Genomic DNA, 57,671 nt, shown 5'->3' on the forward strand with positions numbered 1-57,671 from the left:
ACCGAGCGGACACACTTTTTGTCACTTAACCCCAAAGGTTAAACGAAAACCCCCTCCCGGGTACCCGGGAGGGGGTTAGTCTGAGCGGATGACGGGACTCGAACCCGCGACCCTAACCTTGGCAAGGTTATGCGCTACCAGCTGCGCTACATCCGCAAATACGCTCGCCCGTGAGGGCTTACGTGGTGCGCGATACTAGGATTGAACTAGTGACCTCTTCCGTGTCAGGGAAGCGCTCTCCCACTGAGCTAATCGCGCTGGTGTAAAGCTATATAGAAGCTTTCAAGCGCAACCCCCTTCTGAGAGAAGGGGGCTTTGCACTGAGCGGATGACGGGACTCGAACCCGCGACCCTAACCTTGGCAAGGTTATGCGCTACCAGCTGCGCTACATCCGCATATACGCTCGCCCATAAGGGCTTACGTGGTGCGCGATACTGGGATTGAACCAGTGACCTCTTCCGTGTCAGGGAAGCGCTCTCCCGCTGAGCTAAACGCGCATTACATCGAAACCGGTAAGGAATCTCTGCTGAGGTGGAAACGGGAATCGAACCCGTGTACACGGCTTTGCAGGCCGTTGCCTCGCCACTCGGCCATTCCACCGTGAGGCTGCCGCCTCAGTGGTTGCCTCGAAGTTATACCACAGAGCTTAACTTCTTGAGAAACCAGAGCGGATGACGGGACTCGAACCCGCGACCCTAACCTTGGCAAGGTTATGCGCTACCAGCTGCGCTACATCCGCATCACGTTGCAAGGAGAGCGAAGGAGAATCTCAATTGCTCTCTTGCGGTGCGAAAGATACTTTAGCGTGCTTGTGCGATTGATTACAAATTACCAGGTGAACATCTGTATTGTGCCTGTGGGCGTAGGGCTAAAGACCAACCTTTGATGCCTCTGAATCGCAACGATGTCATTTATTCGCTTTCGTGGGTTGGTTACTGGGGGCTATCGAGTCGCTATCGTCATGGAGTTCCATCGGTGGGGTAATAAATCGTCGAACTGCGCAATCGCAAACGCAATGCAACCCAATTAGGGAAACTTCCAAAACGCGTGCTAACTTATTCCGCAGAGCAGCAAAGGCTTAGTGCTTTTCTGTCCGAGTCCCATAGCTCAGTGGAAGAGCGTTCCGTTCACACCGGAAAGGTCGCTGGTTCGAACCCAGTTGGGACTACCATTTAAAACCCCGGTCGACGCATCGTATAAAAACTGCGCGGCCGGGGTTTTGCTGTGTGACCTGAACTATATTCGTCCCTCTCGGGAACTTTTCTGGACTACCATCCGACAATAGGTATAAGGGCAGCGGTCAGACTACTGCTGTTCTTCTCGAACTGTCCCGCTTAAAGGAGTTGAACTGTTCTAGTGAGTCCCCGGGTCGCTTCAGGCGAAACGTTTCGGTTCTCAAAGTCGGGTTTCCGGCGTGCAGTAGCCGCCGCTGCGGCGCTTGTAGTCTTTGCAGGTGCGTCAGTTATTAATGCTGGCCCCGCGCATGCTCACGATTCCGTGCTGTCGTCTAACCCAGGCGACAAGCAGGTTCTCGATGAATTTCCGCACCACGTTTCTCTCAAGTTCTCCGGCAACCCCAAGAACAATTTCAACACCGTTGCAATTAGTGATGCAGATGCCAAGGAAGTCCTGTACTCCCACGAGCCAGAGGTAGTGGGTAATGAGGTCTCTTTGGATATCCCTGAGGATATTAATCCAGGCCCTGGTAACTACATCATTGGTTTCCAAATCACCTCCTCTGATGGTCACTCCACCCGAGGAAAGACCTCTTTCTCAGTGGCTGATCCGGATGCTGCTGGCGCAGCCGAAGCCGGGGCAGAATCTCGTCAGACCGGTGCGCACGCCGAGGAAACGAAGTCAATACCGCTATGGGCTTATGGCCTCGGTGGTGGACTCATCGTCATCATCGCCGCTGTCGTCATCGTTATTAATCGAAAGGCAAAATAGACACATGAAGCTCAATCGCACTGCAACTGCACTGATCGCTGGTTCCGCAGCTCTGACCCTTGTTCTGGCAGGATGCTCGTCCGACGATAACACTGCTGCTGAGGTGACTGAGTCCGCAACTTCCGCGGCGACCGAAGCTACCTCTCAGATGGAGAAGAGCGATGCTGCTGTGCAGCTGGCCGATGCCTACATCAAGGAAAAGCCGGCTGACAAGGGCATGACCGCCATCTTCGGTACGCTGACCAACAACACCGATAAGGACATCAAGGTTTCCTCCTTCAAGCTTGAGGGACTGAAGGAAGGCACGAAGTTCGAGCAGCACGACACCAAGGACGGCAAAATGTTCGAGGTGCCGGAAGGTTTGACGATTCCGGCTAATGGCGAACTCGTTCTCGAACCGGGTAGCACTCACTTCATGATTATGGACAATGATGAAGCTATGGATGTGGGAGCTGAATACAAGCTCGTCATTGAGCTTTCCGACGGCTCTAGCATCACCCAGGACGTTGAGGTTCGCGTCCAGCCAGCGGGTGAAGAGGACTACGGTAATGACGGTGACCTGAACAACCCAGAGCACATGGGCGGCGGTGAGATGGATCACTCGGGTCACTAATTCTTGTGACAAGTTGGTCAAGTAATCGCTCGTCGTAAAGCGGGCGTGAGCTCAGGTACGTCGAGGAATTGACTAACTGGAATCTAATGGTGGCAGAAGCGCTGGAGTTGGCAGGTTATTGCAGCATATGCAACGAACTCCGGCGCTTTTCTTTTTCCGAAAAAGGTTTTCGATACGGTCGAATTGGATAGGCCAGTGGTTGCGTTGAAGCCATTGAAAAATTGGCGGATTCCCAGCCACCTCATGTGCTCCAGTTCGAAGTAATCAGAAAGGTAAGAGTGCACAACATGTCCGAAGGCTTTTCCAGAAGACGTTTTCTTGGCGGGCTCGGCACCGCCGCAGGAGCCTCAGCGCTCGCCCTGGGGGCGCCGGAAGCCCAGGCGATTGGGTTGGAACGTCTACAGGAAGAGCCACCGAAACCGCCTTTGCAGACAGCAACCGTACCTTTTGATGGCGCTCACCAGGCGGGGATTGCGACGCCCGCACAGGCGAATCTATGGCTAATAGCCTTCAACGTGAAGAAGGGGGTCGATCGCAATCGCCTCCAAAACCTCATGCGTGCCTGGACGGATGACGCCCGCCGAATGACAGCCGGCAAGGCTACTCGAACGGATTTGGAACCCGAGCTCATGGGGAGTCCGGCCAATCTGACTATCACAGTTGGATATGGGGAGAATTTCTTCACAATCATCGATAGGGAAGACCAGAAGCCTGAGTGGCTGGGAGATCTGCCAAAGTACGTTAACGATGAGCTCCGCCCGGAGTGGAACGGCGGAGACCTGTGCCTGCAGATTTGTGCGGACGACCCAGTAATGGTCTCCCATGCGGCCCGAATGATGATCCGAAATGCAGGTTCTTATTTGGATGTTCACTGGGTGCAAGCTGGTTTCCAGCACGCCAATGGTTCTACGCAGGAAGGCGAGACCCCGCGCAATCTCTTCGGTCAGAAGGACGGTACGGTCAACCCGCGCACTCGTGAAGAATTCGACAAGCAGGTGTGGATTGATAGTGGTCCGGATTGGTTGCGGGGCGGTACAGCGATGGTTGTCCGCCGTATCGAAATGGATATTCCAGGCTGGGATGTGTTGGACCGCGAAAGCCGCACTGTTATTACCGGCCGAGATATCGGCACCGGCGCGCCAATTGGAGGTAAGGACGAGTTTGAGACCGTCGACCTGGCGAAGACTGATGAATATGGTCTGCCTCTGACGGATCCGAACAGCCATGTTGCGCTGTCAATGCCTCCGAAAGAGAAACCTAATCAGCGGATTCTGCGACGGGTCTACAACTATGACCTGCCACCGGAACCGAATGGTCGATTCGAGACCAACACCGGCCTGGTATTCATTTGTTTCCAGAAGGACCCGTTGGAGCAGTTCAATCCGATTCAAGAGCGGCTGTCCAAGAACGACCGTCTCAATCAGTGGATTTTCCACATTGGATCCGCCGTGTTTGTTATGCCACGAGGAACTTCTGAGGAGGAGTACTGGGCCCAGGACCTTTTCGAGGCCTGAGTTTTGACCGTGCGGTAAAGTGTGTGAACGACTGACGAAGGTCACCAGGTATGTGATTTTCGAAGACACTTTGAAAAGGAGTACACGCACGCCGTGTCAGAAGAATTTGCAACCCCAGCACCGTTTTCCGTGCCCGCAGGAGTTTCTGCGGGCGAGGCGATGAGAGACCTGGGTTTCCCGAACAAGGGCGTTGACGCCATCGTTTGTGTCCGCGACCCTGAAGGCAATTTGAAGGATCTGTCCTTTAAGCCAGAAGTGGAAACCGTCTTCGAGCCCGTTCCGGCGAATACTCCGGACGGTCGCGATGTCATCCGCCACTCTGCGACTCACGTGATGGCTCAGGCCGTGCAGTTGGAGTTCCCTGGGACGAAGCTGGGCATTGGCCCTGCCATCGACAATGGTTTCTACTACGACTTCCGTGTCGATGAGCCTTTCTCGCCGGAGGATCTCAAGCGCATCGAAAAGCGTATGAAGAAGATCATCAAGTCTGGTCAGCGATTCGAGCGCTTCGCGTTCGAGTCTGCCGATCAGGCGCAGGAAGCGCTTGCCGACGAGCCGTATAAGCTCGAGCTGATTGTTGAAAAGTCGGCCGGCAAGGTGGCCGAAGATGATGAGGCCAATGTCGACGTCGGTGGTGCAGGCACGACCTTGACCGGCTACCGCAACGTCAATCCGCGTACCGGTGAGACCGAGTGGTTTGATCTTTGCCGCGGCCCGCACGTGCCGACCACCCGCTACATCCCTGCTTTTAAGATCATGCGTTCTTCCGCTGCGTACTGGCGGGGTGACCAATCTCGAGATAACCTGCAGCGTGTTTACGGCACTGCGTGGGAGTCCAAGGAAGCGTTAGACGAGTACCTCGACCGCATGCTCGAGGCTGAGAAGCGCGATCACCGCCGTTTGGGCTCCGAGCTGGATTTGTTCAGCTTCCCGGATGAGATTGGTTCTGGTTTCCCGGTATTCCATGTCAAGGGTGGCATCATCCGCAACGAGATGGAGCAGCACTCCCGTCGCCGTCATATCGAAGCGGGCTATGACTTTGTGAACACGCCGCACGTAACTAAGGGTGACTTGTTCAAGAAGTCTGGTCACCTGGACTTCTACGCGGATGGCATGTTCCCGCCGATGCAGCTCGACGGCGAATATGACGAACACGGCAACTGCACCAAGGCTCCGCAGGACTACTACGTCAAGCCGATGAACTGCCCGATGCACAACCTCATTTTCGCATCGCGTGGTCGCAGCTACCGTGAACTTCCGATTCGTATGTTCGAGTTCGGCACCGTCTACCGCTACGAGAAATCAGGCGTTATCCACGGTCTTACCCGAGCCCGTGGCTTTACGCAGGACGATGCCCACATCTACTGCACCGAGGATCAGCTGGAAGAAGAGCTCACTAATGTCCTCGACTTCATCATTTCGCTTCTGCGTGACTACGGCCTGGATGACTTCTACCTGGAGCTGTCTACGAAGGACGAAAAGAAATTCGTCGGCTCGGATGAAATTTGGGAGAAGTCCACAGCTATTCTCCAGCGCGTTGCCGATGCTTCTGGCCTCGAGCTCGTTCCTGATCCGGGCGGAGCCGCTTTCTATGGTCCGAAGATTTCCGTCCAAGCCCGCGATGCCATCGGCCGTACTTGGCAGATGTCGACGGTACAGCTCGACTTCAACCTGCCGGAGCGCTTCGAGCTCGAGTACACCGCACCTGACGGAACCAAGAAGCGCCCGATTATGATTCACCGTGCGCTTTTCGGCTCCATCGAACGTTTCTTTGGCGTCCTATTGGAGCACTACGCAGGTGCTTTCCCGGCTTGGCTGGCTCCGGAACAGGTTGTTGGTATTCCGGTTGCGGATGACTGTATCCCACACCTGGAGGGCTTTGCTGCACAGCTGAAGTCTCGTGGCATCCGCGTCCACGTGGATACGTCCGATGACCGCATGCAGAAGAAGATTCGCAACCACACCCAGGCCAAGGTTCCGTTCATGATTCTGGCTGGTGCCCGCGACATTGAGGCAGGAGCCGTCAGCTTCCGGTTCCTCGATGGCACTCAGATTAACGGGATGGCAGTTGAGAAGGCTGTCGACATCATCTGTGATTGGGTTGCTTCGCGGAATAACGAACAGCCGAACAAGGAGAATGTCTCTGCTCTCTAGAGGTCGTTAACGCTCTCTAATTCGACCGCGTTGTTTTAACTGGTGAACCACGCGTGGTAATCCAAAGAAGTTGACCGCGAGGTCGTAAACTACAGCAGAGAAATATATGTGGTCGGGGCTCGAATGGGGTCCCGGCCACGCAACGAAGGGGATGGCAGTGAATCAGTCGGGAAGTGAAGAGTTGCCTCCGCAGCAGCAGGGCAATGCCGGCCAGCAGGAATCGTCTGATGGCGTATACGTCGACAGCGGTTACGGCGAACCGGATCGGCTCACGCGCTTATGGGCACCCTACCGGCTGGACTACATCGTCAAGCGTGGTGTGCATAACTCCAAGCCATCTCGTAACCCCTTCGTTGATTTGCCGAAGCAAAGCGATGAGGAAGCACTCATTATCGCTCGCGGCGAGTGGGTGTACGCCGTTTTGAATCTGTTCCCGTACAACCCAGGGCACCTCATGGTGGTTCCATATCGCGAAGTCGCCAACCTTGAGGACTTGACCGACGAAGAAACAGCCGAGATGATGCGATTTGCCAAGCATGCGGTTCGTACTCTCAAATCGGTTTCGCGCCCGCACGCCGTCAATGTAGGTTTCAACTTAGGCAAGGCCTCCGGCGGTTCGGTCGCCGATCACCTGCATATGCACGTCGTACCGCGCTGGTCGGGTGACAGCAATTTTATGACCGTGATCGATGGCACCAAAGTGTTACCGCAGGCTCTTCGTCAGACTCGCGAGTTGCTTGCCGACGGCTGGCGTGCCCTTAATCAAGAGGATGGGGCAGCATGCTGAGTGTCCGTGGCAGGGCTCCAATCCGCCCAGTAGTTGAACCGATTGCCGCTGCACTTTTGCGGGTCGGCATTAGCCCGAACACGGTCACCCTGGTGGGAACGGTAGTTTCCGTTCTGCTTGCGGTAATCCTGATTCCTACCAACCATCTTTTCGCAGCTGCGGTGTCAATCGCTATTTTCACTGCTTTTGACCTGCTCGATGGCACGATGGCCAGACTTCGAGGGCAGGGAACGAAATACGGAGCGACGCTGGATGCTTCCTGTGACCGCATTACGGATGCTGCACTGTTCGGGGCGATAGCGTATTGGGTGGTGTATCACCATGACGCGGATTCAGTGCTGCTTATTCTGACACTGATCACTATGGGATCTTCCCAGGTCATTTCCTACGTTAAGGCTCGGGCAGAAGCTAGCGGCCTCAAGGTCAACGGCGGTCTCGTCGAACGTGCGGAGCGCCTGATTATCGGTCTAATCGGCATTGGGCTCCAGGGGCTTGGCGTGGACTATGCCCTCTACGTCGCAATGTGGCTCCTGGCGATTGGGTCGGTATTCACCGTCATTCAGCGCTTGTACATGGTGGCTAAGCAGCCAGGAGCGTTGGATCCCATCGCCCCGCCAGAAGGCGCAGCTGATAGTTCATCTATCAACCCTGACTCTGCTACGAAGTCCACGGGTTCGGCTGATTCCAACAACTAAAGGAGGATACGATGACTAGTTTCTTCCTGCCTCGCTCGAAAGATGATTTCGTTGCGCTCGGCTATATGGCCGGGTGGAAGATTTTTGGTCTGCTGCCGGAACGCGTGGCCTACCGCATCGGCAACATAGCCGCCGATCGGGTAGCAGCAAATCCCACGACGACCCGCCAGCTTCGCAAGAACCTGGCTCGCGTTATGGGCTGTCCGCCTGAGGAAGTGCCGCAAGGGCTTATTCGGGCTTCCATGCGTTCCTATCTACGCTATTGGGTGGAGGCATTCCGGTTGCCCTCCATCGCCTCTCCAGAGCTGGCAGACACGGTCGAATCCACCAGCGATGGGCTCGAACGAGTTGCTGAGGCCCTCGAGGCCGGAGATTCCATCGTCATCCCACTGCCGCATTCTGGTAACTGGGATATGGCAGGTATGTGGCTCGTTTCCCGCCATGGCCGGTTCAGTACCGTGGCGGAACGGCTGAAGCCAGAGGTGCTTTACGACGCTTTCGTGGAGTACCGCGAATCCCTCGGATTCCACATTCTCCCGCTTACCGGTGGCAAACCCGCGATGCCGGAACTGCAGAAGCGATTGGAAGACGGTGGCGTTGTGTGCCTGCTGTCTGATCGTGACTTCGGCGGCCACGGGGTCCCGGTCACTTTTTTCGGCGAGCAGACGACAATGCCGGTCGGCGCGGCAAAGCTGGCACAGGACACGGGCGCTCGGCTTATGCCCGCGGGCCTGTCCTACACGCGCGATGGTTGGCGCTTTGTAGCGCATCCATTCGTGCCGACTGAGGGGCGCAATCTAGCTGACATTGTCCAAGACATCGCTACTGTTTTTGAATCTGATATTGCTCAGCATCCAGCGGATTGGCACATGATGCAGCCACTGTGGCCAGCGGATAAGAAGAGGTCAAAGTAGCCGTGCGAATCGGAATGGTGTGCCCGTACTCGTTCGATGTTCCAGGTGGGGTTCAAGCTCACGCGATTGACTTGTGTGAGGAGTTCATCCGCCGCGGCCACGAGGTCAGTCTTATCGGCCCGGCTAGCGCGCAGGCGGATGTGCCGGATTTCGTTATTCGAGGTGGTGCCGCCATCCCGATTCCGTATAACGGCTCAGTCGCTCGGCTGTCTTTTGGTCCCCGCACGAGCCGTCGAGTCCGCACATGGATCGAGGAAGGTAGCTTTGACATTCTTCATATCCATGAGCCGAATTCGCCCAGTTTTTCAATGCTGTCGTTAGTAAACTCGGTCGGGCCAATTGTCGCGACCTATCACTCTGCGGCGACGGACTCCCTAGCATTGAAGTTGGCCACGCCATTTTTGCGGAAGTACCTTGAACGCATTCGGGGAGGCATCGCTGTCTCGGAAGTGGCTCGTCGCTGGCAGGTTGAGCAACTCGGCGGCGACCCGGTTCTCATTCCCAATGGTGTCCGTGTTGGAGATTTTGAGTCCTGCCCGGCCGCCTCATCGTTGCCTGAGATCCCGCCACGGCGTGAGGGGGTCTATCGGCTCGTGTTCCTCGGACGCTTCGACGAATCTCGTAAGGGCTTTGACGTGTTGCTCGACGCGCTGCCGGCAATACGTGCAGAGATTCCACAGCTTGAGGTCTGTGTTGTTGGTGATGGTGATGTCGCGGCAGCTCGTCGTAAAGCGGGCAGAAACGCAGATGTCCTGCATTTCGTCGGCAGACTGTCGGAGGATGCTAAGGCGTCAATACTCGCCGATGCGGATGCGTACATTGCCCCGCAGCGTGGTGGAGAGAGTTTCGGCATCGTGCTGGTAGAGGCGATGGCGGCGGGTGCGCCGGTGATCTCCAGCGACATCGATGCGTTCAAACTCGTGCTTGACGACGGCCATTACGGGCTTCACTTTGAAAACGGTAACTCCGCAGACCTTGCGGATGCAGTCGTACGCCTTTTGACGCAGCCAAAGTTGGGGGAGGAGCTTCGCGCACTCGGGCATAAGCGGGCTTGGGAGTATGACTGGTCGCAGGTCGCCGACGGCGTTCTGCGTGTGTACGATACGGTGCGCATGGATGGCGAAAAGGTCGTCATTGCGCCATAGAGATTTCCGTCGTGGCAGCTGATTAAACGCAGCGGAGTGAAAGTGGGTTTTCGGTGGACGTAACCGTTCCAATCTGGGTCGTTGTCCTAGTCATTGCGCTGATTGTCGTACTCGTTGGCGGTTTGGTGGCTTCATCGACAGCGACGCGTTTGAACCGTATGCACATTCGCACGGACTTGGCGCGTTCTTCACTGGAAGCGGCGTTGGGGCGAAGGGCCGCAGTCGCTCGTGCCGCCTACCCGGAACTCGCCGGGGTAGTGGCGAAGGTGGAAGCCACACCACTTAGAGCCAACAACACTGGGCAGCGTGCAGACGTGGAAAACGAACTGACTAGGAAAATTGTGGCGCTCTATGGGGAACAGCCCGTGGACCGGACGATGGCAATTGAGCTTTCTGACGCCCATACGCGGCTCGAGCTCGCCCGCCGTTTCTACAATGATGCGGTGACGGATACGAAAGCACTGCGAGCCAGGCCGCTAGTGCGCGCGCTGCGGCTGGCGGGCACTGCACCTGAACCGGAATATTTCGATGTTGCAGACGGACTGACAACTGCTTAATTGTGGGAAAATTCGCTGTTGTGCTGGAAGTTCGCCGTGTTTTGTGACTCAATGAACAGCACTGTCTAGTTCAGGCGTTATAGTGTTAAACGACTACAAACGGTCACATTCACCAGTTTTATTAGGGAAGTAGGGTTCGTTGAGCACGGTTGAGAACAACTCCGGGCAGGGCACCGCACGCGTGAAGCGCGGTTTCGCTGAGATGATGAAGGGCGGCGTCATTATGGACGTCGTTACGCCGGAGCAGGCCAAGATCGCTGAAGATGCCGGCGCAACTGCCGTGATGGCGCTGGAGCGTGTCCCCGCCGATATTCGCGCAGAGGGTGGCGTGTCGCGTATGTCTGACCCGGACATGATCGAGGGCATTATCAATGCCGTCTCCATTCCGGTTATGGCCAAGGCCCGAATCGGCCACTTTGTTGAGGCACAGGTTCTGCAGTCCCTCGGTGTTGACTTCATTGACGAGTCCGAGGTTCTGACCCCGGCCGATTACTCGAACCACATCGACAAGTTCGAATTCACCGTGCCTTTCGTCTGTGGTGCGACCAACCTGGGTGAGGCTCTGCGCCGCATCAACGAGGGCGCTGCCATGATTCGCTCCAAGGGCGAGGCCGGTACCGGTGATGTCTCCAACGCTGTGACTCACATGCGCACCATCCGCGCTGAAATTAACCGTCTGCGTTCTATGGCTCCGGACGAGCTCTATGTTGCCGCCAAGGAGCTGCAGGCACCGTACGAGCTGGTACGCGAGGTCGCTGAGACCGGTAAGTTGCCAGTCGTGCTGTTCACCGCAGGAGGCATTGCAACTCCGGCTGACGCTGCAATGATGATGCAGCTCGGTGCCGAGGGTGTCTTTGTTGGTTCCGGTATCTTCAAGTCCGGTGATCCGGAGAAGCGCGCCAAGGCTATCGTCCAGGCAACCCAGCACTACGATGATCCGAAGGTCATCGCTGATGTCTCCCGCGGTCTCGGCGAGGCAATGGTCGGCATCAACGTCGACGAGATTCCGCAGCCGCACCGACTCGCTGAGCGTGGCTGGTAAAAATGGCTAACATCCGCGAGGTATTAGATCTGGAGCAGATTGACCGGGACATTTTCCGTGGCCCAGTCATTAAGTCAATCCTGCAGCGCACTTTCGGTGGCCAAGTTGCCGGCCAGTCCCTCGTCGCGGCGACGCGCACGGTGGGTAATACCTTCGCGGTGAACTCCCTCCACGCCTACTTTGTAGGCCCGGGCCGCCCCCATATCCCGACGGTGTACATGGTCAAGCGTATTCGCGACGGCCGGTCTTTCTGCCACCGATCCGTCGAAGCTGTGCAAGATGGCCGTACGATTTTCGTCATGCAGGTCAGCTTCCACCGTAAGGGGGATGAGGGACTCGAGCACTCTGACGTGATGCGCAAGGTGCCAGATCCTGAAGATGTGGTCACCGACACCTCTGAGATGACGAACACACGTCGTCTACTAATGCGCGAGTGGGCGGACTGGGATATCCGGGTAGTGCCGGATGATCAGTTCGAACACAACAAGTACACCCCGTCCCAGCAGCTGGTATGGTTCCGGTGCAAGGATCGCCTGCCGGATAACGAGACCTTCCACGTCTGCACGCTGGCGTACATGTCGGATATGACTTTGCTGTCATCGGCACTCGTTCCGCATCCAGGCGTTGAGGTCCAGGAAGCCAGCCTCGACCACGCGATGTGGTTTATGCGTCCGTTCCGTGCGGATGAATGGCTGCTCTACGACCAGATTTCGCCATCGGCGCACGCGGGTCGCGCATTGACTCACGGTCGCATCTTTAACCAAAAGGGCGAGCTCGTGGCCGTCGTCACGCAGGAAGGGCTGACCCGAAGCCTGGCCCCGGGTGTCGAGCCCGTGCCAGTGGCGACGAACTTCGATGCTCGCAGTGAGAACCTAGATTAATGACACAGGAAACAATCGGTATCCTCGCTCTTCAGGGCAACGTTGCCGAACACGGATATGTGCTTGACCAGCTCGGCGTCCCGCACCGAAAGGTGCGCTTGCCCCGTGATCTGGAAGGGCTTAGCGGCCTAATTTTGCCCGGCGGCGAGTCCACAACCATGAGCAAGCTGATGGTCTTCAATGAGCTTGAAGACCCGCTGCGGGAAGCCCTCCGCGATGGCCTTCCGGCATATGGCACCTGCGCCGGCATGATTTTGCTTGCCGACGAAGTGCTCGATACCCGTCCGGATGCCGTTAGCCTGGGGGCGATTGACATCACCGTCCGTCGTAACGCATTTGGCCGGCAAGTGGATTCCTTCGAAACTGACTTGGATATTCCGCAGCTGGCGATCAGTGGTGACCAGCCGCCTGTACACGCCGCCTTTATTCGCGCACCGTGGGTCGAGCGTGTCGGTGATGATGTTGAGGTGCTAGCGCGGGTGCCAGAATCGGCTGGAGAGACCGCAGGTACAGTGGTCGGAGTACGGCAGGGGGCTGCGATGGCCACCAGCTTTCACCCGGAGTCGACGGGGGAGACGCGGCTCCACGAGTTCTTTTTGCGAGAGCTTGTCGGCATTTAAATCCCCGGTTTGTATAATGAACACCTGACGAATTCCCATCTACATGGGTATTGACGAGAGGAATGGTAGGAACTAGCACATGGCGGGTCATTCAAAATGGGCAACCACAAAGCACAAGAAGGCTGCTAATGACGCCAAGCGCGCCAAAGAGTGGGCAAAGATGATCAAGAACATCGAGGTCGCGGCTCGTACCGGCGGCGGTGATCCTGCTGGTAACCCCACCCTCGATGACATGATTAAGAAGGCCAAGAAGGCCTCGGTTCCCAACGACAACATTGAGCGTGCCCGCAAGCGTGGTTCCGGCGAGGAGTCCGGCGGTGCTGACTGGGAGACCATTGTCTACGAAGGTTACGCACCTGGCGGTGTCGCTTTGATTGTGGAGTGCCTGACCGATAACCGTAACCGTGCTGCTTCCGATGTGCGCTCGGCGTTCAACAAGAACAACGGCAACATGGCAGACAACGGCGCCGTGGCGTACCTCTTCGAAAAGAAGGGTGTCGTCGAGCTGCCGAAGGGCGAGCTGACCGAGGATGACCTGCTTATGGCGGTTCTCGATGCTGGTGCAGAGGAGGTCAACGACCTGGGCGAAAAGTTCGAGGTTGTCTCCGCCTTTACCGATCTGATGAATGTCCGCACCGCTCTTGTCGATGCCGAAATGGAGTACGACTCCGCAGATCAGGACTACCGCGCTTCTACCACGGTGGCTCTCGATGCTGACGGTGCACGCAAGCTCTTCCGTCTGATTGACGCTCTCGAAGAGTCCGACGACGTGCAGAACGTCTACTCGAACGCCGACATCAGCGACGAGGTTATCGCCGAACTCGAAGACTAGGCGTTTGCTTGGCGACGGTTCCGCTGACCGGCTTCCCGGCGTTAAAGGATGCTCGTGCAGGGTAGTCTGCAGCGCTGAATTGCGCGGCGAGCTGGTGTGAATGGAAGATCCCCATCGGAGAGTCGTCCGATGGGGATTTTTTTGGGGGGAGAGAGACAGACAGAGTCAAAGAGTGTGTCTGATCCTCAGGATAGCGACTGGTCAGAGCCCGCCTGCGGGTAGCTCCACACCCTGGGGTTAAGGAGAAAAACTGACAACCCGACACACTGGCAACCTCAAAAAATTACGGGCTGCGCGTGTGAATACGGCTGCAAATGTGAAACTGTGCAGGTTTATGTCACTTTCAGACGATTTTTCAGGTCATTTTTGTCATAAACGCAGTCAGTAACTCGCATTGGGGTAAGTAGCGAAGGGTGCCCGCCCGCCGACGCGCCGGTCGACACGCCAGGCGGACATATTTTTGTCTATTAAACCGATTTTGGTTTCTGAAAGTTTTAGTTGAACCGTTTTAGGAGAACCACTGAGTCGGAGGTCCGGCCATCAGCAACAGTGTGAAGACCACGACGAGAACAATGAGGATGACGAATGCCGAGATAAACGGGCGGCGAATAATCATCGCGAGTGCCCACTCGAAAATGTCCTGTGGCTCCTCGGATTCGTCGGTAAAGCGCCAGGGCCGATCCAAGAGGCCTGCCTTCAGGGTGTTTCGTTCAAACGGATAGGTTGCGAATGGAATGATAGAAGAGGCGAGGCCGATGACACCGCGGCCAAAGCTCCACTGCTGGTTGATCCACACCATGATGGTGGTGACTACGTAGCACAGGAACGTAAAACCGTGGATGCCGCCGAAGATGGTGGTGGCGATGTCAGTGACTTTGAACAGGTACTTCAGTGCCAGCCCCAAGAGCAGCAGAGCCCACGTGACCATTTCAGCTGCAGCGAGAACGCCGTAGAGCTTCTTCGGTGAATTCATGGTGTTAAACCTATCAGAATCAACGGTTGGTACCCCGTGTAGCTACGATACAAACAGCTGTTCGAAATGTGGTATTAGTGGAGAGGTGAATTATCGAGCTGGATCTCTGCGGGTGATGGGTATCGACCCTGGCCTTACTCGTTGTGGTCTCTCCATTGCGGAAGGTGCTCAGGGCAGGAAAGTCATTCCCATTGCGGTGGGGGTCGCCCGCACACCAACCACGGCATCGTTGGAGGATCGTCTTCTACGGCTTTCCAATGCCGTGGAGCAGTGGATGGATGAGTACGAGCCGGACGTGGTTGCGATGGAACGGGTATTCGAGCGCGGCAATGTGTCCACCGTAATGCAGACTGCGCACGCGGTTGGTGTCCTTGTCCTCGCTGCGGCGAGACGCGGTTTGGAAGTGCATATGTACACGCCGTCGGAGGTAAAGAAGGCGCTTACCGGCAACGGTCGGGCTGATAAGAAGCAGATGACCATGATGGTGACGAGAATCCTCGGGTTGGAAACTCCGCCAAAACCTGCGGACGCAGCGGATGCGTTGGCCATCGCTATCTGCCACTGTTGGCGTGGTCCGGTTCTGCAACGCCAGCGCGACACCTTGGCTGCGCTTGCTAAGCAACACGAGGAGCGGGAGTTGGAGCTTTCTCGCCGTGAGAATCCCTCGCGGTAGGGGAGCCTGCTAGAGCACACTTGTGAGTTCGGCGTTTATCTCGGTGTCTTTCGGGAAGCCGTAGTGAAAGGAATTGTGAGAAGTGATTGCATCTCTACGCGGTGAGGTTATCGATCTCGGTGCGGACTATTGCGTTATCGAGTGCGGTGGTGTCGGGCATTTGGTCACCATTACGGGCAGGTTAGCTTCTCAGTTGGTGAGGCATGAGCAGACTTTCATGTTGACCACAATGGCGGTTCGTGAAGATGCGATTACGCTTTTTGGTTTTGCCAACTCGCAGGAACGTGAGATGTTTGCGCTCTTGCGCACTGTCTCAACAGTGGGGCCAAAAGTAGCGATGTCTGTTCTATCGGTACTGTCGCCGGCCGAGATTGCCAATGCGGTTGCCTCAAAGAATGCCAAGGCCCTCCAGGCGGCTAACGGCGTCGGCAAGCGATTGGCGGAGCGCCTGTTGGTTGAGTTGAAGGATAAGGTCGAGGTTTTCGCGGATAGGGCGGTATCCCAGCCGGAGGAAGCTGCAAGCGGAGCAGCGCCTGGCATTGTTTTGAAGGCAGATCTGGATCAGGTCGTTGGTGCTTTGGTCGGGCTTGGGTTCCCGGAAGCTGATGCGAATGAGGCAGCGGAGACTGTTGTTCGGATTGATCCGACCTTGGATACATCAATGGCGCTGAAGGCGGCGCTAAAGACATTGGGCGAAAAGTAAATCCAGGTCGAGGACCTGCAGCTACATTGATGATGAAAAATGGCAGTGCACTAGGATGAGGGGACTATGAGCGATATCGAGCGCACGGAGTTTAACGTGTCGGGCAATCCCTTCAGGGACTCTTTAGATGGAGCAGCCAACGACCATTTTGGCGGTGGGGGAAATGGTGCACAACGTGATGTCGATGCCCGCGCTCAGGTCGAGGAAGTCGATGCGGAATCGAACCTGCGACCAAAGTCGTTAGGGGAGTTTATCGGCCAACCCAAGGTCCGCGAGCAGCTGGATTTGGTGCTCTCCGGGGCACGGGGACGAAATGTGACTCCGGACCACATTCTGCTGTCGGGACCTCCCGGCCTGGGTAAGACCACCATGGCCATGATTATTGCGCAGGAGATGGGGTCGTCCCTGCGAATGACGTCCGGTCCGGCGCTTATTCGCGCTGGCGATTTGGCAGCAATGCTATCGAACCTGCTCGAGGGCGATGTACTCTTCATTGACGAGATCCACCGCATTGCCAGGCCCGTGGAGGAAATGCTCTACATGGCAATGGAAGATTTCCGTATTGATGTCATCGTGGGCAAGGGGCCTGGAGCTACGTCAATTCCACTCGAGATTCCACCTTTTACGCTGGTAGGCGCAACGACGCGCTCGGGTATGCTGACTGGCCCACTGCGTGACCGTTTCGGTTTTACTGCGCAGATGGAGTTCTACGAGGTCGAGGATCTGACAAAGGTGGTTACCCGTGCCGCTGGGATCCTCGGGGTGGATATCAGCCCAGAGGCTGCAGTGGAGATTGCCTCGCGTTCGCGAGGTACCCCGCGAATTGCCAACCGCCTACTGCGTCGCGTTCGCGATTTCGCAGATGTTCACTCCGGTGGCGTTATTGATCTTGGTGCGGCCAAGGCGGCGTTGATTGTCTTCGATGTCGATGAGCTTGGGCTGGACCGCTTGGACCGCGCAGTGCTGACTGCCCTGGTCAAGGGGCACGGTGGCGGCCCGGTGGGCGTGAATTCCCTGGCGCTGGCAGTCGGTGAGGAGCCCTCGACTGTGGAAGAAGTGTGCGAGCCCTACTTGGTCCGTGCCGGGATGATTGCGCGTACATCGCGCGGACGTGTTGCAACTGCCCGAGCATGGCGGCACTTGGGGTTGCAGCCTCCGGAGGGAACTATCGGAGAATAGCTTTCTCATCGACCTGGCCGGGGCAGTGTGGAATTGCTAGCTGGCAATTCGTTAAACTCGGCAGACATGGATCAAACTATTCTCCTCCTACTTATTTTCTTGTTCCTGGCGCTGCCAATTTGGCAGATCATCAAGCAGAACAAGCAGGTGCGCACCATTCGGGACATGCAGGATAAGTTGGCCCCGGGCGCAGAGGTCATCACCGGTTCCGGTATGCATGGTGTGGTCGTTGATACGACCGAAACAACCGTCGACCTGATTATCGCTGACGGCATCGTGACCCGTTGGGAAAAGGGCGCCATTGCCCGCAACCTCACCACCGGTACCGGAGCTAGCTACGCTCACCGTGATCGACGTGGCCGTGTTTCCGATGCGCCAGATGACCACGTCGGCGATGTCCAAGAAATCACCGGCCACGGTCCGGATGACAATGCCGCTTCGGACATCAATGAGCAGGTCGAGAACCCGAATACTCCGAGTAACTCGGATAACACGGGTACAGACGGTTCCACTTCCACCGAAAAGCAGTAGCAGTTTTTTGCACGCCCACGCCCTGCTGGTTTGCATGCATCCAAGCTGTAGCGTGCGCCGTGGGGTTAGCGGGCGCGTCCCAGGTTTCGCCGTCGGCAAGCGTGGGCAAGATTTTCACTAAATAGGTACAAGTCAAAACCGGCGCACTACGCTAAATCGGTTATTCTCTAGCGGTTGGTGTTTATAGCTTTGCTTAGCGACGCCCGCAATGCCTCTTCCTGGTATCGCGCGATTTCGCGGTGCGGTTATAGACCTGCGTTTCTACCCGAAGCGCTTAAGTACCTAAACGTCACGATTCAGGAGACTTTGCTTTGAACAGCAAATCCAGATCCGGTGCGAATACATTCAAGAGGAACTGGCCGCAGTGGCTGTTGGCACTGTTTGTTGGCTTCCTCATCCTTACGTACGCACTCGTCTTTTTCACCGGCGGCGGATCAGCCAAGCCAAAGTTGGGCATCGACTTGCAGGGTGGTACCCGAGTAACCTTGGTGCCGCAGGGCGAAAAGCCGACGCGCGATCAGCTGGACCAGGCTCGCAAGATTCTGGAGAACCGCGTAAACGGCATGGGCGTCAGCGGCGCTCAAGTTGTCACCGACGGTGACACGCTGGTCATTACCGTGCCGGGTGAAGACTCACAGGAGGCGCGTACGCTCGGCCAGACTTCGCAGCTCTTCTTCCGTCCGGTAGAACAGCCCACCCAGGGCCCTGATGAAGCTGCCTTTGGCGAGGTAGTTAAGAAGACTGCTGAAGATTGGGTGTCAGTCGGTGTCCTGTCGAAGGAGGACGCCGCCAAGCGTGTTGATGACCTCTACAAGGACATGAACGAAACGCAGAAGCGTGCAATTGATGCCTTCAAGGAACAGAACCCAGATCAGCCGGTTCCCGAGGAGCTGTCCAAGTCGCTGGGCGAGGCCCCGAAGTTGGACGCAACAGCTCCGGCAAAGCCGGCGAACTCAATTGAAGCGGCCGAGCTGCGTACGAAGGTTCGTGACGTGCTGTTGGCGACTCGCCAGTCCGAAGACCCAACGACACAGTTTGCAGCCGCTGCGCTGATGACCTGCGATAACCGCGATGCAGTTGATCCGCTACAGGGTGCCGATGACCCGGCCAAGCCGCTGGTGACCTGTGCGCCCGAAGGCGGTAAAGCCATCTTCCTGGGCAAGGCTCCGCTGTTGATTGGGCAGGAGGACGAGGCCAAGGGCCAGCGTCTGTCCGGCGACGCTATTGATACCAATGCGCCGATTAACGGTGGTTACGATCAGCAGTCTGGTCAGATTCAGGTCTCCTTTAGCTTCAAGTCCGGGAAGAATGACACCGGCGCTCGCACATGGACCAAGTTGACCAATGACTACCTGCAGCGGCAGGTCGCTATCGTGTTGGACTCGAAGGTCATTTCCGCCCCGGTGATTCAGGAGGCAACCCCAGTTGGTTCTGCCACCCGCATCACGGGCGACTTCTCAATCGACGAGGCACAGGGGCTGGCCAATAACCTGCGTTATGGTGCACTGCCGCTGTCGTTCGCAGGTGAGGACGGCGAGCCGGGCGGCACCACCACGACTATCCCGGCCATGCTTGGTTCGGCTTCCTTGGAAGCCGGTCTGCTTGCCGGCATTATCGGTATCGCCCTGATTGTCGTCTACGCGATTGCTCTCTACCGCGGCCTGGGCGTGATTTCGCTGGTTTCGCTGGCAGCAGCTGGAGCGATGGTCTACGGCGTCCTTGTCCTTCTTGGTCGTTGGATTGGCTACTCGCTCGATCTCGCTGGCATCGCCGGTATCATCATCTCCATCGGTGTAACGGCTGACTCCTTCATCGTCTTCTTCGAACGCATTAAGGACGAAATCCGCGCGGGTAGAACTTTCCGCTCCGCGGTTCCGCACGCTTGGCGACGAGCACGGCGCACCATCCTTTCGGGTAACTTTGTGTCCATCATTGCGGCTGTGGTTCTTTACATCCTGGCCGTTGGCGATGTCCGCGGTTTCGCATTCACACTTGGTCTCTCCACAGCATTCGACATTGTGACGGCTTTCCTCGTGACTGCGCCGTTGGTCATCCTGGCTACTCGTAAGTGGCCAGCTTTGTCCAAGCCGTCGATGAACGGCTTCGGCTCGGTCATGGAGATTGCACAGAGGAATAAGACTGTAGCTGCCGGTAAGAAGGCCGGAGCCTCCGATGCCTCCGCCAGTACGGCTGCCGACACCGGTGCAGCTCACTCCAGCGCGAATGAGGGGAAGTAGGAATCCATGAATACTACTCAGACGAATCCGGCGCTAATCACTGAGCCAGAAAGCGTGAAAGACGACTCCTTCTTCCGCCGCCTCTACACCGGCGAGGGTGGAATCAACATCGTCGGCAAGCGGAAGCGCTGGTACCAGATTGCCGTCGCCATCATCGTTGTTGCTTTCGCAGCGATGCTGATTCGCGGGTTCAGCTTCGGTATCGACTTCGAGGGCGGTACCAAGATGACTATGCCGCCGGCCTCAGTGACAACTGAGCAGGCCGAGGAGGTTTTCACCGAGGCGACCGGCGTGAAGCCGGAGCTGGTGCAAATTATCGGTTCTGGTGAGGGCCGAATCCTGGAGATCACCTCTGAGAAGCTGACTCAGGACGAGATTAATAGTGCTCGTATCGCGTTGAATGATGCATTCAAGCCCGTCGATGTACAGGGGCAGCAGACCCCGGATGCCATTGGTGACTCGACCGTGTCGGAGTCGTGGGGCTCTTCGATTACCAACCGAATGCTGCTGGCTGCAGTGGTGTTCCTGGGTCTGGTGTTCATCTACATCACCATTCACTTCGAGCGCGACATGGCCATTGCCGCAATTCTCGCCCTGGTTGTGGATGCAATCGTGATTATGGGCATCTACGCGCTCATTGGTCTTGACGTCACCCCGGCAACCATTATCGGCTTGCTGACAGTGCTGTCGTTCTCCCTGTACGACACCGTCGTGGTTTTCGACAAGGTCGACGAGAACACGGCAGGCTATCGTTCATCGACCCGTAGAAGTTACGCCGAGTTGGTGAACCTGGCGGTCAACCAAACCATCATGCGTTCTATCAACACCACGGTGTCGACGCTCCTGCCAATCCTGGCACTGATGGTCATCGCCGTGGGCATGCTAGGGGTCGGAACGCTGAAGGACCTTGCACTCGTTCAGCTCATCGGCATTATTCAAGGTACGTTCTCTTCGATCTTCCTGGCTTCGTCGCTGTTGGTGTCTCTTAAGTCGCGGCAGCGTGAATACCGCAAGCATGAAGAGGCGGTACTGTCTGCCCGCGCAAAGGCATCTGAGGGAGCCGGTTCGGGCACCGATTCCGCCACCACTGATGTTGCGGAGGACTCGGGCTCGAAGGAGCCGTCGGCAAGCGAGATGGAGCAGTCGACGCCGAAACGAACGGTGACGACTCCGAAGCTTGAGGGCGATGAAGACAAGCCGCTGTCCTGGCGTCCGGGGCAGTAGGAGGTAGCGCCTCCCAGTGGTTCGGGTGAAACTACTTTAAAAGCGCATTGTGCGGGTATCGTTGACAGGTACCCGCACTTTTTCTTTTCGCCGAAAAGGAGCTTAAACCTGTGTCGTATGCACACGCGCGTGAGGCATTAGCCGATCAGATTCGGTTCGTGCCCGATTTTCCAGTTGAGGGCGTACTCTTCGAGGACCTGACGCCGGCGCTTGCCGACGCCACGACGTTCGCCCTGATTGTGGACGAGATTTCCGCCAAGGTGGAAGAGTTCGGGGCTGATGTTATAGGCAGCCTAGATGCGCGTGGATTCCTGCTGGGTTCTGCGGTGGCGTACAAGCTTGGACTGGGAGTGCTCGCTATTCGTAAGAAGGGTAAGCTACCACCGCCTGTGCTGACCGAGACCTATGAACTGGAATATGGTACGGCCGCGCTTGAGATTCCGGCTAGTGGGTTTGAGCTGAAGGGCAAGAAGGCCGTACTTGTCGACGATGTGTTGGCAACTGGTGGCACCCTGTGTGCAGCTCGCGCCCTGCTGGAGACCGCTGGTGTCGAGGTAACCGGGCTGTGCACCGTGCTGGAGGTTGAAGGCCTGGGAGCTCGGGAGAAGCTTGCTGATCTGCCTTTGTACGTGGTTAATAAGGGGTGAATGAGTCATGGCTGAAGGGCCCGCACGCCGTTATGGTGCCCGCCTAGCGCGAAGCCTTACCGGCAACAGAACGAAAATCCGCCCGGTGCTAGATCCCCTTGTCGCGGTGCATCGACAGGTGCATCCGCGCGCAGATTTGGCTGTGCTTCAGCGTGCCTACGATACCGCCGAGCGCCTTCACGACGGCGTGTACCGGAAATCCGGCGAGCCATACATCACTCACCCGCTTGCAGTCGCCACTATTGCCGCCGAGATCGGCATGGATACCACCACGCTGGTGGCAGCGCTGCTACATGACACGGTCGAAGATACCGATTACACGCTGGAGGACCTGGAGCGGGACTTCGGCCCAGAAGTCGCACGACTGGTCGACGGTGTGACCAAATTGGATAAGGTCGCGTTGGGCTCCGCCGCCGAGGCAGAGACCGTGCGAAAGATGATTATCGCCATGAGCCAGGACCCGCGCGTGCTGGTTATCAAGGTGGCTGACCGGCTGCATAACATGCGCACAATGCGCTTCCTGCCGCCGGAAAAGCAGGCTAAGAAGGCCCGTGAGACCCTCGAGGTGATTGCACCGCTGGCGCATCGTTTGGGAATGGCCAGCGTGAAGTGGGAGTTGGAAGATCTCTCCTTCGCCATTTTGTACCCGAAGAAGTACGACGAGATTGTGCGTTTGGTCGCAGATCGAGCGCCGCAGCGGGACCGGTACATCCAGGAAGTCTCCGAGATGATTCAGAAGGATCTGAAGGAGTCTCACATTGCTGCTGAGGTACAGGGCAGGCCGAAGCACTACTGGTCGATTTATCAGAAGATGATTGTCCGCGGCCATGAGTTCGACGAGATTTTTGACCTGGTCGGACTTCGAGTTCTGGTGGACACGACCAAGGATTGCTATGCCGCGATGGGTGCCGTCCACTCGCTGTTCAAACCTATGCCGGGGCGATTCAAGGACTATATTTCCGCGCCGCGTTTCGGGGTTTACCAGTCGTTGCACACAACGGTCATCGGTCCAGGTGGCTCCCCGCTAGAAGTGCAGATTCGCACCCATGAGATGCACTACAACGCTGAGTACGGCATTGCCGCACACTGGCGCTACAAGGAAACCAAGGGCTCTCACAAGGGAGATTCCGCCGAAGTCGATCAGATGGCGTGGATGCGTCAGCTGCTGGATTGGCAGCGGGAGGCCGCAGATCCTAACGAGTTCCTGGACTCCCTGCGCTATGACCTCTCAGTCACTGAAATTTTTGCGTTCACACCTAAGGGCGATGTCATCACATTGCCTGCGGACTCCACGCCGGTCGACTTTGCCTACGCGGTCCATACTGAAGTAGGTCACCGATGTATTGGTGCCAAAGTCAACGGCAAGCTAGTGGCGTTGGAATCACCGCTAAAAACTGGCGACCGCGTCGAGATTTTCACGTCCAAGGATGCCGATTCCGGTCCGTCTAAGGACTGGGAGAAGTTTGTTAAAACTCCACGTGCGCGGGCAAAGATCCGTCAGTGGTTTGCCAAGGAGCGCCGCGAAGAGGCACTCGATGCCGGCCGTGACGCGCTGGCTGCAGAGGTACAGCGCGGCGGTCTGCCGATGCACCGCCTGTTCACTCCGGCGTCCATCAAGCAGATTGCCTCCGAGCTGCACTATGCGGATGTCGATGCGCTCTATACCGCTATCGGTAAGGGGCAGGTCTCAGCGCAGCATGTGACTCACCGGCTGATGGCGCAGTTCTCGAGTGCGGACGATGCCGAAGAGCAGTTGGTCTCCCGCACGCCAATTTCAAAGATGAACGTGCACAACACTCCGCGCCGCGCTGACAGTACGGGTGTGTTGGTAGAAGGCAGCGCGGATATGGCCGCTAAGCTTGCCAAATGCTGTACGCCTGTGCCGGGCGATGCCATCTTTGGCTTCGTCACCCGCGGCGGTGGGGTCAGTGTGCACCGTACGGACTGCACTAATGCGGAGAAACTGCACCAGGAGCCCGAGCGCATTATCGAGGTTTCCTGGGCAACAGATTCCTCCGGTGCGGTCTTCATGGTTACGGTGCAAATCGAAGCGCTTGACCGTCATGGACTGCTCTCGGAGATCACTCGCGTTTTCTCCGATCAGAAGGTCTCAATCCTGTCGACGTCCTCTCATACCTCCGATGACCGCGTTGCCGTAATGCGTTTTAGCTTCGAGGTTTCGGACACTAAGCAGATGGGCTATATCTTCAACATTCTGCGCGGTGTCGAGGGAGTCTTCGATGTCTACCGCATTACTTCTGGTCAGTAGGCGGTTTAGTAGCCATCGATATGTGAAAAAGGATGAGACCGCGTAGGTATTAAAAACAGGGTCAAGGTGATTCACCTTGACCCTGTTTTTGATTAATTTCTCAATCAGTTAGTTGAGTCAACTACTTGACTTCCGCCTTCTCAATACGGACTTCCTTAGCTGGCTTACCGTCAGAGGTACCGCCGCCCTCGATACCGTTCTTCGCAATGTCCGCAACCGTCTTGGTGCCCTCGTCAGTCATGGAGCCAAGCACGGTGTACTGCGGAGGCAGCTGAGAATCTGCCCAGTTGAGGAAGAACTGGCTGCCGTTGGCATCTGGGTCGCTCGGGTTTGCCATGGCGATAGAGCCCTTCGGGTACACCAACGGGGTATTCTGATCCAGACCAGAATCCTTGACCGGCCATTCGCCAGCGAACTTGAAGCCCGGGCCGCCGGTACCGGTACCAGTCGGGTCGCCACACTGCAGAACGTTCAGGCCACCACCGGTAATACGGTGGCACACAGTGTCATTGAAGTAGTTGGACTTGGCCATGTGCTCAATTGCATTGACGCCGCAAGGTGAAATAGCGCGGTCCAGCTCCATCGGAATGTCGCCCTGGTTAGTCTTCAGGGTGATGGTTACAGTGCCAGTGGCGGGAACGTTGTCGGTAGCTGGCTTATCTATGTCCTTCGATGCCTCGCCATCATCCGGGTAGTCACAGGTCACGGTTTCCGGAAGTGGGGAAGAGCGCTTCATTGGAACCTTTTCACCGCTGACGGGAGTAGCTGTCAGAGCTGCAGGTTCGACTGGAGTCGTGGATTCATCAGCGGCCTCATTGTCGTCAGCGCCGCCAGCCGTGGTCAGCAAGTAGATGCCGCCACCGATAAAGAGCAGGATAGCCAAGGTGGTTACGACAACGCCCAGTGGCTTCAGCTTCTCGGCACGTGCACGGCGCTTAAGTTCGCGCTCGAGCGTCCGCATCGCATCTTTGCGCCTTTGCTCATTATTGGCCACTAGTCTTTCTCCGTATCTGTTAGTCATCTATTGCTGGTGACGGAACACCAGCGGACGATTTTGCCCATTGATAGTGACCGCATTTGAAGTAACAGCTCAGTCGGTCACCGTCGCGTACACAATCGACCATTATGCCCGGGATTGCTTCCCATTTGCGAGATGACAGGCCAACGAGCAAGGGGAAAGGTGCTCTCTTCCCGTTGTTGGAAGGCGCAAATAGCCTGCCGGGGGCTGTACACAATCGTTACAATGGAGCGCCATGGAGATATTTGGTTTTGCAGCCGGCCCTTTTCAGACCAACTGCTACGTGGCAACAGGCGCTCCGGAAATGGACGGCCTGTCCACCCCATGCGTCATTGTTGACCCGGGCATGGGGGCGTTCGAGGTAGTACGCGGCGAGGTTGAGAAGCGAGATTGGAAGCCGGAAGCAATTCTGCTGACCCATGGTCATATCGACCATGTCCGCGATGTCGCGGAGGCCGCCGACTTCTGGGATATTCCCGTCTTCATTCACGAAAGCGACAATGTGTTGCTGGCCAATCCGAAGCTCGGCGGTTCTTCTTTCGGACACCTCTTTGACATCGATTCCATGCAGGCTTATACGAAAGCCGATTTCTTCGAGGATGGCGACGAAGTAAAGTGGGCAGGGTTGAATTTCGAAGTCATTCACGCACCGGGTCACTCTCCGGGCTGTGTAATGCTGCGTGCTTCCGATGGGGAAGATGAGATTATCTTCAGCGGGGACGTCCTCTTTAAGGGGGCTATCGGTCGCGTAGATTTGCCGGGCAGTAGTCCGGAGCACATGCAGCAGTCGTTGAAGGATAAGGTCCTCCCGCTGGCGGATGACCTCATGATTCTTCCGGGCCATGGCTCCGCATCGTCGATAGGCGAGGAGCGCGCGACCAACCCGTTCCTGCAAAACCTCACCTAGCCTGGCTGACACCTCGTGAGAGTTGGCAGGTAGAGTTAGCGGGGTGAACTCTAGCCAGAAGCCAAAGAAGTTGAAGCCATTCTCCGCGCCCAAGGGCGTGCCGGATTACGTCCCGCCGGTCTCCCGCGAATTCGAGGCGGTGCGAAACTCATTCCAGCACCGCGCACGACTTGCGGGCTATGAGCACATTGAGCTGCCAATTTTCGAGGACACCGGGCTTTTTGCACGTGGCGTAGGTGAATCGACGGACGTCGTCACCAAGGAGATGTACACGTTCGCCGACCGCGGCGGCCGCTCCGTCACCCTGCGCCCGGAGGGTACCGCGGGCGTGATGCGCGCGGTCATTGAGCACAATTTGGATCGCGGTCAGTTGCCGGTCAAGCTTTCCTACGCGGGGCCATTCTTCCGCTATGAACGCCCGCAGGCAGGCCGTTACCGTCAGTTGCAGCAGGTGGGCGTAGAGGCAATCGGCGTCGATGATCCTGCGCTGGACGCTGAAGTCATCGCGCTTGCCGACGCATGCTTCCGCGGTATCGGACTCGAAGGCTTCCGCCTTGAACTGACAAGCCTTGGCGACAACACCTGCCGCCCTGAATATCGCGCTAAGCTGCAGGAGTTCTTGTTTGACCTGCCTCTGGATGAGGAAACGCGCCACCGTGCAAACATCAACCCGCTGCGCGTCCTCGACGATAAGCGACCGGAAATGCAGGAAATGCTTGCCGACGCGCCGCTGATGCTGGACCACCTTTCTGACAGCGCTCGCGGTCACTTTGAAGCTGTGACTGGACTGTTGGATGACATGAAGGTGCCCTATGTCATCAATCCTCGAATGGTGCGCGGACTGGACTACTACACCAAGACGTGCTTCGAGTTTGTTCACGACGGCCTTGGTGCTCAGTCGGGTATCGGCGGCGGTGGTCGCTACGACGGGCTGATGGCGCAGCTAGGCGGCCAAGAGCTGTCTGGAATTGGCTTTGGTTTGGGTGTGGATCGCGCGCTGCTCGCACTGGAAGCAGAGGGCAAGCATGCCAGCGATGGTCGACGCGTCGATGTGTATGGTGTTGCGCTCGGTGAAGAAGCCGCTCACGCTATGGCGGTGCAGATCAATAAGCTGCGCCAAGCGGGTATCCGCGCAGATATGTCCTACGGCGGCCGCGGTCTGAAGGGCGCGATGAAGGGTGCCGATCGCGCTGGAGCCCGATTTGCGTTGGTCCTCGGCGAGTCTGAATTGGCCGCGGGCGAGGTTCAGCTGAAGAACCTTGAGTCCCACGAGCAGCACGCAGTCGCCCTAGATGCACTGGTTCAGGAGTTGCAGTCGCGCATCTAGGAAACGCGCATTTGTTAAGTGCGGAGTCTAGCTGTAGACGCCGCGCTCGAGAGTGTCGCACTGAGACATCTTTCCTGACTTGTAGCCGGTGAGGAATGCCTTCGTACGCTGCTCGGCCGAGCCGTGGGTCCAGGAGTCCGGTTGAACACCACCGCCGGAATGCTGCTGGATGGTGTCATCGCCAATGGCCTTCGTAGTTTTGAGGGCATCGGCAACTTGCTCGTCGGAAAGCGGTTCGAGGATTGCGTCCGGCCCCTTGTCCGCGTAATGAGCCCAGATACCCGCGTAGCAGTCGGCCTGCAGCTCGATCTTTACAGCGTCGGAATCGGGGCCCGGTTCGTTGTAGTTACTGCGGCCGAGTGTGCCCTCCAACCTTTGGATATGGTGGGCGAATTCGTGGGCCACGACGTATTCCTGTGCGAGCGGTCCGTTGCCTCCGCCCATGCGCTCCAGGGTGCTAAAGAACTCCGTGTCGAAGTAGGCCGTTTGATCGGCGGGGCAGTAGAACGGGCCGGTGGACGAGGACGCTGCGCCGCAGCCCGACTGAGTGGAGCCTTCAAAGAGGACTAAGCCTGGGTTCGTGTACTCGATGCCGGCCTGTGCGGAGAGTTGTTCTTCCCAGACTCGGTCGACCGAAATACCGGTGAATTCCATCCGGCAATCGATGCGGCTGTTGGCATCTTCGCCGGTCTTGCATGGATCCTCGCCAGGGGACTGCTGTGCAGTCTGCGAGGACTGGTTGTTCTGGGCACCTGTCAGCTGTCCCAATTGTCCCGGGTCGCCGCCGAGAAGTAAGTACAGGCCGATGAGGACAAGGCCGCCGATACCGCCACCGCCTACGGCGATAGCGCGGCCACCACCCGAGCGTCGCTCGGCACGAGCCGAGCTCTTTTGGAAGTCATTCCGGAAGGTCATAGGAGTAAGACTATTGCATAAGGTGCGGAAAACGGGCCATTGAATAGCGCTGCGTCATAGTATCCGCATGTAAATCAACGTCAGGATCTACGGAGAACTTTGTCTAAGTGAGTACATGAAGCCCGAGGTAGGCCCAAGGCGATGACCGGTAATAAGCAAAATAGCCGGGGTCTTCTTCTCACCTTTCTGGCTTCAAGGTAGACTACACGGACGAAACCGCTATCCACAGCGTTAATCCCTATAGCACCAATTTTGGAAGGACCAATTCGCAGTGCTTCGTACGCATCTTGCCGGAGACCTCCGCGCTGACCTCGCCGGCAGCACAGTAACCCTGACCGGTTGGGTAGGACGCCGCCGTGACCATGGTGGCGTGATCTTCATCGACATGCGTGACCGCTCCGGTTACGCCCAGGTTGTGTTCCGCAACAGCGAAGTTGCTGAGCGTGCACACCACCTGCGCAGCGAATACTGCATTCAGGTCACCGGTGTCGTTGAGAAGCGCCCGGAGGGCTCCGAAAACCCGAACCTGGCATCGGGTGAAATTGAGGTCAATGTTACGGAGCTGACCATCCTCAACGAGTCGGCGGCATTGCCGTTCCAGCTCGAGGATGTTGGAACTTCTGGCACTGTCGGCGAGGAAGCCCGCCTGAAGTACCGCTACCTAGACCTACGCCGTGAAGGCCCGGCCAAGATTATGCGTCTCCGTGCGGCTGTCAACCGCGCAGCCCGTAAGGTGCTGGACAGCCACGACTTCACCGAAATCGAGACCCCGACGTTGACTCGCTCTACGCCGGAAGGTGCTCGTGACTTCGTGGTGCCGGCTCGTTTGAAGCCGGGCACTTTCTACGCACTGCCGCAGTCCCCTCAGTTGTTCAAGCAGCTGCTTATGGTCGCTGGCATGGAGCGCTACTACCAGATCGCCCGCTGCTACCGAGATGAGGACTTCCGCGCTGACCGCCAGCCGGAGTTCACTCAGCTCGACGTTGAGATGAGCTTCGCCGAGCAGGACGATGTCATTGCGCTGGCAGAAGAGATTCTGGTTGCTATCTTCGCCGAGGCCGGTGTCACTGTTCAGACCCCGATTCCACGCATGACCTTCAAGGAGGCCATGGAGAAGTACGGTTCTGACAAGCCGGACCTGCGCTTCGACATTCCGCTGGTGGAGTGCACCGAGTTCTTCAAGGACACCACTTTCCGTGTCTTCCAGAACGATTACGTCGGTGCAGTTGTTATGGACGGTGGCGCATCGCAGCCTCGTCGTCAGCTCGACGCTTGGCAGGATTGGGCCCGCCAGCGCGGCGCAAAGGGCTTGGCCTACATCCTTGTTGGGGAGGACGGCACTCTGGGCGGCCCGGTTGCCAAGAACATTACTGACGCAGAGCGTGAAGGCATCGCGGCGCACGTAGGCGCGAAGCCGGGTGACTGCATCTTCTTCGCTGCAGGTGACGCTAAGAGCTCCCGTGCACTGCTGGGTGCTGCTCGTGGAGAGATTGCCAAGAAGCTCGGCCTTATCAAGGAAGGCGACTGGGCATTCACCTGGGTCGTCGACGCACCGTTGTTCGAGCCGGCTGCCGACGCTACCGCTTCCGGTGACGTTGCCCTGGGCCACTCGCAGTGGACTGCTGTGCACCACGCCTTCACCTCGCCGAAGCCAGAGCACATGGATACCTTCGACAAGGATCCTGGCAACGCACTGGCTTACGCCTACGACATCGTCTGCAACGGTAACGAAATTGGTGGCGGCTCCATTCGTATTCACCGCCCAGATGTCCAGAAGCGCGTCTTCGATGTTATGGGCATCGGCGAGGAAGAGGCACAGGAGCAGTTCGGCTTCCTGCTGGATGCCTTCCAGTACGGCGCTCCGCCGCACGGTGGTATCGCATTCGGTTGGGACCGTATCGTTTCCCTGCTGGCCGGCGTTGACTCGATTCGCGAAGTTATCGCCTTCCCGAAGTCCGGTGGCGGCGTTGATCCGTTGACTGACGCCCCGACTCCGATTACCGCTCAGCAGCGCAAGGAGACCGGTATCGACTTCAAGCCGAAGCCAAAGCAGAAGGCAGACGGCGTTAAGGCAGCAGCCGACGCAGGCGACAGCAAGTAAACAAAGAAATCACATTGCGAGGAATGTGATCTGTCACTCCAGCGTGAACAGCGCGAGTGGCGCCAATTCCTCCTAACCAAGGCGTTACTGGCCACAACGCAACATCCGTATCGCCTGACTGAAACTGGCTCATTGAAAGGGCATTCAATGGAGTACTCGGACGACGCTGCAGCAGAAGTTGACAGCGTAGTTAAAGATGCAGAGACACTGCTTTCCGCACGATTCGGCGGCACTCCAGTGTTGTCGGATCCAGAAGTACTTACAGGTCAGTCAAACGCTCTTGTTGTCCGCGTACGGGTCGCCACAAATCCCTTTATGCAGGAACGCACGGTCGTCGTAAAGCAAATTCCTACGACGACTGAAGGCGTCGATCCCGCCGTTTTACGGGAAGTCGTGGCGTACCAGTTCATCAATACACTGCCTGACGACGTCCGCCCGGGGCCTCAGCTTCTTGCTTACGATGTTTCAAAGCAGCTATTGGTTCTCAGCGACGTCGGTGTCGTGGACACTCTTGCGGACGTACTCTTTCGTGGCGATGAAGAGCGACGATTGCGCGCATTCCGCAGCCTCGGCGCTTCGCTGGGTCGGATGCATATTCACACGCATACTCGTGAAGAGGGATTTGAGACCCTGCGTCGTCGTATGTGGGTGAAGAACAAGGTCGATCGCGAGGCTCTCGAGGCGCGTGACCACGGCATTGTGTCGGGGATTCGCTTTGGTATGCGAGCTGTCGAGGGGTCCGGCATTCCTGTTCCCGACGCTGTGCGCTCTTTCGGTGAGGATGCTGCTCGTCGAATTGAGAAGGGCACGCATAGGGCGTTTACTCCGTTTGACCTCGCCCCGGACAACATTCTGCTGGCGGATAAGGTCCAGTTCCTCGACTATGAGTGGGCTGGTTACCGCGATGTCATCTTCGACGTGGCCAGCGTCGTCGCAGGCTTCCCGCTGCACGTTTTCGTGGAGCGTCCATCGGAGGCAGAGGTCGACGTGTTTGTCCGTGCCTGGATGGAAGAGATTCGTGACCATTGGTATCGCGGCACGAGCGACCGCCGTTTGATGGCGTTCATCGCTGCAGCGTTGCTCGGTTGGTTTTTCATCTCCGCAACGGTTTCCTTCTTCGGTTCTCCAAAACAAGCGCTGTGGGTGGGGCATGAAGGACGCACGGACCTGAAGCCGGAAGTTGGCGGCTCAGCACTGGAGCGGCGCGACATGGCTAACACGGCTCGCGCGATTGCACAGTTCGCCCATAAGTGTGAGGACGATCGTGCCGACGAGCTGGAACAGTTCGCGCATGCAGTCATCGATTTCTTAGAGCAAGAGGAAGGCTAGGGCACACGTGGCGGATCCGAATAAGCTGCCGTCAGGCGGTGCAAACGGCTCCGCCGATGACGCTCCAGGGCTTTTCGACGAGCCTTCGGTCGCCGGACCTACAGCGGCCAAGAGCCAAGGTCGGAGTGCGGGGCCAGCAAGCACTGGCCTGAACTCCGATGCGAGCGCCTATTTTCACCCAGGTGCACACGCGCCGTTGGCGGTTCGGATGCGACCGCGAAACCTCGATGAAGTCGTTGGTCAAGACCACCTGTTAGCCCCCGGAGCACCGTTGCGCCGTCTGGTCGAAGGTGGCGGCGACACCTCCGTTATTTTGTTTGGCCCTCCCGGAACTGGCAAGACCACTCTCGCCAGTTTGATTTCCGCGGCGACTGGACGACACTTTGAAGCGCTTTCCGCGCTTAATGCCGGGGTAAAGGAAGTGCGTGCGGTTATCGACACTGCTCGTCGCACGCTCGTTAACCAGGGCATTCAAACGGTGCTCTTCATCGACGAGGTGCACCGTTTTTCCAAGACCCAGCAGGATGCCCTGTTGGGTGCCGTGGAAAACCGGATTGTCCTTCTCGTCGCGGCAACGACGGAAAACCCATCCTTCTCAGTGGTGTCCCCGCTGCTCAGTCGGTCACTGCTGTTGCAGTTGCAGTCACTGGACGACGAAGCCGTCGGCACGCTCATTGATCGAGCACTTACCGATGAGCGCGGCCTGAATGGTCGCGTCAGTATGACAGACGATGCACGTAAACAGCTCATTGCGCTGGCAGCTGGTGATGCTCGTCGTTCCCTCACGTACCTCGAGGCAGCCGCAGAAGCCGTCGCCGATGGTGAGCAGATTACCGCTGAGTCGCTTGCCAATTCGATCAACAGAGCCGTGGTTCGCTATGACCGCGACGGCGACCAGCATTACGACGTCACCAGCGCGTTTATTAAGTCCGTCCGCGGATCTGATGTCGATGCTGCCCTGCATTACCTGGCGCGGATGATTGAGGGTGGGGAAGACCCTCGGTTTATTGCCCGACGAATCGTAATTCTGGCCAGCGAAGACATCGGTATGGCCGACCCGACAGCTCTGCAAACCGCCGTCGCCGCGGCGCAGGCAGTTGCCTTGATAGGGATGCCGGAAGCCCGGCTGACGCTGGCGCAGGCCACGATTCACTTGGCAACAGCACCGAAGTCGAATTCGGTCATAAGCGCAATCGACGGGGCATTGAAGGATGTTCGTTCCGGGAAGACCGGACCGGTGCCACCACATTTGCGCGACGGACATTACAGCGGGGCTAAGGACCTTGGTCACGCGGTGGACTATATCTACCCGCACAATGACCCCATGGGTGTCGTCGCCCAACAGTATCCACCAGATCAGTTGGTGGGCACTGATTATTTCGTCCCATCCAATCACGGTCGTGAAAACGGCATGGCTGAATACCTCGGACGCATTCGCCGAATTATCCGGGGGAGCCGCCGGAAATCGAAGTAGGCGAGATCGGTCGGAATCTACGGGGTGCCGGTGGGGTGGTTTTAAAGTTGCTCGAACCGAGCGGGTAGACTGCTAGTTTTGTATTAAACATCTCGGACGCTCGACGTGAAACGAGGAAGTAGAACACCGTGCAGACTCATGAAATTCGAAATCGCTTCATCCAGCATTTCGTAAAGGCGGGACACACCGAGGTCCCCAGTGCCTCCCTGGTTTTGGATGACCCGAACCTGCTGTTCGTTAATGCCGGCATGGTGCCGTTCAAGCCCTACTTCCTCGGCAATGAGACTCCGGACTTCTCCACCGCGACCTCAATTCAGAAGTGCGTGCGCACACTGGACATTGAAGAGGTGGGTATCACCACCCGCCACAACACCTTCTTCCAGATGGCGGGTAACTTCTCCTTCGGAAATTACTTCAAGGAAGGTGCCATCACTCATGCATGGAGCCTTCTGACTGGTGCTGTTGAGGACGGCGGCTTTGGCATCCCGGCTGAGAAGCTGTGGGTGACGGTTTTCCTCGATGACGATGAGGCTCATGACATCTGGCACGAGAAGGTTGGTGTGCCGGAAGAGCGCATTCAGCGCCGAGGCATGGCGGACAACTACTGGTCCATGGGTGTGCCTGGCCCGTGTGGCCCGTGTTCAGAGATTTTCTACGACCGCGGCCCGGAGTACGGCGCTGACGGTGGCCCAGAGGCGGACGAGGATCGCTACATCGAGATTTGGAACCTCGTCTTCATGGAAAACGAGCGTGGCGAAGGAACAGGCAAGGACTCTTTCGAGATTCTTGGCCCGCTGCCGAAGAAGAACATCGATACCGGTATGGGCATCGAGCGCGTTGCTTTTCTGCTGCAGGGTGTCGACAACGTCTATGAAACCGATCTGCTGCGTCCGGTTATCGACGAAGCTGAGCGGCTCACCGGTTCGAAGTACAGCTCCAACCACCAGGACAACATCCGTTTCCGCGTCATCGCTGACCACAGCCGCACCGGCTTGATGCTGATGCTCGACGGTGTCACCCCCTCGAACTCCGATCGTGGCTATATCCTGCGTCGCCTGCTGCGCCGCATCATCCGCTCTGCGCGTCTGCTCGGCGCTAACGGTCCAGTGCTGGAGAAGCTGATTGGTATTGCGGCCGAGACCATGACCCCGTCGTACCCAGAGATCGCGGAGAACTGGAACCGTATTCGCCGCGTCGCCGTCGCCGAGGAAAAGACCTTCACCAAGACTCTGTCCGCCGGTGAGGAGCTGTTCGAACGTGCTGCCACCAAGGCCAAGGCAGAGGGTAAAACCGTTCTATCCGGTCACGACGCCTTCACCCTGCATGACACCCACGGCTTCCCAATCGACCTGACCATCGAGATGGCCGAAGAGGCCGGCCTGACCATCGACCGCGAGGAATTCGATCGCGAGATGGCTGAGCAGCGTGCGCGCGCAAAGGCCGACAGCCAGGCAAAGAAGCAGTCTCACACCGACCTGCATGTCTACCGCGAGTTCATCGATGAACACCCGACGTCCTTCACTGGTTACGATCGGCTTGCCGACGAATCCACGATTCTTGGCATCATTGCCGATGGCCAGAAGCAGTCGTTTGCCGCAGAGGGCGATGAGATTGAGGTTATCCTCGATCGCACTCCGCTCTACGCCGAGGCCGGCGGTCAGCTGGCTGACCGTGGTCGTATCGTGACTGATTCCGGCGCTGTGGTCCACATCAACGATGTTCAAAAGGTGGGCAAGAAACTGTGGCTGCACAAGGGCATTGTCACCGCTGGTGAATTCACTCCGGGTGTCTCTGCTGAAGCTTTGGTCGACGAGCAGTGGCGTCACGGTGCTCGTCAGGCGCACACTGCAACTCACTTGATTCACGGTGCTCTGCGTCAGGTACTGGGGGATACTGCAACTCAGGCTGGTTCCATGAATAAGCCGGGCTACCTCCGTTTCGACTTCAAGTACGGTGAGCAGCTCACACCGGAACAGCTCCGTGAGATTGAGCAGATCACCAATGAGGCTGTCGACAACGACTGGGCTGTCAATACTGCCGAGATGCCTTTGGAAGAGGCCAAGGCAGCTGGTGCCATGGCATTGTTCAACGAGAACTACGGCGACATCGTCCGCGTTGTCGAGGTCGGTGGCCCGTTCTCAATTGAGCTGTGTGGCGGTACCCACGTTTCGCATTCTTCGCAGATTGGTCCGGTAGCTGTGCTGGGCGAGTCCTCGGTCGGATCGGGCGTGCGCCGTATTGAGGCTTACTCGGGTATGGATTCCTTCCGCTACCTGTCCACCGAGCGTCTCCTGGCTGAACGACTGGCCACTGAATTCAAGGCTCCTTCTGCTGAGCTGCCAGACCGCATTGCAGCACTGGCTGAAAAGCTCAAGGCTGCAGAGAAGCAGCTCGCTGATTTCAAGGCCGGACAGCTGCTGGCCAATGCCGCGTCTCACCTGGAGTCCGCTCGCACCATCGGCGATGTCACCTACCTCGGCCTTAAGCTTCCCGACGGTACGGAGATGAAGGACATCCGTTCGCTGGCTAATGACTTGGCGAAGCGCCTTGCGGATCGCCCAAGCGTCATTGCGTTGATTTCCAACGCTGGCGGCAAGGTTCCGTTTGTGGCCTCGGTTTCGGATGAAGCCGTCAATCGCGGTATTAAGGCCGGCGATTTGGTGAAGCTGATGGGCGCTGAGGTCGGCGGCAAGGGCGGCGGTAAACCGGCAATGGCACAGGGCTCCGGCTCTGATGCTTCCGGAATCGACGCAGCATTGGCCGCGGTTGAGGCCGAACTGTCCAAGTAGCCAATTAACGGCTGTGCTATCGGAAGAGCAGTAAACAATGGCTAAGCCCCGTATTGATACCCCCGGTCAGGATGATCCTGGTCGGGGTCGACGGCTCGGAATCGACGTCGGCGATGTCCGCGTTGGCGTCGCGGTCTCTGACCCCGACTGTATCCTGGCGACCCCGGTTGAAACAGTCACTCGAGCAACGGGGCGAAAAGATCCTGACGGGCCGGATATTGACCGGCTCGTGGAACTTGCCACTGAACTTGAGGTCGTCGAGATTGTTGTCGGCATGCCCCTTATGCTCGACGGCTCGTTCGGGACTTCTGCGCGGAAAGCTACTGACGTTGGATTCCGGCTGCAGCGCCGACTCGGTGATCGAGTCGTAGTGCATTACGCCGACGAGCGGATGACGACGGTAATGGCCCAATCACGACTGCACGCAGCAGGTATTGATGTTAAGTCCGGTCGGAAGATTATTGACCAGGCTGCGGCAGTAGAAATTCTGCAGTCCTGGTTGGACAGACGGGCAAAAGCTTTGGACGAAAATACCGAGTAGGGGCACACAAAAGTTACCGAAAGGTGACAATTCACCCACCTTTGCGCAATTATTAAGTGTGTAATACCTAAGCACGTTTGTCGCGTGCATAGGATTTGAAAAGTTGAAGTGGCGATTCACACCTACAATGCAACCTAGTGCTACGACTTCGTCGTAAAGCTATGTCGCACCAGTCGTTATTAGTCGCGTGTCGTACCTGAATGGGAAGACTCCTTGCTGATACCGATGGGAGAGTGAGCTGCATTCGAGGAGATTATTGATGAGTAAAGACGCGCAGACTGCGCGCCGCACTGATAGCGGCGGTGCCGACCGGGACCGCGCTGGTGCTCGCAGCGGTGGGGCAAAGCCTCGAGTTCGTCACCGCCAAACGGCAGTGGCAATCAATGTAACTTCTGTCCTGTTATGCGTGTTGGTCCTCGGAGTGATTGGCCTCGTCTGGAATCGTGGCGGCATTGTTGACGATTACGATGGCAAAGCTGAGGGTCCATTGACGATTGTTGAGGTCAGTGAAGGCACGTCACTTACTGATTTGTCCAACCAATTGGTGGAAAGCGGCGTCGTCAAGTCTTCCCGTGCGTTCATCCAGGCCGCGAATGAGAACTCCCATTCAAGTGAATTGCAGCCGGGTTTCTACCGACTCCATCAGCGGATGAAGGCCGACGAGACCGTCGAGGCTCTTCTGAATGTCGAAAATCAGGTCGGTACCGTTGACATTCCGACTGGCGTCCGTTTCGCCGATACCCGCATTGTGTCCTCATCGGATGTACGTAAGGGAATTTTCTCGCTTATTTCTGAGGCCACTTGTGTTGAGGACAATGACTGCGTGTCCAAGGCCGACCTCGAACGTGCTGCTGGGGAGGCCGATTTGGCCGCGCTCGGTGTTCCAGAATGGGCACGGGACGCGGTAGCTGCGCGCGGCAACGACCCCCGTCGTCTTGAGGGACTCATTACGCCGGGTATTCATCACCTTGACCCGCAGCAGACGCCCGAACAGATGCTGGCAAAATTGGTCAAGGAATCGGTGAAGAATTATGAGGACACGGGTCTCATGGCTTCAGCGGACATGGTTGGTCTTACTCCATACGAGCTGATTACCGCAGCTTCTTTGATCCAGATGGAGGCGCCAGATGGCGACTTCGATAAGGTCGCTCGCGTTATTCTCAACCGTCTCGACGAACCGATGCAGCTGCAGTTCGACTCGACAGTCAACTACGACCTGCCAGATCAGGAAATCGCAACCACGGATGAGGACCGCGCGCGAAAGACCGCGTGGAACACCTACGCCAAGGAGGGGCTGCCGGAAACCCCCATTGCTTCGCCCTCCATCGAGGCGATTCGTGCCATGGAAAATCCGGCTGACGGCACCTGGCTGTACTTTGTCACGGTGGACAAGGAAGGAAATACTGTCTTTAGCACGACCTTCGAAGAGCACGAGGCCGCTATCGACGAGTCACGCAACAATGGCGTGCTGGATTCCAACCGCTAAGAGGTAGAACTCCTATGCCTATAACTCATCGCGCAGCCGTGCTGGGAGATCCGATTGATCACTCGTACTCGCCGGCTATTCACAACGCCGGTTACCGCGCTGCGGGAATGAATGACTGGCACTATGACCGCATTCGCTGCAACGCCGAAGAACTTGCCGACGTCGTTGGTGGAGCAGACCCCTGTTTCCAGGGATTTTCCGTCACGATGCCTGGCAAGTTTGCCGCGCTGGACTTCGCGGATGAAGTCAGTGAGCGCGCACGGCTCATAGGTTCAGCGAACACTCTGGTCCGTCGCGATTCGGACTGGTTTGCCGACAACACCGATGGCGACGGCGTACTGGGAGCACTGCGCGAGATAGACTGCACGAACGCACCACGTGGCCGCGCCGTTGTTGTTGGTGCCGGTGGCACGGCACGACCGGCACTTTGGGCGCTGTCGCAGCTGGGTGTCAATCATGTGACCGTAGTAGCGCGCTCCGAGCGCGCATATGACATTGAACCATTAGCTGCCGCGCTGGGGATGGAATTTGTTTGGGTGACTTTTGATGTTCCAAACCTGGCAGATATTGCTGGTAATGCCGACGTGCTGGTCTCTACGGTGCCGTCAGCCGCAATTGAGTCGGTTGCTGGCTACCTCGCTCGAGCACCGAAGATTCTCGACGTCATTTACAATCCCTGGCCAACCCCACTTGTGAAAGCAGCGGAACGCGGAGGGACACAGGCGGTCGGTGGATTGTCCATGTTGCTACATCAAGCGGTGGGACAGTTTGAGCAGTTTACTGGACGCACTCCCGATGTCGAGGCGATGCGTGCAGCGCTGCCGAACTAGCTCACAACCGTTACAATCCCAAAGTTATGGGGTGGGGAATAACTGAGATAGGGCTGTCTCCGATTGGACAGCACAGGATTGCCCCGGTCTACCTTGACCGGGTTTTCTATTTCCTAGTCGTGATGCTTGTACTCGGCTGGGGCGGTATTGGCTGCTGGTTGGATGTGACTCGGCGAAGACTACCGAACTGGTGGTTAGTGCTAGGGGCAGTGGGTCTGATAGCAACCACTGGAATGGTGCTCCAGCAAAAGAGCACCTTGGCTGACAATCTCGCCAGTGCAGTCGCAGCCATAGGAACAGGAATAGGCCTCTGGTTTGGCCTCTATGTAGCAGTCTTCATCTTCAACCCACGCTCTATGGGGGCTGGAGATGTGAAGCTCGCAGCAATTCTCGGGGGCGGTGTCGGTCTGGTATCGGGCGAGCCAGTGGCGACAGCAATTTGGATTGCAGTGGCAATTCTGTTGGCTGCCGGACTCACTCTCCTCATGGCAGGAGTCACCGCGGGAAAGCGGGGCTGGGGTGACCGTCGTAAAGCAAAAACAGCGCCTGTACCGGCGAGCGTGCCTCATGGGCCTGCGATGCTTGCAGCAACCGCCATTGTGTGGGGGATAAGCGGAGGGTACCTACAAGTCCCCTGAAGCGGTAGACCAGGGGCGATGAAATGGGGCATATTTGAAACTTGTATGCCCCCAAATGCACAAGAAGTACGGCAAACGTGACATTATGATACCTATGCTTCGTTGGACTACCGCGGGTGAATCTCACGGCAAAGCGCTTATCGCTCTCGTAGAAGGCGCGCCAGCCGGACTTCCCCTGACTACAGATGACGTATCACGCCACCTCGCACGCCGCCGCCTCGGCTATGGTCGCGGGGCGCGAATGAAGTTTGAGGCTGATGAGGTCACCCTGCTGACTGGCATTCGACATGGTGAGACGCTGGGATCGCCGATTGGCATTATGGTCGGCAACTCCGAATGGCCCAAGTGGACTGAGGTCATGAGCCCGGATCCAGTTGACCCAGTTGTTTTGGATACAGCTCGTGGCGCCACCTTAACCCGCCCGCGCCCGGGGCATGCCGATTTCAACGGCATGCTGAAGTACAACCACACCGATGCTCGAAACATCCTGGAGCGTTCATCGGCTCGCGAGACTGCAGCACGTGTGGCGGCATCGGTTGTGGCACGCTTAATTCTGCGTGAGACTCTCGGTGTGGAAGTTGTCAGCCACGTTATTTCCATCGGTCGTTCGGAGCCCTACGAGGGGCCACTGCCGACCTTCGCTGATCAGGACAAGATTGACGAGTCGCCAGTGCGTGCATTCTCCGCAGCTGCGGAGGAGTCGATGATTGACGAAATCAAGGCCGCCAAGAAGCAGGGCGACACCCTCGGTGGCATCGTCGAGGTCGTTGTCCACGGTCTGCCGGTGGGTCTGGGATCGCACATTTCCGGTGATGCCCGTCTGGATTCGCAGCTTGCGGCTGCCTTGATGGGAATTCAGTCCGTCAAGGGCGTGGAGATCGGCGACGGTTTTGAGGAAGCCCGTCGCCGTGGCACCGAGGCTCACGATGAAATGGTGCGTACCGACGACGGCGTGGATCGGGAAACTAACCGCGCCGGTGGCCTGGAGGGTGGCATGACTAATGCTCAACCTCTCGTTGTGCGTGCTGCGATGAAACCAATTTCGACCGTTCCGCGTGCGCTGAAGACCGTCGATATGGCCAGCGGCGATGCAGCTACCGCAATCCACCAGCGCTCTGATGTCTGCGCGGTCCCGGCCGGCGGTGTTGTCGCAGAGGCAATGGTCGCGCTGGTACTGGCGCGTGCAGTGATGGAAAAGTTCGGCGGCGATAGCCTGGAGGAAACCAAGCGTAACGTTGAGGGCTACTTGGAGCAGACTCGACGTCGCCTTGATTGGAAATAGCGCCACAGTCGCGCACACGAAGAAGGGTAAAACGAGGGGAATGTCCGTTCCTACTATTGTCCTTGTCGGACCGCCCGGATCGGGAAAGTCCACCATCGGTCGTCGACTGTCTCGTGCATTGAGCACAAGACTCACCGATACCGATGAGATGATTGAACAGCGCATGGGCAAGACTTGTGGGGAAGTCTTTTCCGAGCTGGGAGAGCCGGAATTCCGCCGTATCGAGGAACAAATCGTGGCGGAGGCTCTGACCCACGACGGAATCGTCTCACTTGGCGGTGGTGCCGTGATTTCGCAGGCGACCCGTGACCTGCTGGCAGACCATAACGTCGTCTACCTCGAGATCAGCATTGCAGAGGGGGTCCGTCGTACAGCGGGTAACAATTCGCGCCCGGTGCTCCAGGCGGATGACCCTGAGGCTCATTACCGCGCGCTCTATGAGGCTCGCCGAGCTTTTTACGAAGATGCAGCCACTTTCAAGGTGCGTTCCGACGAACGTTCCCCGCAGCGCGTTGTGGCCGAGATCCTCAGCTACCTCGATGAAACCTGCGACGAGGCTTAACTGGCGACTCTTAAAAGGCGGCAGCTAATCACTGCCGTATAACCAGCAACTCCATACATTTCTTACGCTAACGACTAGGGACTGACAATGAACTCAACCCGCACAATCCGTGTTGAAGGCCCATCCCCGTACACGGTAGCCATGGGGCATGGACTCACCGAGCAGATTGCGGAGGCCGCTACGTTTGCCTCCCAGGTTGCGGTGATTCACCAGGAGAGCGTTCAAGAGCTGAGCTTCGGCGTCATCAAGGCTCTGGCGGACAAAGGAGTCGACGCCTTTAGCATCCAGGTTCCGGATGCGGAGGAGGGCAAGACGCTCGCAGTTGCTGAAACAGTTTGGGACACTTTTGGTGAACGCGGTCTGGGCCGGCGTGACGCGGTAATCGCGATTGGCGGCGGTGCAGCTACAGACTTCGGTGGATTCGTCGCCGCCGCGTGGATGCGTGGAGTGAAGGTTATCCAGGTCCCGACGACGCTGCTCGGCATGGTCGACGCAGCTGTCGGCGGTAAGACCGGTATCAACACTGCAGCCGGCAAGAACCTGGTCGGCGCTTTCCACGAGCCTGCCGCGGTGTTCTGTGACCTTGATGTCCTGCGCACCTTGCCGAAGGCCGAGCTGATCGCGGGCTCGGCAGAGATTATCAAGGCCGGATTTATCGCGGACACGAAGATTCTCGATCTTTACGAGGCAAACCCGCAGGCCTGCCTCGATGTTGACGGTGACCTGCCAGAACTGGTCGAGCGCGCGATTGCTGTCAAGGCACGCGTTGTCGCTGAGGATCTGAAGGAATCTGGCCTCCGTGAGATCCTGAACTATGGCCACACTTTCGGTCATGCCGTTGAGCACTTTGAAAACTACCGCTGGCGCCATGGCCATGCCGTAGCTGTAGGCATGGTTTATGTTGCCGAGCTGGCCAAGATCACCGGACATATTGATCAGGAACTCGTAGACCGCCACCGTCGCATCCTAGAGTCCATTGGTCTGCCAACGACCTACCAGACAGGTCGTTTTACCGAGCTCTACGATGCGATGACCAGGGATAAGAAGAACCGCGACGGTGCGATCCGATTCGTTATTCTAGAAAACCCCGGTGAAACAGCCCGTCTTGAAGGCCCGGGAATGGATGACCTCGAGCGTGCATACGAACTGCTCTGCAACAATGGGCACGCCGCATCGGAGGAGTCAGCCCGCTCATGACCTCTCTTCGCGCAGCAACTGATGCCACAGCGGCGATTCCGACCGTGCTTGTTCTGAACGGCCCGAACCTCGATCGTCTGGGCAAGCGTCAGCCAGAAATTTACGGTGCCACTACTTTGGCCGATGTCGAATCTGAACTTCGCACCCTAGCCAAGGAGCTTGGCGTCGTGGTGGATTGCCGCCAATCCAACTATGAAGGTCAACTCATCGAGTGGGTTCACGAAGCTGCCGACTACGGTTGGCCAGTCATTATCAATCCAGGGGGGTTGACACACACCTCCGTCGCCCTACGTGACGCGCTTGCCGAAATTGCCGACGGCGCGGGCTTCCACGAGGTCCATATTTCAAACATTCACGCCCGGGAGGAGTTTCGGCACCACTCGTACCTGTCGGCGCTTGCCGCGGGCGTTATCGTCGGATGCGGAACTGATGGGTATTCCATGGCACTGAGAAGGGTGAGTACGAAACTATGACAGATATCTCCACGAACTACGCCGCCCGCCGAGCCGCTCTTATCGACGCATTGTCCGACAACGACTGCGACGGTTTCCTCACAGTCGATTCGACGCATGTTGGTTGGCTTACAGGTTTCCACGGCTCGAATGCTGGTTTGATTGTTGCGGCCAGTGGGGAAGCGCTGCTTTCCACCGACGGCCGCTATACGGTTCAGGCTGGCAAACAGGCACCGGACGTGGAGTTACTCACCGCCCGCAACACCGGCGTGGCACTCGTCGGTCAATGCCGAAAGCTGGATATCTCGCGTCTTGGTGTTGAATCTGAGTTCCTCACTATGGCCGCTTATCAAGAGCTAGAGGATGCCCGGCCACAGGCACTCGAGCTGGTATCGACTACGGGCGTCGTCTCTAAACTGCGGGAGGTCAAGTCCGATACAGAACTCGTCGCTCTGCGCCACGTCGCCGACATCGCGGTCCGCGCATTCGAGGACTTGCTTCACGACGGCATCGTGGTCGCCGGCCGCACGGAGCGCGAAGTCGCCGCAGAGTTGGAGTACCGCATGCGCATGCATGGCGCCGATCGGCCAAGCTTCGACACGATTGTCGCGAGCGGCCCGAATTCCGCCAAGCCACACCACGGAGCGGAAGATCGCGTAATCGAGGCAGGTGACCTGGTCACTATTGACTTTGGCGCCTTTGCCGGGGGCTACAACTCAGATATGACACGTACCCTCTTTGCCGGTGAGGCGGGAACGTCGTCAAGCGAAAACGGTCCGAACAATACGTCGTCAGATTTGGACGGCGCGATTGTTGCCGGGGTGGAGTTCGCAGACGAGAAGGCCCGAGAGATTTACAATGTCGTGCTGGAAGCCCAGCTGGCTGGCGTAAAAGCGGCCGTGCCAGGGGCTGATGTTGTGGCTGTAGACGCAGCATGCCGGGACATTATTGAAAAGGCTGGTTATGGGGAGCACTTCGTTCATTCCACCGGCCACGGAATCGGTATTGAGGTGCATGAGGCTCCATTTGCTGCTCGCACCGGCAAGGGGAAGTTGGCAGCTGGCATGACGTTGACCATCGAGCCTGGTATTTATGTGCCGGGGTTCGGCGGTGTGCGCATCGAAGATACGTTGATTATCACCGACACCGAGCCGGAAATTATTACGCAGCTGCCGAAACCGCGGGCCTAACATCACGGCGTTTTATTTTTCTCTCGATGAGATACGGAGTATCGTGGTTTCGTCAGAGAGCTTTTTAACAATTTCAGGAGAGTTTAGTTGGCTACCACCGCAGATTTTAAAAACGGTCTAGTTATCAAGCACGACAATAAGCTTCAGCAGATCGTGGAGTTCCAGCACGTCAAGCCAGGTAAGGGTCCGGCATTCGTCCGCACCAAGCTGAAGGACGTTCTGACCGGCAAGGTTGTTGACAAGACTTTCAACGCTGGCGTCAAGATTGAGACTGCTACCGTCGACCGTCGCGACATGACGTACCTGTACCACGACGGTGAAGGATACGTCTTCATGGACGACAAGACCTACGACCAGATTTCCATCCTGGACGCTCAGATGCCGGAGGGTGCTAAGTTCCTGCTTCCGGAAACCACCTGCCAGGTGTCCTTCCATGAGGGCAACGTTCTTTTCGCTGAAATGCCTGTTTCGGTTGAACTGAAGGTTGAGCAGACCGACCCGGGTCTGCAGGGCGACCGCTCCACCGGTGGCACCAAGCCGGCAACTTTGGAGACTGGCGCTGAGATTCAGGTGCCGCTGTTCATCGAAACCGGCGACGTACTGAAGGTCGACACCCGTGACGGCTCCTACCTGTCCCGCGTCAACCACTAATTCCCTCATCTAGTTCACCCTTTTGTTGAGAGCGATACATACACATCCATGACTGAAAAGGATCACAAGTCCGTCGAGACCCCGGATGCGCAGGAGTCCGCGAAAGTTCGCGAACCTAACTACAAGCGCCACGGCGCGCGCTACCGTGCGCGCCGTCGTGCGGTAGATCTGCTATTTGAGGCCGAGCAGCGAGGCGTCGACGTCGTCAAGCTTCTTGAAGAGCGGCTGGAAATGGTCCGTAATCCCGATCTGGATGTGAATCCAATTGCGGAGTACACCGAGCAGATCGTGCGCGGTGTAGCTGCGGAAATTATCGGTATCGACTCGACGATTTCTTCGTACCTGACGGAGGAGTGGCCGCTGCGTCGCCTACCGGCAGTCGACCGTGCTATCTTGCGTCTTTCCACCTGGGAGCTGTTCTACAACTCCGACGTGCCTCCGCGTGTGGCCGTGGTGGAAGGCGTTGAGCTGGCATCGGAATACTCCACTGATGTGGCGGCACCGTACATCAACGCAGTTCTCGATGCCGAGGCCAAGATTGCCGACCAGGCACGCCTGGCAGCAGCAGCTGTTAGCACTTCGGTGGGCGAGTCCCAGTTCGACGAGGCTATTCAGGCACAGGCTGCTGCAAATGAGGAAGCTGACAAGGCACTGGCTGACTCCGATGAGATGGCTAAGATTACCGGCCTGGACATGAGCGATATTGCCAAGCTGGTGGCTGAAGACGTGGCTAAGAGCGAGAACGGGTCCTAGCCAATCAAAGCGGCCGGGCTCACTGCGAGCCGATCACAGTCGGTTCTCGCGGATTGTCTGAAACTCCAAGTCCCTTTTTTGGGGGCTTGGAGTTTTGTTGCATTTAGAAGCAATTTAAGTGTGAGTGCTATTCTGGTCAGCGGAAGTTTGCACCGCGCCCGTAGTTGCGAGTCATGCAAACTGATAATCAAATATCCACAATCAAGACATCCTTTAACGGACCGCACTGAGAGGCGGGGAAGGAGGTCACGATGAGCGAAGGAACGCCGCAAACAACCGAGCTGCTCAATGCAGACGAAGTTGCACGTACCATCGCGCGCATCGCGCACCAAATTATTGAAAAAACTGCGCTGGATAGCCCAAATGCTGGGCGCGTAGTTCTCCTCGGTATTCCATCTGGTGGCGTACCGCTGGCGGAGAAGCTAGCCGATTTGATTGAACAGTTCTCCGGCATTCGCCCGGAAACTGGATCGCTTGATATCACCCTGTACAGGGATGACTTGCGCAAGGGCCCGCACCGCGCCCTGCAGCCCACGAACATTCCAAACTCCGGAATCGACGGCACCACCGTTGTTCTCGTAGACGATGTCCTCTTCTCAGGTCGCACAATTCGTGCCGCACTCGACGCTATTGCTGACATCGGTCGCCCGCGAGTAATTCAGCTTGCAGTGCTGGTTGATCGTGGTCATCGTCAACTACCAATTCGCGCCGATTACGTCGGTAAGAATCTGCCAACTTCCCGCGACGAAGACGTCGATGTGCTGGTAGAGGCACTTGACGGCCGTGACGCGGTTATTCTCACCCGGGCGGAGGAACAGTGAAACACCTGATTAGCATTGCGGATTTGACCAAGGATGAAATTGTCGGCCTGATGGATGAGGCTGATCGTTTCAAGGAGGTCATCCGCGGTCGGGAAATTAAGAAGCTGCCGACCCTGCGCGGCCGCACTATTTACAACCTCTTTTACGAGAATTCCACGCGTACCCGCTCTTCTTTTGAGACTGCGGGTAAGTGGATGAGCGCCGATGTTATTAATATCTCGGCTTCCTCTTCCTCTGTGAAGAAAGGCGAAAGTCTGAAAGACACCGCGCTGACTTTGGATGCTATCGGCGGCGATGCCATCGTCGTTAGGCACCCATCGTCGGGCGCGGCACAGCTGATCGCCAAGTGGACTGAGGAATTTGGCAACGGCCCATCGATCATCAACGCGGGTGACGGAAAGCACCAGCACCCGACGCAGGCTCTCCTGGACGCGGTGACGTTGCGTCAGCGCCTCGGTGGAATTGAGGGGCGCAAGGTCGTCATCGTTGGCGATATTTTGCACTCTCGCGTCGCTCGCTCTAACGCCGATCTGCTAAGCAAGCTCGGCGCCGAGGTCGTCTTCGTCGCGCCACCGACGCTGCTGCCGTTTGGCATCGAGACCTGGCCGGTGCGTGTTGCCTACCGCATGGAAGACGAGATCCGCGATGCTGATGCCGTGATGATGCTCCGCGTTCAGCAGGAGCGCATGAACGGAGGCTTCTTCCCATCCCATCGCGAATACGCCACTCGCTACGGGCTGTCGAAGGCTCGCGAGAAGATGCTTCGCGACGACTGCATTGTGATGCACCCAGGCCCGATGCTTCGTGGCATGGAAATTAACGATGCCGTCGCTGATCTGCCGCGCACTGCCGTGCTGCAGCAGGTAGCCAACGGTGTCCACGTCCGTATGGCAGTTCTTTTCACACTGCTGACCTCAGGTGTTTCCGCCAACTTGGAAGGACAGGCATAAATGTCGAATCGCAATGAGTATGACGAAGCCTCGTACCCCGAGGTAGGACCGCTGGCAGCGTCCGCGAGGGGACAGCTGCTGCTGAAGGGTGTGCGTCCCTACGGTGAAGGCGAAGATGTCGACGTCTTGATCGAAGATGGCGTTATCGCTGAGATTGGTGAAAATCTCACGGCCGAGGACGGGGTAGAGGTCCTGGAGTTCGACTCCCTCGTTCTCTTGCCAGGCCTGGTTGACATCCATGTGCACCTGCGCGAGCCGGGCCGTGAAGATACGGAAACCCTGGCCACTGGTTCCGCCGCCGCAGCACGCGGTGGTTTCACCGCAGTGTTCACTATGGCCAATACCGCGCCGGTAACCGATGACCCCTCGATTGCTGAGTCGGTGTGGCTCAAGGGCCAGGCGCTGAACCTCTGCGACGTTCACCCGGTCGGATCCATTACTAAGGGGCTGAAGGGCGAGACGCTGACTGAGTTCGGCATGATGGCAGACTCGCAGGCGAAGGTACGCATGTTCTCCGATGACGGTAAGTGCGTTGATAATCCGCTGATTATGCGCCGCGCGATTGAATACGCCCGCGGCGAAGACGTATTGCTGGCGCAGCACTGCGAAGATCCGCGTCTGACCGCAGATGCATCGGCTCACGAAGGTCCGACCGCCGCACGACTCGGCCTGACCGGGTGGCCGCGCGTAGCTGAGGAGTCCATCGTGGCCCGAGATGCCATTATGGCTCGCGACTACGGCGGACGCATGCACATCTGCCACGCTTCCACCGAAGGTACGGTTGAGCTGGTCAAGTGGGCAAAGGAGCATGATATTCCGCTGACCGCCGAGGTTACCCCGCATCACCTGATTCTCACCGATGAGAAGTTGGAGACCTACGACGGCGTCTACCGCGTCAATCCGCCGCTGCGTGAGCAGCGCGACACCCTGGCTCTGCGTCAGGCTCTGATTGACGGGATCATTGACTGTGTCGCTACCGACCACGCTCCGCACGGCTCTGAAGAAAAGTGCTGCGAGTTCGAGCACGCTAAGCCCGGCATGCTTGGTCTGGAGACCTCGATGCCAATCATCGCCGAAGAATTCGTTTTGAAGGGCGATTGTGATTGGCGCTGGCTGGCCAAGGTCATGAGTGAGCGTCCCGCTCAAATCGTGAAGCTACCGGGGCACGGCCGTCCGATTGCTGTCGGTGAGCCTGCCAACCTGACCGTTGTTGACCCGGGCAAGAAGTGGACGGTCCGCGGCGAAGACCTGGCGTCGAAGTCCGAGAACACTCCTTATGAGGAAATGGAGATGGCCGTGTCCGTGGCAGCTACCGTGCTGCGCGGTAAGGTGACCGCTCTTAACGGAGAGGTCGCTGGATAATATTCATGTCAACGCATAAAAATTCACATGCGTCCCGTATGATTAATGTAAATTCCTCGCACGCTACCCAACTGAAAGGCAATAACGTGAGCAACGAGTCGCAGGCCGCGGCCGCTACAGCGGCAGTCCTGGTATTGGCAGATGGCCGAGTGTTCCGCGGACGCGGTTTCGGCGCCACCGGTACAACCCTGGGTGAGGCAGTTTTTACCACCGCTATGACGGGCTACCAGGAAACCCTGACGGACCCGTCCTACCACCGCCAGCTGATTGTGGCTACCGCACCACAGATCGGCAACACCGGTTGGAACGATGAGGACTACGAGTCCCGCGGAAACAAGATTTGGGCAGCTGGCTTTATTATCCGCGATTTGTCGCGCATTCCCTCCAACTGGCGCTCGGAGCGCAGCTTGGAAGATGAACTGAAGGCACAGGGCATCATCGGTATCCGCCAGATTGATACCCGCGCGCTGGTTCGCCATTTGCGCGACAATGGCTCGATTGCCGCTGGTATTTTCTCCGGTGAGGACGCACAGCAGCCCGTCGATAAGCTGGTGGAAATCGTTCGCGCTCAGCCTGCGATGAAGGGCGCGGATCTGGCTCGCGAGGTCAGCACCGATGAGGCCTATGTCGTGGAACCGCAGGGGGAGAAGAAGGCACGTGTTGTGGCCTACGACCTGGGCATCAAGTCCAACACCCCGCGTGAGCTGGCTAAGCGTGGCCTGGAAGTCGTAGTTGTTCCGGCGAACACTCCGTACGAAGATATTAAGAAGGAATACCAGCCGGACGGTGTCTTCTTGTCCAACGGCCCGGGTGACCCGGCAACTGCTGATGAGATGGTTGCGGTCGCCAAGGCTGCCCTCGATGACGGCATGCCGCTATTCGGTATCTGCTTCGGTAACCAGATTCTTGGTCGCGCACTCGGCCTGAATACCTACAAGCTGGTCTTCGGTCACCGCGGCGTCAATGTTCCGGTGAAGGACCACCGCACTGGCCGTATTTTTATCACCGCTCAGAACCACGGTTTCGCACTTGAAGGCAAGGCCGGCGAGAGTTTCGATACCCCGTGGGGCGAGGCAGAGGTTACGCACACCTGCCTTAACGACGACGTCGTGGAAGGTGTCGCACTGAAGAACGGCATGGCCTTTTCTGTGCAGTACCACCCGGAGTCCGCAGCCGGCCCGCACGATGCGCACTCTCTCTTTGATGACTTCCTGGCGCTGATCCAGAAGGTCGATTTCAACAAGTCCGCAACCGGAAACTCGAACAAGTAGGAAAGGGCTAAGGGACCTAACACCATGCCACGTCGTACAGACATCAACCACGTACTGGTTATCGGCTCCGGCCCGATTGTTATCGGTCAGGCCTGCGAGTTCGACTACTCCGGCACCCAGGCTTGCCGCGTGCTGCGCGAAGAGGGCCTGAGAGTCACGCTGGTCAACTCCAACCCGGCAACGATTATGACTGACCCGGAGTTCGCAGACTCCACCTATATCGAGCCGATTGAAACCAAGTACATCGAAAAGATTCTGGCCAAGGAAGCTGCAGAGGGCAACCCGATTGACGCTGTCCTGGCAACTCTCGGTGGCCAGACTGCACTGAACGCAGCTATTCAGCTGGACCGCGAGGGCATTCTGGAGAAGTACAATGTCGAGCTGATTGGTGCTGATATTCCGGCCATTCAGCGCGGTGAGGATCGCCAGATGTTCAAGGACATCGTCGCCAAGATTGGTGGCGAATCCGCTCGTTCCCGCGTCTGCCACAACATGGAAGAAGTCCATGAGACTGTTGCAGAGCTCGGTCTTCCGGTCGTTGTTCGCCCTTCGTTCACCATGGGCGGTCTGGGTTCCGGTCTGGCCTTCAACCAGGAAGACCTCGACCGTATTGCAGGTGGCGGCCTGGCCGCATCGCCCGAGGCCAATGTTCTGATCGAGGAGTCCATCCTCGGCTGGAAGGAATTTGAGCTCGAGCTCATGCGCGATGGCGACGACAACGTCGTCGTGGTCTGCTCCATTGAAAACGTTGATGCCCTCGGTGTCCACACTGGTGACTCGGTGACTGTCGCCCCGTCGATGACTCTGACCGACCGCGAGTTCCAGACCATGCGTGACCAAGGCATCGCAATTCTGCGTGAGGTCGGCGTTGACACCGGTGGCTGTAACATCCAGTTCGCCATCAACCCGAATGACGGCCGCATCATCACCATTGAGATGAACCCGCGTGTCTCCCGCTCGTCGGCGCTTGCTTCCAAGGCAACTGGTTTCCCGATTGCAAAGATTGCTGCCAAGCTGGCTATCGGCTACACCCTCGATGAGATCACCAACGACATCACCGGTGAAACCCCGGCAGCGTTTGAGCCGGTGCAGGACTACGTGATTGTCAAGGCTCCACGCTTTGCTTTCGAGAAGTTCCCAGGTGCTGACGATACGCTGACCACCACCATGAAGTCCGTCGGTGAGGCCATGGCTATCGGCCGTAACTACATCGGCGCGCTCGGTAAGGTCATGCGTTCGCTGGAGAACAAGCCAGCTGGTTTCTGGACTGTTCCGGATGAGGACTTCGCAGGTGAGCGCGCAAACGATGTCAACGCTGTCCTTGAGGATCTGAAGCGTCCGACTGAAGGTCGCATCTACGACGTTGAGCTGGCTCAGCGTCTGGGTGCTTCCATCGAGCAGATCCACGAAGCTTCCGGCCTGGATCCGTGGTTTATCGCCGAGATGGAAAACCTGCAGGATATCCGCAAGGAGCTTATCGACGCTCCGGTGCTGACCTCCGACCTGCTGCGTGAGGCTAAGTACTGGGGACTGTCCGACGCCCAGATTGCTGCGCTGCGTCCGGAATTGGCCGGGGAAGACGGCGTGCGCGAGCTGCGCTGGCGCCTGAACATCCACCCCGTATTCAAGACTGTCGATACCTGCTCCGCCGAGTTCGAAGCACAGACTCCGTACCACTACTCGGCATACGAGCTGGACCCGGCTGCTGAGTCCGAGGTCGCCCCGCAGACCGAGAAGGAAAAGGTCATCATCCTCGGTTCCGGTCCTAACCGCATCGGCCAGGGTATTGAGTTCGACTACTCCTGTGTCCACGCGGCGCTCGAGCTCTCCCGGGTTGGGTACGAGACCGTCATGGTCAACTGCAACCCGGAAACGGTTTCCACCGACTACGACACCGCAGATCGCCTCTACTTCGAGCCATTGACCTTCGAGGATGTCCTCGAGGTCTACCACGCTGAGAGCCAGTCCGGAAAGGTCGCAGGCGTCATTGTTCAGCTCGGTGGCCAGACTCCGCTGGGCCTGGCGGAGCGTCTGCAGGCCGCAGGCGTTCCGATTGTCGGCACTAGCCCAGAGGCAATCGACCTGGCTGAGGACCGCGGTGAGTTCGGCAAGGTGCTGGCTGAGGCGAAGCTGCCGGCGCCGGAGTTCGGTACCGCCACCTCCTTCGCAGAAGCTCGCCAGGTTGCCGCTGGTATCGGTTACCCGGTGCTGGTCCGTCCGTCCTACGTCCTCGGCGGCCGTGGCATGGAAATCGTCTACGATGAGGCCACTCTGGAGGACTACATCAACCGCGCTACCGAGCTGTCCAATGAGCACCCGGTACTGGTTGACCGCTTCCTGGACAGCGCCATCGAGATTGATGTTGATGCACTGTGTGATGGGGAAGAGGTCTACCTCGGCGGCGTTATGGAGCACATTGAGGAAGCCGGTATTCACTCCGGCGACTCCGCGTGTGCGCTGCCTCCGATGACTCTGTCTGCAGGCATCATCGACAAGGTGCGTGAATCCACCAAGGCACTGGCACACGGCATCGGTGTCAAGGGCCTGATGAACGTTCAGTACGCACTCAAGGACGAGACGCTCTACGTCATCGAGGCCAACCCGCGTGCATCTCGTACCGTACCGTTTGTCTCCAAGGCAACCTCAGTTCCGCTGGCTAAGGCCGCGTCCCGCGTCATGATGGGCGCTACTATCGCGGAACTGCGCGAAGAGGGCATGATTCCGTCCAACTTCGACGGTGGCTCTCTGCCTGCTGACGCTCCGATTGCGGTTAAGGAAGCCGTCCTGCCGTTCAACCGCTTCCGCGACTTCGAGGGCCGCGCTCTCGACAGCCTGCTGAGCCCGGAGATGAAGTCCACCGGTGAAGTCATGGGCTTGGCAGACAACTTTGGTGCCGCTTTCGCCAAGGGCGAGCTGGCCGGTTTCGGTGAGCTGCCGACCGAGGGCACGATCTTCGTCTCGCTGGCCAACCGCGATAAGCGCACTCTGGTCTTCCCGATCCTCACGCTGGCGGATATGGGCTTCCGCATCCTGGCAACGGAGGGTACGGCCGGTATGCTGCGCCGCAACGGTGTTGAGTGTGAGGTCGTCGCAAAGCGTACGACTGATTCCGATGCGCCGACGGACGAGCGCGACATCGTCGACATGATTCGCGACGGTGAGGTTGACATCATTATCAACACCCCGTCCGGTTCTGCTGGCGCACGCTCTGACGGATATGAGATTCGCGCTGCTGCTGTGAGCCAGGGCGTAACTTGTGTGACCACCGCTCAGGGGGCCGTCGCCGCACTGCAGGGCATTCTGGCACTGCGCAACGGTGAGATGAGCGTTAAGGCTCTGCAGGAACTCCACCCGGCAGAGTTGGCTGCTCAGGAGCAGGCCTAACATGACCGCGAAGGCTGAAGGTTCCGCAGTGCGGACAGTCAAAGGTTTCGGCGATCGCCTCAGCGAGGTTGTCGCCGAGCGCGGTCGGCTCTGCGTGGGCATCGACCCGCACCCGGGGCTGCTGGATGCCTGGCAGTTGCCGCATTCGGCTGACGGTCTAGAGCGTTTTGCCGCCACATGCGTCGAGGCGTTCGGTGACATCGTTGCCGTCGTCAAGCCCCAGGTGGCGTTCTTCGAAGCCTACGGTTCCAAGGGCTTTGCCGTCCTGGAGCGGACGTTGGCGGATCTGAAGGACGCCGGTGCGCTGTCGATTGCAGATGCCAAGCGGGGCGATATCGGTTCGACGATGGCTGCATACGCTGATGCCTGGCTGTCGGATAGCTCGCCGCTAGCCGCCGACGCACTGACGGTATCTCCGTACCTTGGGTTCGGTGCTCTTGATCCGGCGTTTTCGTTGGCGTTGGAGAACGGACGCGGCCTGTTCGTGCTGGCCGCAACGTCCAATCCGGAAGGTGCGTCCGTACAGAAGGCGACGGTTTCGGGTGAGAGTCTGGCTCAGACCATGGTCAACCAGGCAGCCGCTATTAATGCCCGCCAGATTGACGCTGGTGCAAAGGCGGGCAGCATCGGCGTTGTTGTTGGCGCAACGCTTGACGACGCCCCGGTGCTCAGTGACCTGCGTGGTCCCATTCTCATGCCCGGTGTGGGAGCTCAGGGTGGAACCCCGGCCGATGTAGATCGTCTGGCAGGGGAATCCAAGGGGCTTGCACTGCCAAATATTTCGCGTGCAATTCTCTCCGCTGGGCCTGATCCTGCTGCGCTGCGGCGCGCAACTATTGAAGCTGCGGCTCCGTTCCTATCCGAGAGTTAGCAGCGAATCGACAATTTGGCAGAGGCCCGCAGGGCGCACCTCATAGAACAGGTGCCCCTGCGGGCTTCTTCCGTACCTAGCTGCCGAGATTTTCCTAATGAGCCTCAGGTGGCGGCGGAGTAGGTATAGGCAAGTTACTGTGACGATTCCTGGGAGATTTCGTACAAAAACCGTGGTCAATTTCCATTCTCCTGGGCAAACGGTGCTACAATCGCCGGAGTTGGTTGACCACGACCGAAAGGTGGGGCGGATAAAGCCCTGGTGTCATTTTTATCGACACCCCGTCAGCATTTGCCTCAACAACCGGTAAGTGCGGTACGGTCTCCAATCGTTAAGCACGGTGTCGTTGCCTGCCCTTGGTGGACGCGAGGCTCGTGCAAGTAAATAAGAAACTAACCAATCTATTTTTACGGAGGAACACGTGGCCCTTCCGCAGTTGACCCCGGAGCAGCGTGCAGCAGCACTCGAGAAGGCAGCTCAGGCCCGCAAGGTACGCGCAGAGCTCAAGGACAAGCTGAAGCGTGGCGCTATCGACCTGCCAGAGGTTCTCAAGCAGGCTGACGAGAACGAGATCATCGGCAAGATGAAGGTCTCCGCTCTGCTCGAGGCTCTGCCGAAGGTCGGCAAGGTCAAGGCACAGGACATCATGAATGACCTGGAGATTGCTCAGACCCGCCGCCTGCGTGGCCTGGGTGACCGTCAGCGTCGCGCTCTGCTGGAGCGCTTCGGCTACGCAGTGGAGGACTAGTCGCAGTGGCCGGGAATGAAAACGGTCAGCTGGTAGTCCTTGCCGGCCCTGCCGGTGTGGGAAAATCCACTGTTGTCAGTCGGCTCCGTGCCGAGGTTCCCGGACTGTACTTCAGCGTTTCCATGACCACCCGCGCCGCACGGCCGGGTGAGGTCGATGGCCGCGACTATTTCTTCGTGACCCCGGAGAAGTTCCAACAGCATATTGATGCAGGAGAGATGCTCGAGTGGGCTGAAATCCACGGTGGTCTGCAGCGTTCTGGAACGCCGCGTGGCCCGGTGGATAAAGCTCTCGCCGAGGGACGTCCGGTACTCGTTGAGGTGGATCTGGCGGGAGCCCGCTCCATCCGTAAGGTAGCGCCGAATGCTCACCTGCTGTTCTTGGCTCCGCCAAGCTGGGAGATTCTCGTCAGCAGGCTCACTGGTCGTGGCACGGAAACCGAGGCGCAAGTCAAGCGTCGCCTGGAAACCGCGCGAGTGGAAATGGATGCTCAGCACGAATTCGATGAGGTTGTTGTCAACGACAATGTCGATGATGCTGTGGCGGCCATCGCTCAGGCGCTGACTACTGGCAAGTAACAGGGCGACTCCACATCATCGATAGTAGAAATCGTTTCCAAGCAATGGTGTTTCTATTGCTCCGACGGTTTCTATTGTCACCCCAGTAACTCACGTTCTATTGAGGAAAGATTTCTCGTGACCCAGGAAAATCCCGCCACCGAGGCAGTGTTCGACCCGCCAATTGGTATTACCAATCCGCCGATCGATGAGCTGCTTGGTAAGGCTTCTTCGAAGTACGCTCTGGCTATCTTCGCTGCCAAGCGTGCACGCCAGATTAATGACTACTACCAGCAGATTGACGAAGGCATGCTGGAGTACGTTGGCCCGCTGGTTACTCCGGGGGTCGCTGAGAAGCCTCTGTCCATCGCTCTTCGTGAAATCAACGCTGGTCTGCTGGACCACACTGAGGGCTAGAGCATTTCCTTAAGGGGAGATATCTGTATGCATGCCGCCGGTAATGCTGACGTATCCGAATGTTTAAAGGTTGTCGTCGGGGTTGCCGGCGGCATCGCTGCATATAAGGCCGCACACGTTGTTCGTGGCTTCAAGGAACTCGGTCACGATGTTCGCGTCGTTCCCACCGAGTCCGCATTGAATTTTGTAGGTGCGGCTACTTTCGAGGCGCTGTCGGGGAACCCGGTGTCGACTACGGTTTTTGACGCAGTCGATGAAGTTCAGCATGTCCGCGTGGGGCAGGAGGCCGACCTCGTCGTCGTGGTTCCCGCGACTGCCGACTTTATGGCGCGTGCCGCACACGGGCGTGCCGACGACCTTCTCACCGCAACTTTGCTTGTGGCGACCTGCCCGGTGGTTCTGGCTCCTGCCATGCACACTGAGATGTGGAACCATCCAGCTACGCGCGATAATGTCGCGATTCTTCGTCGCCATGGCACTATTGTCCTCGATCCGGCCCATGGCCGTTTGACTGGTAAGGACACTGGTCCAGGTCGTCTGCCGGAGCCAGAGCAGATAGTTTCGCTGGCATTAGCGGCAGTCGAGAATCCGCGCCACTTCCGCCGCGACTTCGAGGGCGTGCGCTTCATGATTACTGCCGGTGGCACCCGTGAGGCTATCGACCCGGTACGTTTTATCGGCAACCACTCCTCAGGGCGTCAGGGCTTCGCGCTAGCTGAGATGGCAGCACAGCGTGGCGCTCAGGTCACTGTGGTGGCAGGACATACAGATCAGTTGCCGACACCGCTGGGCGCGAATGTTGTAAAGGTTGATTCCACTTTGGAGATGGCCAAGGCCGCCCACGAACACTCCAAGTTGGCCGATGTCTGCATTTTTGCCGCTGCCGTCGCCGACTTCCGTCCGGCATCGACCGCTGGGGCCAAGATGAAGAAGGGCGTCGCAGACGACGCTTTGAGCAACATCCAGCTCGTAGAAAACCCTGACATTCTGGCTACCACTGTGGAGCGGCGTAAAGCGGGCGAGATTCCGGCAACCACGACGATGGTGGGCTTTGCGGCTGAGACCGGCGACGAGACGACGACGCCACTCGAGCTTGCGAAGCAGAAAATTGTGCGCAAGGGCTGCGATTTGCTCATGTGTAACGACGTCTCAGGTGGGCAAACTTTCGGTGCGACGGACAATGTCGGATGGTTGTTGTCTCTCGATGGCGAGCAGTGGGACGTGCCGCGGGGCTCAAAATTCTCGGTGGCCGGTTCGATTTTGGATGCAGTTTCCGAGCTGCGACAGGAACCTCAGCCAGCGGAGTAGCGGAGGCCTACTACGGCGACTGAACCGCTTGGTCTATAATTATCGAATCAAACGAAAACCCACGCCGCAGCGACACCGCAGGCGTGGGGAAATGATCTAGAAGAAAGTTGTACTGCTCGTGGCCTCTAATCTTCGGCTGTTTTCCAGTGAATCTGTTACCGAGGGGCACCCAGATAAGATTTGCGACTCGATTTCGGACTCCATCCTTGACGCTATGCTCGCGCAGGATTCTGCATCGATGGTCGCCGTTGAGACTGTGGTGACTACCGGTTTAGTCCATGTTGTTGGCGAAGTTCGCACGAAGAGCTACGTTGACATCCCCGGTATTGTCCGGAGTCGACTGAAGGAGATCGGTTTCGATTCTTCTGAAAAGGGCTTTGACGGCAAGACCTGCGGCGTCTC

At 57.7% G+C, this 57,671-nt stretch carries 51 protein-coding genes, 7 tRNA genes and 1 pseudogene (1 of these 59 running past the window's edge); 50 read left to right on the plus strand and 9 right to left on the minus strand.

Annotated features, from left to right (window positions below):
- Positions 1-83: 83 nt before the first annotated feature.
- The 6 genes from HMPREF3053_RS06555 to HMPREF3053_RS06580 form a co-directional block, all read right to left on the minus strand.
- Positions 84-156: transfer RNA gene (locus HMPREF3053_RS06555), tRNA-Gly, on the minus strand.
- Positions 157-183: 27 nt separating this feature from the next.
- A tRNA-Val gene (locus HMPREF3053_RS06560) sits at positions 184-258 on the minus strand.
- A 65-nt stretch (positions 259-323) separates the two neighbouring features.
- Positions 324-396 (minus strand) — tRNA-Gly (locus HMPREF3053_RS06565).
- A 27-nt stretch (positions 397-423) separates the two neighbouring features.
- Positions 424-498, minus strand: a tRNA-Val gene (locus tag HMPREF3053_RS06570).
- Positions 499-530: 32 nt separating this feature from the next.
- Positions 531-601: transfer RNA gene (locus tag HMPREF3053_RS06575), tRNA-Cys, on the minus strand.
- A 66-nt stretch (positions 602-667) separates the two neighbouring features.
- Positions 668-740 (minus strand) — tRNA-Gly (locus tag HMPREF3053_RS06580).
- A 357-nt stretch (positions 741-1,097) separates the two neighbouring features.
- Between HMPREF3053_RS06580 and HMPREF3053_RS06585 the strand changes: the two genes are divergently transcribed.
- The 14 genes from HMPREF3053_RS06585 (at position 1,098) to HMPREF3053_RS06650 (ending at position 13,702) form a co-directional block, all read left to right on the plus strand.
- Positions 1,098-1,172 (plus strand) — tRNA-Val (locus tag HMPREF3053_RS06585).
- Between the two features lie 185 nt (positions 1,173-1,357).
- Positions 1,358-1,948 carry a copper resistance CopC family protein gene (locus HMPREF3053_RS06590; RefSeq protein WP_049190805.1) on the plus strand — a complete coding sequence of 197 codons (591 nt, stop codon included), beginning with the start codon at positions 1,358-1,360 and terminating at the stop codon, positions 1,946-1,948.
- Between the two features lie 4 nt (positions 1,949-1,952).
- Positions 1,953-2,561 carry a copper chaperone PCu(A)C gene (locus HMPREF3053_RS06595; protein WP_070429453.1) on the plus strand — a complete coding sequence of 203 codons (609 nt, stop codon included), beginning with the start codon at positions 1,953-1,955 and terminating at the stop codon, positions 2,559-2,561.
- A gap of 287 nt (positions 2,562-2,848) precedes the next feature.
- A complete protein-coding gene (locus HMPREF3053_RS06600; RefSeq protein ID WP_070767464.1) occupies positions 2,849-4,075 on the plus strand; it encodes a Dyp-type peroxidase in 1,227 nt (408 codons plus the stop codon).
- Positions 4,076-4,234: 159 nt separating this feature from the next.
- Complete coding sequence (gene thrS / locus HMPREF3053_RS06605) at positions 4,235-6,229, plus strand: threonine--tRNA ligase (RefSeq protein WP_222867477.1); 1,995 nt, start codon at positions 4,235-4,237, stop codon at positions 6,227-6,229.
- A gap of 151 nt (positions 6,230-6,380) precedes the next feature.
- A complete protein-coding gene (locus HMPREF3053_RS06610) occupies positions 6,381-7,016 on the plus strand; it encodes an ATP adenylyltransferase (RefSeq protein ID WP_042388668.1) in 636 nt (211 codons plus the stop codon).
- Positions 7,010-7,711, plus strand: a complete 702-nt coding sequence (gene pgsA, locus HMPREF3053_RS06615) for a phosphatidylinositol phosphate synthase (RefSeq protein ID WP_049193676.1) — start codon at positions 7,010-7,012, stop codon at positions 7,709-7,711. The genes HMPREF3053_RS06610 and pgsA overlap by 7 nt, the downstream gene beginning before the upstream one ends.
- Before the next feature lie 11 nt (positions 7,712-7,722).
- Positions 7,723-8,625 carry a phosphatidylinositol mannoside acyltransferase gene (locus tag HMPREF3053_RS06620; RefSeq protein WP_070429454.1) on the plus strand — a complete coding sequence of 301 codons (903 nt, stop codon included), beginning with the start codon at positions 7,723-7,725 and terminating at the stop codon, positions 8,623-8,625.
- Between the two features lie 2 nt (positions 8,626-8,627).
- Complete coding sequence (locus HMPREF3053_RS06625; RefSeq protein WP_070767465.1) at positions 8,628-9,770, plus strand: glycosyltransferase family 4 protein; 1,143 nt, start codon at positions 8,628-8,630, stop codon at positions 9,768-9,770.
- Positions 9,771-9,823: 53 nt separating this feature from the next.
- On the plus strand, positions 9,824-10,327 hold the full coding sequence (locus tag HMPREF3053_RS06630; protein WP_048731324.1) for a hypothetical protein: 504 nt from the start codon (positions 9,824-9,826) through the stop codon (positions 10,325-10,327).
- Between the two features lie 139 nt (positions 10,328-10,466).
- Positions 10,467-11,369: a pyridoxal 5'-phosphate synthase lyase subunit PdxS gene (gene pdxS, locus HMPREF3053_RS06635; protein ID WP_049172998.1), complete on the plus strand. Its 903-nt coding sequence runs from the start codon at positions 10,467-10,469 to the stop codon at positions 11,367-11,369.
- A 2-nt stretch (positions 11,370-11,371) separates the two neighbouring features.
- The gene (locus HMPREF3053_RS06640; RefSeq protein ID WP_016422678.1) at positions 11,372-12,250 is read left to right on the plus strand and encodes an acyl-CoA thioesterase; all 879 of its coding nucleotides are present in this window, start codon (positions 11,372-11,374) and stop codon (positions 12,248-12,250) included.
- Positions 12,250-12,870, plus strand: coding sequence for a pyridoxal 5'-phosphate synthase glutaminase subunit PdxT (gene pdxT / locus HMPREF3053_RS06645; RefSeq protein ID WP_048731318.1), 621 nt, complete (start codon positions 12,250-12,252; stop codon positions 12,868-12,870). Before HMPREF3053_RS06640 ends, pdxT begins: the two co-directional genes overlap by 1 nt.
- Before the next feature lie 79 nt (positions 12,871-12,949).
- Positions 12,950-13,702, plus strand: a complete 753-nt coding sequence (locus HMPREF3053_RS06650) for a YebC/PmpR family DNA-binding transcriptional regulator (RefSeq protein WP_048731316.1) — start codon at positions 12,950-12,952, stop codon at positions 13,700-13,702.
- A gap of 508 nt (positions 13,703-14,210) precedes the next feature.
- Here HMPREF3053_RS06650 and HMPREF3053_RS06655 read toward each other — a convergent pair.
- Positions 14,211-14,675 carry a DUF3817 domain-containing protein gene (locus HMPREF3053_RS06655; RefSeq protein ID WP_049193684.1) on the minus strand — a complete coding sequence of 155 codons (465 nt, stop codon included), beginning with the start codon at positions 14,673-14,675 and terminating at the stop codon, positions 14,211-14,213.
- A 115-nt stretch (positions 14,676-14,790) separates the two neighbouring features.
- On the opposite strand from HMPREF3053_RS06655, the gene ruvC reads away from it, so the two are divergent.
- The 8 genes from ruvC (at position 14,791) to HMPREF3053_RS06695 (ending at position 24,138) form a co-directional block, all read left to right on the plus strand.
- A complete protein-coding gene (ruvC, locus tag HMPREF3053_RS06660) occupies positions 14,791-15,348 on the plus strand; it encodes a crossover junction endodeoxyribonuclease RuvC (protein ID WP_048731311.1) in 558 nt (185 codons plus the stop codon).
- Between the two features lie 82 nt (positions 15,349-15,430).
- Positions 15,431-16,051, plus strand: coding sequence for a Holliday junction branch migration protein RuvA (gene ruvA, locus HMPREF3053_RS06665; RefSeq protein WP_048731308.1), 621 nt, complete (start codon positions 15,431-15,433; stop codon positions 16,049-16,051).
- A 66-nt stretch (positions 16,052-16,117) separates the two neighbouring features.
- Positions 16,118-17,230 (plus strand): Holliday junction branch migration DNA helicase RuvB, encoded by a 1,113-nt coding sequence (ruvB, locus tag HMPREF3053_RS06670; RefSeq protein WP_049190793.1) that lies wholly within the window; start codon positions 16,118-16,120, stop codon positions 17,228-17,230.
- 66 nt (positions 17,231-17,296) lie between these two features.
- A complete protein-coding gene (gene yajC, locus HMPREF3053_RS06675; protein ID WP_049190818.1) occupies positions 17,297-17,761 on the plus strand; it encodes a preprotein translocase subunit YajC in 465 nt (154 codons plus the stop codon).
- Between the two features lie 311 nt (positions 17,762-18,072).
- Positions 18,073-19,998 carry a protein translocase subunit SecD gene (gene secD / locus HMPREF3053_RS06680; RefSeq protein ID WP_049190792.1) on the plus strand — a complete coding sequence of 642 codons (1,926 nt, stop codon included), beginning with the start codon at positions 18,073-18,075 and terminating at the stop codon, positions 19,996-19,998.
- 6 nt (positions 19,999-20,004) lie between these two features.
- Positions 20,005-21,222, plus strand: a complete 1,218-nt coding sequence (gene secF / locus HMPREF3053_RS06685; RefSeq protein ID WP_070567154.1) for a protein translocase subunit SecF — start codon at positions 20,005-20,007, stop codon at positions 21,220-21,222.
- Between the two features lie 110 nt (positions 21,223-21,332).
- Complete coding sequence (locus tag HMPREF3053_RS06690; protein ID WP_016422687.1) at positions 21,333-21,869, plus strand: adenine phosphoribosyltransferase; 537 nt, start codon at positions 21,333-21,335, stop codon at positions 21,867-21,869.
- A 7-nt stretch (positions 21,870-21,876) separates the two neighbouring features.
- Positions 21,877-24,138: a RelA/SpoT family protein gene (locus HMPREF3053_RS06695; protein WP_016422688.1), complete on the plus strand. Its 2,262-nt coding sequence runs from the start codon at positions 21,877-21,879 to the stop codon at positions 24,136-24,138.
- 121 nt (positions 24,139-24,259) lie between these two features.
- On the opposite strand, the gene HMPREF3053_RS06700 is transcribed toward HMPREF3053_RS06695, so the two are convergent.
- Positions 24,260-25,099 (minus strand): peptidylprolyl isomerase, encoded by an 840-nt coding sequence (locus HMPREF3053_RS06700; protein WP_016422689.1) that lies wholly within the window; start codon positions 25,097-25,099, stop codon positions 24,260-24,262.
- Positions 25,100-25,391: 292 nt separating this feature from the next.
- Between HMPREF3053_RS06700 and HMPREF3053_RS06705 the strand changes: the two genes are divergently transcribed.
- Both HMPREF3053_RS06705 and hisS read left to right on the plus strand, forming a co-directional pair.
- Positions 25,392-26,063, plus strand: a complete 672-nt coding sequence (locus HMPREF3053_RS06705; RefSeq protein ID WP_070547071.1) for an MBL fold metallo-hydrolase — start codon at positions 25,392-25,394, stop codon at positions 26,061-26,063.
- Between the two features lie 43 nt (positions 26,064-26,106).
- Complete coding sequence (hisS, locus tag HMPREF3053_RS06710) at positions 26,107-27,390, plus strand: histidine--tRNA ligase (protein ID WP_070549606.1); 1,284 nt, start codon at positions 26,107-26,109, stop codon at positions 27,388-27,390.
- Positions 27,391-27,417: 27 nt separating this feature from the next.
- Here hisS and HMPREF3053_RS06715 read toward each other — a convergent pair whose 3' ends face one another.
- Positions 27,418-28,305 (minus strand): KPN_02809 family neutral zinc metallopeptidase, encoded by an 888-nt coding sequence (locus HMPREF3053_RS06715; RefSeq protein WP_070767466.1) that lies wholly within the window; start codon positions 28,303-28,305, stop codon positions 27,418-27,420.
- A gap of 271 nt (positions 28,306-28,576) precedes the next feature.
- Here HMPREF3053_RS06715 and aspS point away from each other — a divergent pair, with 271 nt between their 5' ends.
- The 26 genes and pseudogenes from aspS to metK all read left to right on the plus strand — a co-directional run.
- Positions 28,577-30,406 (plus strand): aspartate--tRNA ligase, encoded by a 1,830-nt coding sequence (gene aspS / locus HMPREF3053_RS06720; RefSeq protein WP_016422693.1) that lies wholly within the window; start codon positions 28,577-28,579, stop codon positions 30,404-30,406.
- Between the two features lie 147 nt (positions 30,407-30,553).
- Positions 30,554-31,735 carry a phosphotransferase family protein gene (locus tag HMPREF3053_RS06725; RefSeq protein WP_016422694.1) on the plus strand — a complete coding sequence of 394 codons (1,182 nt, stop codon included), beginning with the start codon at positions 30,554-30,556 and terminating at the stop codon, positions 31,733-31,735.
- Between the two features lie 148 nt (positions 31,736-31,883).
- Positions 31,884-33,209: a replication-associated recombination protein A gene (locus HMPREF3053_RS06730; RefSeq protein WP_224433708.1), complete on the plus strand. Its 1,326-nt coding sequence runs from the start codon at positions 31,884-31,886 to the stop codon at positions 33,207-33,209.
- A gap of 128 nt (positions 33,210-33,337) precedes the next feature.
- Positions 33,338-35,998 carry an alanine--tRNA ligase gene (alaS, locus tag HMPREF3053_RS06735; RefSeq protein ID WP_016422696.1) on the plus strand — a complete coding sequence of 887 codons (2,661 nt, stop codon included), beginning with the start codon at positions 33,338-33,340 and terminating at the stop codon, positions 35,996-35,998.
- 37 nt (positions 35,999-36,035) lie between these two features.
- The gene (ruvX, locus tag HMPREF3053_RS06740; RefSeq protein ID WP_049193736.1) at positions 36,036-36,539 is read left to right on the plus strand and encodes a Holliday junction resolvase RuvX; all 504 of its coding nucleotides are present in this window, start codon (positions 36,036-36,038) and stop codon (positions 36,537-36,539) included.
- Positions 36,540-36,798: 259 nt separating this feature from the next.
- Positions 36,799-38,025: an endolytic transglycosylase MltG gene (gene mltG / locus HMPREF3053_RS06745; protein WP_070767467.1), complete on the plus strand. Its 1,227-nt coding sequence runs from the start codon at positions 36,799-36,801 to the stop codon at positions 38,023-38,025.
- 14 nt (positions 38,026-38,039) lie between these two features.
- Positions 38,040-38,855, plus strand: a complete 816-nt coding sequence (locus tag HMPREF3053_RS06750; RefSeq protein ID WP_049190773.1) for a shikimate dehydrogenase — start codon at positions 38,040-38,042, stop codon at positions 38,853-38,855.
- Positions 38,856-38,977: 122 nt separating this feature from the next.
- The gene (locus HMPREF3053_RS11280) at positions 38,978-39,493 is read left to right on the plus strand and encodes a prepilin peptidase (protein WP_224783722.1); all 516 of its coding nucleotides are present in this window, start codon (positions 38,978-38,980) and stop codon (positions 39,491-39,493) included.
- A 94-nt stretch (positions 39,494-39,587) separates the two neighbouring features.
- Complete coding sequence (gene aroC / locus HMPREF3053_RS06760; protein WP_187269731.1) at positions 39,588-40,775, plus strand: chorismate synthase; 1,188 nt, start codon at positions 39,588-39,590, stop codon at positions 40,773-40,775.
- 40 nt (positions 40,776-40,815) lie between these two features.
- Entirely contained in the window at positions 40,816-41,337 is a 522-nt protein-coding gene (locus HMPREF3053_RS06765) for a shikimate kinase (protein WP_048731844.1), read from the plus strand.
- A gap of 87 nt (positions 41,338-41,424) precedes the next feature.
- Entirely contained in the window at positions 41,425-42,534 is a 1,110-nt protein-coding gene (gene aroB / locus HMPREF3053_RS06770) for a 3-dehydroquinate synthase (protein WP_069358704.1), read from the plus strand.
- Positions 42,531-43,007: a type II 3-dehydroquinate dehydratase gene (aroQ, locus tag HMPREF3053_RS06775; RefSeq protein ID WP_070604544.1), complete on the plus strand. Its 477-nt coding sequence runs from the start codon at positions 42,531-42,533 to the stop codon at positions 43,005-43,007. Before aroB ends, aroQ begins: the two co-directional genes overlap by 4 nt.
- Positions 43,004-44,176 (plus strand): M24 family metallopeptidase, encoded by a 1,173-nt coding sequence (locus HMPREF3053_RS06780; protein WP_070767468.1) that lies wholly within the window; start codon positions 43,004-43,006, stop codon positions 44,174-44,176. The genes aroQ and HMPREF3053_RS06780 overlap by 4 nt, the downstream gene beginning before the upstream one ends.
- 87 nt (positions 44,177-44,263) lie before the next feature.
- Positions 44,264-44,827, plus strand: a complete 564-nt coding sequence (gene efp / locus HMPREF3053_RS06785) for an elongation factor P (protein ID WP_016422706.1) — start codon at positions 44,264-44,266, stop codon at positions 44,825-44,827.
- A 48-nt stretch (positions 44,828-44,875) separates the two neighbouring features.
- Positions 44,876-45,397: pseudogene (gene nusB / locus HMPREF3053_RS06790) on the plus strand (transcription antitermination factor NusB); the annotation flags it as partial.
- A gap of 434 nt (positions 45,398-45,831) precedes the next feature.
- The gene (gene pyrR, locus HMPREF3053_RS06795; RefSeq protein WP_016422708.1) at positions 45,832-46,401 is read left to right on the plus strand and encodes a bifunctional pyr operon transcriptional regulator/uracil phosphoribosyltransferase PyrR; all 570 of its coding nucleotides are present in this window, start codon (positions 45,832-45,834) and stop codon (positions 46,399-46,401) included.
- Entirely contained in the window at positions 46,398-47,351 is a 954-nt protein-coding gene (locus HMPREF3053_RS06800) for an aspartate carbamoyltransferase catalytic subunit (RefSeq protein WP_016422709.1), read from the plus strand. The genes pyrR and HMPREF3053_RS06800 overlap by 4 nt, the downstream gene beginning before the upstream one ends.
- The gene (locus HMPREF3053_RS06805) at positions 47,352-48,713 is read left to right on the plus strand and encodes a dihydroorotase (protein WP_049193729.1); all 1,362 of its coding nucleotides are present in this window, start codon (positions 47,352-47,354) and stop codon (positions 48,711-48,713) included.
- Between the two features lie 38 nt (positions 48,714-48,751).
- Positions 48,752-49,984 carry a glutamine-hydrolyzing carbamoyl-phosphate synthase small subunit gene (gene carA, locus HMPREF3053_RS06810; protein ID WP_255465687.1) on the plus strand — a complete coding sequence of 411 codons (1,233 nt, stop codon included), beginning with the start codon at positions 48,752-48,754 and terminating at the stop codon, positions 49,982-49,984.
- A gap of 24 nt (positions 49,985-50,008) precedes the next feature.
- Positions 50,009-53,368 (plus strand): carbamoyl-phosphate synthase large subunit, encoded by a 3,360-nt coding sequence (carB, locus tag HMPREF3053_RS06815; RefSeq protein ID WP_049193726.1) that lies wholly within the window; start codon positions 50,009-50,011, stop codon positions 53,366-53,368.
- A 1-nt stretch (position 53,369) separates the two neighbouring features.
- Complete coding sequence (gene pyrF / locus HMPREF3053_RS06820; protein WP_070438379.1) at positions 53,370-54,239, plus strand: orotidine-5'-phosphate decarboxylase; 870 nt, start codon at positions 53,370-53,372, stop codon at positions 54,237-54,239.
- A 421-nt stretch (positions 54,240-54,660) separates the two neighbouring features.
- The gene (gene mihF, locus HMPREF3053_RS06825; protein ID WP_016422714.1) at positions 54,661-54,987 is read left to right on the plus strand and encodes an integration host factor, actinobacterial type; all 327 of its coding nucleotides are present in this window, start codon (positions 54,661-54,663) and stop codon (positions 54,985-54,987) included.
- A 5-nt stretch (positions 54,988-54,992) separates the two neighbouring features.
- Entirely contained in the window at positions 54,993-55,565 is a 573-nt protein-coding gene (gene gmk, locus HMPREF3053_RS06830) for a guanylate kinase (RefSeq protein ID WP_070438382.1), read from the plus strand.
- A 117-nt stretch (positions 55,566-55,682) separates the two neighbouring features.
- Positions 55,683-55,961 (plus strand): DNA-directed RNA polymerase subunit omega, encoded by a 279-nt coding sequence (gene rpoZ / locus HMPREF3053_RS06835; protein ID WP_070767469.1) that lies wholly within the window; start codon positions 55,683-55,685, stop codon positions 55,959-55,961.
- A 27-nt stretch (positions 55,962-55,988) separates the two neighbouring features.
- Positions 55,989-57,269, plus strand: a complete 1,281-nt coding sequence (gene coaBC / locus HMPREF3053_RS06840) for a bifunctional phosphopantothenoylcysteine decarboxylase/phosphopantothenate--cysteine ligase CoaBC (RefSeq protein WP_070547083.1) — start codon at positions 55,989-55,991, stop codon at positions 57,267-57,269.
- A gap of 118 nt (positions 57,270-57,387) precedes the next feature.
- On the plus strand, positions 57,388-57,671 hold the beginning of the coding sequence (metK, locus tag HMPREF3053_RS06845; RefSeq protein WP_016422717.1) for a methionine adenosyltransferase. 934 nt of this gene lie beyond the right edge of the window; only the first 284 of its 1,218 coding nucleotides appear in the window; the start codon lies at positions 57,388-57,390; the stop codon falls past the right edge of the window.

Origin of the sequence: Corynebacterium sp. HMSC064E07 (assembly GCF_001815745.1) — a bacterium.
GTDB classification, from domain to species: Bacteria; Actinomycetota; Actinomycetes; order Mycobacteriales; family Mycobacteriaceae; genus Corynebacterium; species Corynebacterium jeikeium_D.

Excerpts from the sequence above, each read along its gene's own strand:
- pyrR (WP_016422708.1), top strand. The coding sequence starts at position 45,832 with ATGAGCGAAGGAACGCCGCAAACAACCGAGCTGCTCAATGCAGACGAA.
- HMPREF3053_RS06715 (WP_070767466.1), bottom strand. The coding sequence starts at position 28,305 with ATGACCTTCCGGAATGACTTCCAAAAGAGCTCGGCTCGTGCCGAGCGA.
- coaBC (WP_070547083.1), top strand. The coding sequence starts at position 55,989 with ATGCATGCCGCCGGTAATGCTGACGTATCCGAATGTTTAAAGGTTGTC.
- ruvC (WP_048731311.1), top strand. The coding sequence starts at position 14,791 with ATGGGTATCGACCCTGGCCTTACTCGTTGTGGTCTCTCCATTGCGGAA.
- HMPREF3053_RS06620 (WP_070429454.1), top strand. The coding sequence starts at position 7,723 with ATGACTAGTTTCTTCCTGCCTCGCTCGAAAGATGATTTCGTTGCGCTC.
- HMPREF3053_RS06655 (WP_049193684.1), bottom strand. The coding sequence starts at position 14,675 with ATGAATTCACCGAAGAAGCTCTACGGCGTTCTCGCTGCAGCTGAAATG.
- secF (WP_070567154.1), top strand. The coding sequence starts at position 20,005 with ATGAATACTACTCAGACGAATCCGGCGCTAATCACTGAGCCAGAAAGC.
- aroQ (WP_070604544.1), top strand. The coding sequence starts at position 42,531 with ATGACCTCTCTTCGCGCAGCAACTGATGCCACAGCGGCGATTCCGACC.
- yajC (WP_049190818.1), top strand. The coding sequence starts at position 17,297 with ATGGATCAAACTATTCTCCTCCTACTTATTTTCTTGTTCCTGGCGCTG.
- HMPREF3053_RS06780 (WP_070767468.1), top strand. The coding sequence starts at position 43,004 with ATGACAGATATCTCCACGAACTACGCCGCCCGCCGAGCCGCTCTTATC.
- HMPREF3053_RS06765 (WP_048731844.1), top strand. The coding sequence starts at position 40,816 with ATGTCCGTTCCTACTATTGTCCTTGTCGGACCGCCCGGATCGGGAAAG.
- pdxT (WP_048731318.1), top strand. The coding sequence starts at position 12,250 with ATGACACAGGAAACAATCGGTATCCTCGCTCTTCAGGGCAACGTTGCC.
- HMPREF3053_RS06700 (WP_016422689.1), bottom strand. The coding sequence starts at position 25,099 with ATGCGGACGCTCGAGCGCGAACTTAAGCGCCGTGCACGTGCCGAGAAG.
- HMPREF3053_RS06595 (WP_070429453.1), top strand. The coding sequence starts at position 1,953 with ATGAAGCTCAATCGCACTGCAACTGCACTGATCGCTGGTTCCGCAGCT.
- HMPREF3053_RS06705 (WP_070547071.1), top strand. The coding sequence starts at position 25,392 with ATGGAGATATTTGGTTTTGCAGCCGGCCCTTTTCAGACCAACTGCTAC.
- thrS (WP_222867477.1), top strand. The coding sequence starts at position 4,235 with ATGAGAGACCTGGGTTTCCCGAACAAGGGCGTTGACGCCATCGTTTGT.
- ruvB (WP_049190793.1), top strand. The coding sequence starts at position 16,118 with ATGAGCGATATCGAGCGCACGGAGTTTAACGTGTCGGGCAATCCCTTC.
- HMPREF3053_RS06640 (WP_016422678.1), top strand. The coding sequence starts at position 11,372 with ATGGCTAACATCCGCGAGGTATTAGATCTGGAGCAGATTGACCGGGAC.
- HMPREF3053_RS06600 (WP_070767464.1), top strand. The coding sequence starts at position 2,849 with ATGTCCGAAGGCTTTTCCAGAAGACGTTTTCTTGGCGGGCTCGGCACC.
- HMPREF3053_RS06695 (WP_016422688.1), top strand. The coding sequence starts at position 21,877 with ATGGCTGAAGGGCCCGCACGCCGTTATGGTGCCCGCCTAGCGCGAAGC.
- pgsA (WP_049193676.1), top strand. The coding sequence starts at position 7,010 with ATGCTGAGTGTCCGTGGCAGGGCTCCAATCCGCCCAGTAGTTGAACCG.
- HMPREF3053_RS06725 (WP_016422694.1), top strand. The coding sequence starts at position 30,554 with ATGGAGTACTCGGACGACGCTGCAGCAGAAGTTGACAGCGTAGTTAAA.
- aroC (WP_187269731.1), top strand. The coding sequence starts at position 39,588 with ATGCTTCGTTGGACTACCGCGGGTGAATCTCACGGCAAAGCGCTTATC.
- carB (WP_049193726.1), top strand. The coding sequence starts at position 50,009 with ATGCCACGTCGTACAGACATCAACCACGTACTGGTTATCGGCTCCGGC.
- aroB (WP_069358704.1), top strand. The coding sequence starts at position 41,425 with ATGAACTCAACCCGCACAATCCGTGTTGAAGGCCCATCCCCGTACACG.
- HMPREF3053_RS06650 (WP_048731316.1), top strand. The coding sequence starts at position 12,950 with ATGGCGGGTCATTCAAAATGGGCAACCACAAAGCACAAGAAGGCTGCT.
- pyrF (WP_070438379.1), top strand. The coding sequence starts at position 53,370 with ATGACCGCGAAGGCTGAAGGTTCCGCAGTGCGGACAGTCAAAGGTTTC.
- HMPREF3053_RS06805 (WP_049193729.1), top strand. The coding sequence starts at position 47,352 with ATGTCGAATCGCAATGAGTATGACGAAGCCTCGTACCCCGAGGTAGGA.
- HMPREF3053_RS06610 (WP_042388668.1), top strand. The coding sequence starts at position 6,381 with ATGGCAGTGAATCAGTCGGGAAGTGAAGAGTTGCCTCCGCAGCAGCAG.
- ruvX (WP_049193736.1), top strand. The coding sequence starts at position 36,036 with ATGGCTAAGCCCCGTATTGATACCCCCGGTCAGGATGATCCTGGTCGG.
- HMPREF3053_RS06750 (WP_049190773.1), top strand. The coding sequence starts at position 38,040 with ATGCCTATAACTCATCGCGCAGCCGTGCTGGGAGATCCGATTGATCAC.
- carA (WP_255465687.1), top strand. The coding sequence starts at position 48,752 with ATGATTAATGTAAATTCCTCGCACGCTACCCAACTGAAAGGCAATAAC.
- HMPREF3053_RS11280 (WP_224783722.1), top strand. The coding sequence starts at position 38,978 with ATGCTTGTACTCGGCTGGGGCGGTATTGGCTGCTGGTTGGATGTGACT.
- mltG (WP_070767467.1), top strand. The coding sequence starts at position 36,799 with ATGAGTAAAGACGCGCAGACTGCGCGCCGCACTGATAGCGGCGGTGCC.